At 66.3% G+C, this 55,064-nt stretch carries 57 protein-coding genes and 1 pseudogene (1 of these 58 cut by a window edge); 23 read left to right on the top strand and 35 right to left on the bottom strand.

Going from position 1 to position 55,064, the window contains the following annotated elements; genetic code table 11:
• Positions 1-183 precede the first annotated feature (183 nt).
• The 5 genes from purS to ACP696_RS17475 all read left to right on the top strand — a co-directional run bounded on the left by purS (position 184) and on the right by ACP696_RS17475 (position 4,339).
• On the top strand, positions 184-423 hold the full coding sequence (gene purS, locus ACP696_RS17455) for a phosphoribosylformylglycinamidine synthase subunit PurS (protein WP_426013908.1): 240 nt from the start codon (positions 184-186) through the stop codon (positions 421-423).
• 29 nt (positions 424-452) lie between these two features.
• The gene (locus ACP696_RS17460; RefSeq protein WP_426013910.1) at positions 453-761 is read left to right on the top strand and encodes a hypothetical protein; all 309 of its coding nucleotides are present in this window, start codon (positions 453-455) and stop codon (positions 759-761) included.
• A gap of 62 nt (positions 762-823) precedes the next feature.
• On the top strand, positions 824-1,309 hold the full coding sequence (locus tag ACP696_RS17465) for a DUF3291 domain-containing protein (RefSeq protein WP_426013911.1): 486 nt from the start codon (positions 824-826) through the stop codon (positions 1,307-1,309).
• Positions 1,310-1,511: 202 nt separating this feature from the next.
• Positions 1,512-2,174 carry a phosphoribosylformylglycinamidine synthase subunit PurQ gene (gene purQ, locus ACP696_RS17470; protein WP_426013913.1) on the top strand — a complete coding sequence of 221 codons (663 nt, stop codon included), beginning with the start codon at positions 1,512-1,514 and terminating at the stop codon, positions 2,172-2,174.
• Between the two features lie 215 nt (positions 2,175-2,389).
• Positions 2,390-4,339: a CocE/NonD family hydrolase gene (locus ACP696_RS17475; RefSeq protein ID WP_426044101.1), complete on the top strand. Its 1,950-nt coding sequence runs from the start codon at positions 2,390-2,392 to the stop codon at positions 4,337-4,339.
• A 31-nt stretch (positions 4,340-4,370) separates the two neighbouring features.
• On the opposite strand, the gene ACP696_RS17480 is transcribed toward ACP696_RS17475, so the two are convergent.
• From ACP696_RS17480 to ACP696_RS17490, 3 genes are read right to left on the bottom strand one after another with little or no spacing between them, the layout of a single operon-like run.
• The gene (locus ACP696_RS17480) at positions 4,371-4,967 is read right to left on the bottom strand and encodes a peptidylprolyl isomerase (RefSeq protein ID WP_426044102.1); all 597 of its coding nucleotides are present in this window, start codon (positions 4,965-4,967) and stop codon (positions 4,371-4,373) included.
• Positions 4,964-5,359 (bottom strand): type II toxin-antitoxin system VapC family toxin, encoded by a 396-nt coding sequence (locus ACP696_RS17485; protein ID WP_426032258.1) that lies wholly within the window; start codon positions 5,357-5,359, stop codon positions 4,964-4,966. Before ACP696_RS17485 ends, ACP696_RS17480 begins: the two co-directional genes overlap by 4 nt.
• On the bottom strand, positions 5,356-5,622 hold the full coding sequence (locus ACP696_RS17490; protein ID WP_426013919.1) for a type II toxin-antitoxin system VapB family antitoxin: 267 nt from the start codon (positions 5,620-5,622) through the stop codon (positions 5,356-5,358). The genes ACP696_RS17485 and ACP696_RS17490 overlap by 4 nt, the downstream gene beginning before the upstream one ends.
• Before the next feature lie 67 nt (positions 5,623-5,689).
• On the opposite strand from ACP696_RS17490, the gene purL reads away from it, so the two are divergent.
• Together purL and ACP696_RS17500 are read left to right on the top strand one after the other, a co-directional pair.
• Positions 5,690-7,903, top strand: a complete 2,214-nt coding sequence (purL, locus tag ACP696_RS17495; RefSeq protein ID WP_426044103.1) for a phosphoribosylformylglycinamidine synthase subunit PurL — start codon at positions 5,690-5,692, stop codon at positions 7,901-7,903.
• A 12-nt stretch (positions 7,904-7,915) separates the two neighbouring features.
• On the top strand, positions 7,916-8,287 hold the full coding sequence (locus ACP696_RS17500) for a hypothetical protein (RefSeq protein ID WP_426044104.1): 372 nt from the start codon (positions 7,916-7,918) through the stop codon (positions 8,285-8,287).
• Positions 8,288-8,364: 77 nt separating this feature from the next.
• Here ACP696_RS17500 and ACP696_RS17505 read toward each other — a convergent pair whose 3' ends face one another.
• Positions 8,365-8,592: a hypothetical protein gene (locus ACP696_RS17505; protein WP_426013925.1), complete on the bottom strand. Its 228-nt coding sequence runs from the start codon at positions 8,590-8,592 to the stop codon at positions 8,365-8,367.
• 402 nt (positions 8,593-8,994) lie between these two features.
• Between ACP696_RS17505 and ACP696_RS17510 the strand changes: the two genes are divergently transcribed.
• On the top strand, positions 8,995-9,195 hold the full coding sequence (locus ACP696_RS17510) for a hypothetical protein (protein ID WP_426013927.1): 201 nt from the start codon (positions 8,995-8,997) through the stop codon (positions 9,193-9,195).
• A gap of 260 nt (positions 9,196-9,455) precedes the next feature.
• On the opposite strand, the gene ACP696_RS17515 is transcribed toward ACP696_RS17510, so the two are convergent.
• Both ACP696_RS17515 and ACP696_RS17520 read right to left on the bottom strand, forming a co-directional pair.
• Positions 9,456-10,043: a fasciclin domain-containing protein gene (locus tag ACP696_RS17515; protein WP_426013928.1), complete on the bottom strand. Its 588-nt coding sequence runs from the start codon at positions 10,041-10,043 to the stop codon at positions 9,456-9,458.
• 244 nt (positions 10,044-10,287) lie between these two features.
• Positions 10,288-11,220, bottom strand: a complete 933-nt coding sequence (locus tag ACP696_RS17520; protein ID WP_426013929.1) for a M20/M25/M40 family metallo-hydrolase — start codon at positions 11,218-11,220, stop codon at positions 10,288-10,290.
• A gap of 155 nt (positions 11,221-11,375) precedes the next feature.
• On the opposite strand from ACP696_RS17520, the gene ACP696_RS17525 reads away from it, so the two are divergent.
• From ACP696_RS17525 to grxD, 3 genes are all read left to right on the top strand, one after another.
• Positions 11,376-11,612: a BolA family protein gene (locus ACP696_RS17525; protein ID WP_426013931.1), complete on the top strand. Its 237-nt coding sequence runs from the start codon at positions 11,376-11,378 to the stop codon at positions 11,610-11,612.
• 4 nt (positions 11,613-11,616) lie between these two features.
• Positions 11,617-12,510 carry an aldo/keto reductase gene (locus tag ACP696_RS17530; RefSeq protein ID WP_426013933.1) on the top strand — a complete coding sequence of 298 codons (894 nt, stop codon included), beginning with the start codon at positions 11,617-11,619 and terminating at the stop codon, positions 12,508-12,510.
• A 108-nt stretch (positions 12,511-12,618) separates the two neighbouring features.
• Positions 12,619-12,972 carry a Grx4 family monothiol glutaredoxin gene (gene grxD / locus ACP696_RS17535; protein WP_426013934.1) on the top strand — a complete coding sequence of 118 codons (354 nt, stop codon included), beginning with the start codon at positions 12,619-12,621 and terminating at the stop codon, positions 12,970-12,972.
• 435 nt (positions 12,973-13,407) lie between these two features.
• Here grxD and ACP696_RS17540 read toward each other — a convergent pair whose 3' ends face one another.
• Positions 13,408-14,055, bottom strand: coding sequence for a DUF998 domain-containing protein (locus ACP696_RS17540; protein ID WP_426013935.1), 648 nt, complete (start codon positions 14,053-14,055; stop codon positions 13,408-13,410).
• A gap of 167 nt (positions 14,056-14,222) precedes the next feature.
• Here ACP696_RS17540 and ACP696_RS17545 point away from each other — a divergent pair.
• Positions 14,223-14,459, top strand: a pseudogene (locus ACP696_RS17545) (thioesterase family protein); the annotation flags it as partial.
• A gap of 108 nt (positions 14,460-14,567) precedes the next feature.
• Here the strand turns inward: ACP696_RS17545 and ACP696_RS17550 are convergent.
• A complete protein-coding gene (locus tag ACP696_RS17550) occupies positions 14,568-14,939 on the bottom strand; it encodes a hypothetical protein (protein ID WP_426013937.1) in 372 nt (123 codons plus the stop codon).
• 76 nt (positions 14,940-15,015) lie between these two features.
• Between ACP696_RS17550 and ACP696_RS17555 the strand changes: the two genes are divergently transcribed.
• Positions 15,016-16,161, top strand: coding sequence for a serine hydrolase domain-containing protein (locus tag ACP696_RS17555; RefSeq protein ID WP_426013939.1), 1,146 nt, complete (start codon positions 15,016-15,018; stop codon positions 16,159-16,161).
• On the opposite strand, the gene ACP696_RS17560 is transcribed toward ACP696_RS17555, so the two are convergent.
• The 7 genes from ACP696_RS17560 to ACP696_RS17590 form a co-directional block, all read right to left on the bottom strand.
• The gene (locus ACP696_RS17560) at positions 16,158-16,502 is read right to left on the bottom strand and encodes a hypothetical protein (protein ID WP_426013941.1); all 345 of its coding nucleotides are present in this window, start codon (positions 16,500-16,502) and stop codon (positions 16,158-16,160) included. The two genes, ACP696_RS17555 and ACP696_RS17560, sit on opposite strands and share 4 nt — an antisense overlap.
• A 99-nt stretch (positions 16,503-16,601) precedes the next feature.
• Positions 16,602-16,889 (bottom strand): zf-TFIIB domain-containing protein, encoded by a 288-nt coding sequence (locus tag ACP696_RS17565; protein WP_426013943.1) that lies wholly within the window; start codon positions 16,887-16,889, stop codon positions 16,602-16,604.
• 253 nt (positions 16,890-17,142) lie between these two features.
• Positions 17,143-17,760: a 30S ribosomal protein S4 gene (gene rpsD, locus ACP696_RS17570; RefSeq protein ID WP_426013945.1), complete on the bottom strand. Its 618-nt coding sequence runs from the start codon at positions 17,758-17,760 to the stop codon at positions 17,143-17,145.
• Between the two features lie 168 nt (positions 17,761-17,928).
• Entirely contained in the window at positions 17,929-18,201 is a 273-nt protein-coding gene (locus tag ACP696_RS17575) for a type II toxin-antitoxin system RelE/ParE family toxin (RefSeq protein ID WP_426013947.1), read from the bottom strand.
• Positions 18,189-18,368 (bottom strand): antitoxin, encoded by a 180-nt coding sequence (locus ACP696_RS17580; RefSeq protein WP_426014229.1) that lies wholly within the window; start codon positions 18,366-18,368, stop codon positions 18,189-18,191. Before ACP696_RS17580 ends, ACP696_RS17575 begins: the two co-directional genes overlap by 13 nt.
• Positions 18,369-18,409: 41 nt before the next feature.
• Positions 18,410-19,261, bottom strand: a complete 852-nt coding sequence (gene fghA, locus ACP696_RS17585) for an S-formylglutathione hydrolase (protein WP_426013949.1) — start codon at positions 19,259-19,261, stop codon at positions 18,410-18,412.
• A gap of 127 nt (positions 19,262-19,388) precedes the next feature.
• On the bottom strand, positions 19,389-20,501 hold the full coding sequence (locus tag ACP696_RS17590) for an S-(hydroxymethyl)glutathione dehydrogenase/class III alcohol dehydrogenase (protein WP_426013950.1): 1,113 nt from the start codon (positions 20,499-20,501) through the stop codon (positions 19,389-19,391).
• Positions 20,502-20,674: 173 nt separating this feature from the next.
• On the opposite strand from ACP696_RS17590, the gene ACP696_RS17595 reads away from it, so the two are divergent.
• Positions 20,675-21,085 (top strand): hypothetical protein, encoded by a 411-nt coding sequence (locus ACP696_RS17595; protein ID WP_426013952.1) that lies wholly within the window; start codon positions 20,675-20,677, stop codon positions 21,083-21,085.
• 3 nt (positions 21,086-21,088) lie between these two features.
• Positions 21,089-21,304 carry a helix-turn-helix transcriptional regulator gene (locus ACP696_RS17600; RefSeq protein WP_426013954.1) on the top strand — a complete coding sequence of 72 codons (216 nt, stop codon included), beginning with the start codon at positions 21,089-21,091 and terminating at the stop codon, positions 21,302-21,304.
• A gap of 33 nt (positions 21,305-21,337) precedes the next feature.
• Here ACP696_RS17600 and ACP696_RS17605 read toward each other — a convergent pair whose 3' ends face one another.
• Positions 21,338-22,123 (bottom strand): RNA methyltransferase, encoded by a 786-nt coding sequence (locus ACP696_RS17605; RefSeq protein WP_426013955.1) that lies wholly within the window; start codon positions 22,121-22,123, stop codon positions 21,338-21,340.
• 109 nt (positions 22,124-22,232) lie between these two features.
• Here ACP696_RS17605 and bla point away from each other — a divergent pair, with 109 nt between their 5' ends.
• Positions 22,233-23,276, top strand: coding sequence for a class A beta-lactamase (gene bla / locus ACP696_RS17610; RefSeq protein ID WP_426013957.1), 1,044 nt, complete (start codon positions 22,233-22,235; stop codon positions 23,274-23,276).
• Here bla and ACP696_RS17615 read toward each other — a convergent pair.
• Positions 23,260-25,758 carry an ATP-binding protein gene (locus ACP696_RS17615; RefSeq protein WP_426013959.1) on the bottom strand — a complete coding sequence of 833 codons (2,499 nt, stop codon included), beginning with the start codon at positions 25,756-25,758 and terminating at the stop codon, positions 23,260-23,262. The genes bla and ACP696_RS17615 overlap by 17 nt on opposite strands.
• Positions 25,759-25,953: 195 nt before the next feature.
• On the opposite strand from ACP696_RS17615, the gene ACP696_RS17620 reads away from it, so the two are divergent.
• On the top strand, positions 25,954-27,168 hold the full coding sequence (locus ACP696_RS17620) for an NADP-dependent isocitrate dehydrogenase (protein ID WP_426013960.1): 1,215 nt from the start codon (positions 25,954-25,956) through the stop codon (positions 27,166-27,168).
• A gap of 84 nt (positions 27,169-27,252) precedes the next feature.
• Here ACP696_RS17620 and ACP696_RS17625 read toward each other — a convergent pair whose 3' ends face one another.
• The gene (locus tag ACP696_RS17625) at positions 27,253-28,014 is read right to left on the bottom strand and encodes a GNAT family N-acetyltransferase (protein WP_426013962.1); all 762 of its coding nucleotides are present in this window, start codon (positions 28,012-28,014) and stop codon (positions 27,253-27,255) included.
• A 266-nt stretch (positions 28,015-28,280) separates the two neighbouring features.
• On the opposite strand from ACP696_RS17625, the gene ACP696_RS17630 reads away from it, so the two are divergent.
• The 3 genes from ACP696_RS17630 (at position 28,281) to ACP696_RS17640 (ending at position 30,706) form a co-directional block, all read left to right on the top strand.
• Positions 28,281-28,859, top strand: coding sequence for a DUF2939 domain-containing protein (locus ACP696_RS17630; protein WP_426013964.1), 579 nt, complete (start codon positions 28,281-28,283; stop codon positions 28,857-28,859).
• Between the two features lie 100 nt (positions 28,860-28,959).
• Positions 28,960-29,943, top strand: coding sequence for an AEC family transporter (locus ACP696_RS17635; RefSeq protein ID WP_426013965.1), 984 nt, complete (start codon positions 28,960-28,962; stop codon positions 29,941-29,943).
• Between the two features lie 157 nt (positions 29,944-30,100).
• Positions 30,101-30,706, top strand: coding sequence for a DUF1003 domain-containing protein (locus ACP696_RS17640; protein WP_426044105.1), 606 nt, complete (start codon positions 30,101-30,103; stop codon positions 30,704-30,706).
• A gap of 100 nt (positions 30,707-30,806) precedes the next feature.
• Here ACP696_RS17640 and alaS read toward each other — a convergent pair whose 3' ends face one another.
• A complete protein-coding gene (gene alaS / locus ACP696_RS17645) occupies positions 30,807-33,461 on the bottom strand; it encodes an alanine--tRNA ligase (RefSeq protein WP_426044106.1) in 2,655 nt (884 codons plus the stop codon).
• 599 nt (positions 33,462-34,060) lie between these two features.
• Complete coding sequence (gene recA, locus ACP696_RS17650; protein WP_426044107.1) at positions 34,061-35,131, bottom strand: recombinase RecA; 1,071 nt, start codon at positions 35,129-35,131, stop codon at positions 34,061-34,063.
• 310 nt (positions 35,132-35,441) lie between these two features.
• Here recA and ACP696_RS17655 point away from each other — a divergent pair, with 310 nt between their 5' ends.
• A complete protein-coding gene (locus ACP696_RS17655; RefSeq protein WP_426032222.1) occupies positions 35,442-37,046 on the top strand; it encodes an EAL domain-containing protein in 1,605 nt (534 codons plus the stop codon).
• Between the two features lie 3 nt (positions 37,047-37,049).
• Here ACP696_RS17655 and ACP696_RS17660 read toward each other — a convergent pair whose 3' ends face one another.
• Positions 37,050-38,897: a DUF885 domain-containing protein gene (locus tag ACP696_RS17660; RefSeq protein WP_426013973.1), complete on the bottom strand. Its 1,848-nt coding sequence runs from the start codon at positions 38,895-38,897 to the stop codon at positions 37,050-37,052.
• Positions 38,898-39,026: 129 nt separating this feature from the next.
• Positions 39,027-39,404 carry a YybH family protein gene (locus ACP696_RS17665; RefSeq protein WP_426013975.1) on the bottom strand — a complete coding sequence of 126 codons (378 nt, stop codon included), beginning with the start codon at positions 39,402-39,404 and terminating at the stop codon, positions 39,027-39,029.
• Between the two features lie 88 nt (positions 39,405-39,492).
• Here ACP696_RS17665 and ACP696_RS17670 point away from each other — a divergent pair, with 88 nt between their 5' ends.
• Entirely contained in the window at positions 39,493-40,014 is a 522-nt protein-coding gene (locus ACP696_RS17670) for a GNAT family N-acetyltransferase (RefSeq protein ID WP_426013977.1), read from the top strand.
• 58 nt (positions 40,015-40,072) lie between these two features.
• On the opposite strand, the gene ACP696_RS17675 is transcribed toward ACP696_RS17670, so the two are convergent.
• From ACP696_RS17675 to ACP696_RS17710, 8 genes are all read right to left on the bottom strand, one after another.
• Complete coding sequence (locus ACP696_RS17675) at positions 40,073-40,300, bottom strand: hypothetical protein (protein WP_426013979.1); 228 nt, start codon at positions 40,298-40,300, stop codon at positions 40,073-40,075.
• Between the two features lie 1,034 nt (positions 40,301-41,334).
• Positions 41,335-43,422, bottom strand: coding sequence for a cell cycle histidine kinase CckA (gene cckA / locus ACP696_RS17680; RefSeq protein ID WP_426013981.1), 2,088 nt, complete (start codon positions 43,420-43,422; stop codon positions 41,335-41,337).
• Between the two features lie 137 nt (positions 43,423-43,559).
• Positions 43,560-44,642 (bottom strand): flagellar biosynthesis protein FlhB, encoded by a 1,083-nt coding sequence (flhB, locus tag ACP696_RS17685; RefSeq protein ID WP_426013983.1) that lies wholly within the window; start codon positions 44,640-44,642, stop codon positions 43,560-43,562.
• A 9-nt stretch (positions 44,643-44,651) separates the two neighbouring features.
• A complete protein-coding gene (gene fliR, locus ACP696_RS17690) occupies positions 44,652-45,407 on the bottom strand; it encodes a flagellar biosynthetic protein FliR (RefSeq protein ID WP_426013985.1) in 756 nt (251 codons plus the stop codon).
• Between the two features lies 1 nt (position 45,408).
• On the bottom strand, positions 45,409-45,672 hold the full coding sequence (gene fliQ / locus ACP696_RS17695; protein WP_426013987.1) for a flagellar biosynthesis protein FliQ: 264 nt from the start codon (positions 45,670-45,672) through the stop codon (positions 45,409-45,411).
• Between the two features lie 132 nt (positions 45,673-45,804).
• Complete coding sequence (locus ACP696_RS17700; RefSeq protein WP_426013989.1) at positions 45,805-46,059, bottom strand: type II toxin-antitoxin system RelE/ParE family toxin; 255 nt, start codon at positions 46,057-46,059, stop codon at positions 45,805-45,807.
• Positions 46,060-46,084: 25 nt separating this feature from the next.
• A complete protein-coding gene (locus ACP696_RS17705; RefSeq protein WP_426013991.1) occupies positions 46,085-46,363 on the bottom strand; it encodes a type II toxin-antitoxin system ParD family antitoxin in 279 nt (92 codons plus the stop codon).
• Between the two features lie 56 nt (positions 46,364-46,419).
• The gene (locus ACP696_RS17710; RefSeq protein ID WP_426013993.1) at positions 46,420-46,851 is read right to left on the bottom strand and encodes a MarR family winged helix-turn-helix transcriptional regulator; all 432 of its coding nucleotides are present in this window, start codon (positions 46,849-46,851) and stop codon (positions 46,420-46,422) included.
• A 74-nt stretch (positions 46,852-46,925) separates the two neighbouring features.
• Here ACP696_RS17710 and ACP696_RS17715 point away from each other — a divergent pair, with 74 nt between their 5' ends.
• Complete coding sequence (locus ACP696_RS17715) at positions 46,926-48,053, top strand: PLP-dependent aminotransferase family protein (protein WP_426044108.1); 1,128 nt, start codon at positions 46,926-46,928, stop codon at positions 48,051-48,053.
• 157 nt (positions 48,054-48,210) lie between these two features.
• On the opposite strand, the gene ACP696_RS17720 is transcribed toward ACP696_RS17715, so the two are convergent.
• From ACP696_RS17720 to ACP696_RS17740, 5 genes are all read right to left on the bottom strand, one after another.
• Positions 48,211-48,711, bottom strand: a complete 501-nt coding sequence (locus tag ACP696_RS17720; RefSeq protein WP_426013997.1) for a RidA family protein — start codon at positions 48,709-48,711, stop codon at positions 48,211-48,213.
• A gap of 144 nt (positions 48,712-48,855) precedes the next feature.
• The gene (locus ACP696_RS17725; RefSeq protein WP_426013999.1) at positions 48,856-49,248 is read right to left on the bottom strand and encodes a c-type cytochrome; all 393 of its coding nucleotides are present in this window, start codon (positions 49,246-49,248) and stop codon (positions 48,856-48,858) included.
• A 41-nt stretch (positions 49,249-49,289) separates the two neighbouring features.
• A complete protein-coding gene (locus tag ACP696_RS17730) occupies positions 49,290-50,894 on the bottom strand; it encodes a flavin monoamine oxidase family protein (protein WP_426014001.1) in 1,605 nt (534 codons plus the stop codon).
• A gap of 281 nt (positions 50,895-51,175) precedes the next feature.
• Positions 51,176-53,698: a TonB-dependent receptor plug domain-containing protein gene (locus ACP696_RS17735; RefSeq protein WP_426044109.1), complete on the bottom strand. Its 2,523-nt coding sequence runs from the start codon at positions 53,696-53,698 to the stop codon at positions 51,176-51,178.
• 481 nt (positions 53,699-54,179) lie between these two features.
• On the bottom strand, positions 54,180-55,064 hold the 3' portion of the coding sequence (locus tag ACP696_RS17740) for a glycine betaine ABC transporter substrate-binding protein (RefSeq protein WP_426014005.1). The gene runs 672 nt beyond the window's last position; 885 of the gene's 1,557 nt are visible here — the last part of the coding sequence; the start codon falls outside the window, past its right edge; the stop codon is at positions 54,180-54,182.

A 55,064-nucleotide genomic window follows, 5' to 3' on the forward strand; every position in this document is an offset into this window, starting at 1 on the left:
TAAGAACACCTTCTCCCAGAGGGAGAAGGAGGGGCCCGCGACGAAGTCGTGGGAGGATGAGGGGTTACGCCCTTCCCGTCGTGCCGGCACGCCGTCTGACGCCTTCACCCCTCACCCTCCCATGCTGCGCGCATGGGTCCCTCCCTCTCCCCTCCGGGAGAGAGTGAAAAGGTCAGGAAAGACATGAAAGCCAAGGTCCAAGTGTTCCTCAAGCCCGGCGTCCTCGACGTCCAAGGCAAGGCCGTCGAAGCCGCGCTGCACGGCCTGGGCTGGGCCGATGTGTCGGGCGTACGGGTCGGCCGCACCATCGAGTTCGACGTCACCGAGACCGACCCGGCCAAGGCCGAGGCCGAGGTCAAGGCCATGTGCGACAAGCTGCTGGCCAATACCGTGATCGAGAGTTACGCGATCAACTTCGGCTAGGTCGCGCTTAGCGGCAAGACGCCGAACCCTTGTCGACCAATGTGCTGGGCGCGCGCAACTGGCTGAAGTTCGGCGCGCCCTGCACGCCCCAGCCCGGGGCTGTGCTGGTGTTCTGGCGAGTCTCGCCGGGCGGCTTCCTGGGCCATGTCGCATTCTATGTCGGCGAGGACGCCACCAGTTTCTTCGTCTTGGGCGGCAACCAGTCCGACAGCGTCAGCGTCGCACGTCTAGCCAAGGACCGGCTGCTGGGCGCCCGCTGGCCCGCGACGGTGCCGATGGGCGCGGCCGAGGCGCGCATGGTGACCAGCGAGACGGCATTTTCAGTCGACGAACACTGATACCCTAGCGAAGCTAGACCATCGCCCCCATCCTCTTGCCACAGGCTGATGGGAGCGACAGCATGAGCGCGGACTGGCAACTGGCGGAGGTCAATATCGCCCGCCTTCGGGCGCCGATCGACGACCCGACGATCAAGGACTTTGTCGACAGCCTCGACCGGGTGAACGCCTTGGCCGAGGCCTCGCCCGGCTTTGTCTGGCGATTGAAGGGCGAGGGCAACAGCGCCGTCGATCTGCAGCCCTACGAAGACCCGATGATCGCCATCAACATGTCGGTCTGGATCGACATCCAGTCGCTAGGCGCCTTTGTCTATCGCGGCGACCATTTGCAGATCATGCGCCGCCGCGCGGAATGGTTCGAGCGCATGGACGTCTTCATGGTGCTGTGGTGGGCGCCGGCCGGTCACCATCCGACCATCGATGAGGCCAAGTCGCGCCTGGCGCTGCTGGAACAGCACGGCCCGACGGCCGACGCCTTCACGTTCAAGATCCCGTTCCCCTCGCCCGACGCGGCGCCGGTGGAGCCGGTGCTGGACAAGTGCGCGTAGCAGGCGTTCGCAGCCGCCCGGACGCCCCCTCCGTCACGATGCGTATTCGCATCGCACCACCTCCCCCGCCGCGCGGGTTAGGAAAGCTGACCTTCTCCTCCCTCGTGAAACGGGGGAGATGGCGGGCGTAGCCCGACGGAGGGGGCGTCGGCCACCGAACGGGCGCTGACAACCCACGCGAACGATGCTACAGGCCCGCGCCATGAAAGCCGCCGTCGTTGTCTTCCCCGGTTCCAATTGCGATCGTGACTGCAAGGTCGCCATCGAGCGCTCCGCCGGCGCCCGCGTCGAGATGGTCTGGCACCAGGAGACGGCCCTGCCGGACGACCTGGACCTGATCGTCCTGCCCGGCGGCTTCTCATACGGTGACTATCTGCGCTGCGGAGCCATGGCGGCCCAGAGCCCGGTCATGAAGGAAGTGGTCAAGGCCGCCAGCAACGGCGTCGCCGTGGTCGGGATCTGCAACGGCTTCCAGGTGCTGTGCGAGGCGGGCCTGCTGCCCGGCGCCTTTCTGCGCAACGAGAAGCTGAAATATATCTGCAAGCCGGTCGAGCTCGATATCGTTAACGGCCAGACCCGCTTCACCGCCGAATATGGTGAGCAGCGCGAGGCGGTGATGACGGTCGGCAACGGCGAGGGCAACTTCTTCGCCGACGAGGATACCCTGGACCGCCTCGAGGGCGAGGGCCAGGTGGTGTTCCGCTACAAGGACAATCCCAACGGCTCGGCCCGCGCCATCGCTGGCATCGTCAACGCCGGCGGCAATGTGCTGGGCCTGATGCCCCATCCCGACCGGTCGTTCGACCCCGACCTCGGCTCGGCCGACGGCGCCCTTCTCTTCCGCAGCGTGTTCGCCAGCGCCTGATCTGAATCTTCTCCTGCCCCACATAGCGGGGGAGGTGGCGCGGCGCCGATAGGCGGCGTGACGGAGGGGGCCTTGCGGCTTATCCGGTCCCAAAAAGCTCGGCGCTGGAACGCCCCCTCCGTCACGATGCGTAGTCGCATCGCGCCTCCTTCCTGGTTTCACGGGGGAAGAGAGCGTGCGATCCTCTCCGCAAGGTTGGCTGCTGGGGGATTCACATGAAAACGATTCTGTTACTCGCGACCGCGAGCCTGCTGCTGGCCGGAGCCAGCTTCGCGCAGACCGTGGCTCCAGGCAGCCTGCCCAGCGAGACCCCCGACGTCTTCAAGCTCGCCACGGATCGTCTCGACTACGAGCGGCGCGACGTGATGATCCCGATGCGCGACGGGGTGAAGCTGCACACCGTCATCCTCGTGCCCAAGGGCGTCAAGCGCGCGCCGATCCTGCTGACCCGCACCCCCTATGACGCCACGGCGATGACCTCGATCAACGCCACCACCCACCTGGCCGACGCTATCGACGGTTACGACCACCCGGTCGATGTGGTGATCGAGGGCGGCTACATCCGCGTCGTCCAGGACGTTCGTGGCAAGCACGGCTCGGAAGGCGACTATGTGATGAACCGGCCACTGAAGGGGCCGCAAAACCCGACGCAGGTCGACCACGCCACCGACACCTGGGACACCATCGACTGGCTGGTCAAGAACATCCCCGAGACCAATGGCAAGGTTGGAATCCTGGGCATCTCCTACGACGGCTTCACCACCCTGGAAGCATTGTTCAATCCGCACCCGGCCCTGAAGGTCGCCGTGCCGATGAACCCGATGGTCGATGGCTGGATGGGCGACGACTGGTTTCACAACGGCGCCTTCCGCCAACAGAACATGCCCTATATCTACGAGCAGGTCGGCAGCCGGAAGAACGAGGAGAAGTGGGCCTCGGGCGTGCATGACGACTACGACCTCTTCATGCGGGCCGGCTCGGCCGGGGCGCTGGGGTCGCAGATGGGGCTGGAACAGACCGGCTTCTGGCGCAAGATTCTGGCCCACCCGGACTATGACGCCTTCTGGAGCGACCAGGCGGTCGACAAGCTGCTGGGCAAGGAGCCGCTGAAGGTGCCGGTGATGGTGGTCGCTGGCCTCTGGGACCAGGAGGACATCTACGGAGCGGCCGCTGTCTACAAGGCGATCGAGCCCAAGGACACCGCCAATGACAAGGTGTTCCTGGTGCTGGGGCCCTGGAACCATGGCCAGCAGATCCACGACGCCGCCAGTCTGGGCGCGATCAAGTTTGGCGCCGACACCGCCCTGGAGTTCCGTCAGGACGTGCTGGGCCCGTTCCTGGCCCACTATCTGAAGGACGACGCCCCGGCCATGGACGTCGCGCCCGTCACCGCCTACGAGACCGGGACCAACCGCTGGCGCAAGCTGGAAGCCTGGCCCTCGGGCTGCGCCAAGGGTTGCGCGATCACCCCCACCCCGCTCTATCTCCACGCGGGCTTCAAGGCCGACTTCGTCGCGCCCCAGGCCCGAGAGGCCGCCGGCGAGGCGACCAGCGACGCCTATGTTTCCGACCCGGCCAAGCCAGTGCCCTATCGTGCTCGCCCCAGCCAGCCGACCGGCTATGTCCCGCCCCTGACCTGGACGCAATGGCTAGTCGATGACCAGCGCGAGGCCTCGGGCCGCACTGACGTGCTGACCTACACAACCAATGTGCTGACCGCGCCGCTGAAGATCAGTGGCGAGCCGATCGTCAACCTCACCGCGGCGACCAGCGGGACCGACGGCGATTGGGTGGTCAAGCTGATCGACGTCTATCCCGACGAGGTCCCCGGCGATCCAACGATGGGCGGCTATCAACTGCCTGTGGCGATGGACATCCTTCGGGGCCGCTATCGAGAGGGCTTCGCCCAGGCCAAGCCGATCAAGGCCAATGCGCCGCTGGGCTACCGCTTCGCCCTGCCCAACGCCAACCACGTGTTCCTGCCCGGCCATCGGATCATGGTCCAGGTGCAGTCCAGCTGGTTCCCGCTCTACGACCGCAACCCGCAGACCTTCGTACCCAACATCTTCCTGGCCAAGCCGGCCGATTACCAGAAGGCGACGGAGACGGTGTTCCACGCGCCGGGCAAGGCCAGCTTCGTGGAACTGCCGGTGGTGGGGAAGTAGGGCTCAGATCCTCCCCCACAGGGGGACAGGCTCAACGCCGGCTCAAGCTCTTGATCTTCACTGGTTGATCGAGGATCTGGCCCTTCATGTAGGGATCGTCGGCCTTGGTCACGGTCGGCGCGTCATGGATCTTGCGAACCACATCCATGCCCTCGACCACCTTGCCGAAGGCCGCGAACCCCTGGCCGTCCTTGTTGCGGGCGCCGCCGAAATCCAGGGCCGGATTGTCGCCCAGGCAGATGAAGAATTCCGAGCCCGCCGTGCCCGGCGCGCCTCGCGCCATCGAGATCACCCCGTCGGTGTGCAGAATCCCCGTGACCTTGGTGGTCTCGTGGGCGATGGCCGGCAGCGGGCTGTCGTCGCGGTTCAGCCCGCCCTGGATGACCCTGATGGTGGCGGGGTTGTTGTCGTTCTTCGGCGAGACCGTTCGGTAGAAGGCGCCGCCGTCCAGCAGATGCTGGTCGGCATAGGCCAGGAAATTGGCCACGGTGATCGGCGCCTTGGCCGGATACAGTTCGATGACGATCGGCCCCAGATCGGTGACCATTTGCACCCGGACGGGGGCAGCGCCGGCGGCCGTCAGCGGCAGGGCCGCGGTGAGCGCGAGCAAATGGCGGCGGGAGATCATGGAGCGGCTCGCTTCACGTCGGTATGGATGAAGTCATTTCCCTTGAACAACAGGGGCTCGTCCAGGGACTTGGCGAGGGCGTAGGTAAAACTGTCGCCGTAGTTCAGGTCGGCGTCGTGCCGGCCCTTGCCGTAAGTTCGCCGCGCCTCGGCTGCGGCATAGGCCTGCTCCGCCGTCACGGCGACGATCTCGATCCGCAGCTGAGCCAGGTCGCGATTCAACAGCGCGATGCCCGTCGAAACGCTGGTTCGCCGCATATAGACCTCGGCCGCCTCGACATAGGACGCCGCCGACATCCGGCGACGCTTGGCGCGGAGAAGCAACACATAGAAGGTGTCGCGCTCCGGTTCGCGCAGGGCGATGGCCAACAGGGCTGAGGTGTCGACGATCATCCGATCGGTTGACCGTTCTCGTCGTAAAGCTCAGCCTCGATCTCACGCCAGTCGCGAGGGTCGAGAATGGGGCGCGCGTCGAGTTCAGCGAAGAATGCCAGCTTGGCGGCCTCCTCGGCGGCCGACAGGGCATAGGGCGTTGAAAGCCGCGCCACCTTCTCCACCAACGCCTGATGGATCGCTTCGGTCAAACTTTCCCCTGTGATAACGGCGACCTGGCGAGCAAGGTCTTCGGTCTCCACCCTCTTGATGCTAATGCCCATTCTAGAACCGCCCTTGATGTTTCTAGAATATGGCGGAATCCGCCGGTCCACGCTAGAAGGCCCGCCCATGAGCACCTCGCCCGCCTTCCAGAAGTCCATGGCCGACACGGCCCGCGAATTTGGCCTCAACGCGGAGGAGTACGCCGTCGTCCTCGACCGCCTGGGTCGCGAGCCCAACTTGGTCGAGCTGGGGGTGTTCTCGGTGATGTGGTCCGAGCACTGCTCCTACAAGTCGTCGAAGAACCAGCTGAAGAAGTTCCCGATCACCGGCCCGCGGGTGATCTGCGGGCCCGGCGAAAACGCCGGCGTCATCGACATTGGCGACGGCGACGCCATCATCTTCAAGATGGAGAGCCACAACCACCCCTCCTACATCGAGCCTTATCAGGGCGCGGCGACAGGCGTGGGCGGCATCATGCGCGACGTCTTCACGATGGGAGCGCGGCCGATCGCCTTGCTCAACGCCCTGCGGTTCGGTGATCCCAGTCACCCGAAGACCAAGCGCTTGGTCGAAGGTGTTGTCGCCGGCATCGCCGGCTACGGCAATTGCGTCGGCGTGCCCACGGTCGCCGGCGAGACCAATTTCCACGCGGGCTATAACGGCAACATCCTGGTCAACGCGATGTGCGTGGGCCTGGCCGACGCCGACAAGATCTTCTATTCGGCGGCGCCGGGCGCGGGCCTCTCAGTGGTCTATTTCGGCTCCAAGACCGGCCGCGACGGTATCCACGGCGCGACCATGTCGTCGGCCGAGTTCTCGGAGGACTCCGAGGAGAAGCGCCCCACCGTCCAGGTCGGCGACCCCTTCGCCGAGAAGCTGCTGATCGAGGCCACTCTGGAGCTGATGGCCACGGGCGCCGTCGCCGCCATCCAGGACATGGGCGCGGCGGGCCTGACCTCCTCCTCGGTCGAGATGGCCGGCAAGGGCGGGGTCGGCATCGAGCTGAACATGGACATGGTCCCGCAACGCGAGACCGGCATGAGCGCCTATGAGATGATGCTGTCGGAAAGCCAGGAGCGCATGCTGGCGGTGCTCAAGCCCGGCCGCGAGCACGAAGGCCACGCCATCTTCGAGAAATGGGGCCTGGACGCCGCCGTCATCGGTGTCACCACCGACACCGGCCGCCTGGTGCTGAAGCACCACGGCGAGACGGTCTGCGACGTGCCCCTGGCCCCGCTGTTCGACGACGCCCCGCTCTATGACCGACCCTGGGTGCAACCGGCCCTACATCCGCGCCTCGACCCCGGCCAGATCCCCGCCCCCGCCGACTGGACCGCCGCTGTGCTGAAAGTGGTCGGCAGCCCCGACATGGCCTCCAAGCGCTGGCTGTGGGAACAGTATGACCGCCACGTGATGGCCGACACCCTGGAAGACAGCGCCACCGGCTGCGACGCTGGCATCGTGCGCATTCACGGCAAGGGCAAGGCCATCGCCGTGACCAGCGACGTCACCCCGCGCTATGTCCAGAACGACCCCTATGAGGGCGGCAAGCAGGCCGTGGCCGAGGCCTGGCGCAACCTGACGGCCGCCGGCGCGACGCCGATCGCCATCACCGACAACCTCAACTTCGGCAGCCCCGAAAAGCCCGAAACCATGGGCCAGATCGTCCGCGCCACCGACGGCATGGCCGAGGCCTGCCGGGCGCTGGATTTCCCTGTCGTGAGCGGCAATGTCAGCCTCTACAACGAGACCAACGGCGTCGCCATTCCGCCGACCCCAACGGTCGGCGGCGTCGGCCTGCTCGATGACTACGATCTGCGCATGGGCTTCGGCAACGTGGCCGAGGGCGACACGCTGGTGCTCATTGGCGAGACCCACGGTGAACTGGGCGCCTCGATCTATCTGCGCGAAATCCTCGGCCGCGAGGATGGCGCCCCGCCGCCCGTCGACCTGGCTCTGGAGCGCAAGAACGGCGACTTCGTCCGAGGCCTGATCCCCACCGGCCTGGTAGCGGGTCTGCACGACCTGTCGGACGGCGGCCTGTTGATCGCCGCCGCCGACGTGGCCCTGGCCAGCAAGGTCGGGATCACGCTCAACGCCGCCAGCCACGCCCACGCCCATCCCTACCTGTTCGGCGAGGACCAGGCCCGCTATCTGGTCGCCACGCCCGATCCGGACGGCCTGCTGCTGGCGGCCAAGGAAGCGGGCGTCCACGCCAACCTGGCCGGCGTGGCCGGCGGCGACGCCTTCGCTTCGAGCGACCTTTTCAGCATTCCCATTGAGACCCTGCGCGCGGCCCACGAGGCCTGGATGCCGGGCTTCATGAACGCCCCCGCCTAAGGAAAACACCCCATGCGTGAGTTCTCGATCCTCGCCGCGGCCAGCCTGGCCCTGTCGCTGCTGGTCGCCTGCGCCCCCGCCGCCTCCGGTCCGGCCCTTTCTTCGCAAACGGGGGCCACCCAAAGCGCCGACGCCTCGTGCTCGACGCGCGGCGGAACGATGCAGCCCGTCGGCCGGATGCAGCGCCAGACCTGCGTCTTGCCCTATGCCGACGCCGGCAAGATGTGTTCCGACAAGGCCGATTGCCAAGGCTCGTGCATCGCCGACGGCAACGCTGAGTCCCAGGCCGCGACCGTCGGGCAGTGCCAAAGAACCAATGTCCAGTTCGGTTGCTACGCCAAGATCGTGGCCGGCAAGTCGACCGGCACGATCTGCGTCGACTAACCCACAAATCCGTTCATCCCGGTGAAAGCCCGGACCCGAGCCGAGTCCACCGTTGGCTCAGAGCGAAACCGCCAGGCTCAGCTTGGGTCCCGGCGTTGGCCGGGGTGAGTGGAAGATAGGGGTTGCGAGAGCGGATCATTCGGACCGGCGAAGATCACGGGATCGGCGTTGTTTTGGTCGGTGGACTGATTGATGAAGCCAAGGTCGTCGGCCGATCGCAGGGGCGGCCGGGCCGCCTCCAGCGCTGGCGGATCGTCACCGCGCCGAAACCACTGCACGAGTTTCCAGAGCCAGGTCAGGATCATCGCTTCCCCCCGAAGCCGTGGCCTCAGCGCCGCGTTCGGCGTCCCGGCCTGTCGCGCCATGACGGCGTTCGACCAGCTAAACACAGATCGACGCCGCGCCCTAGCTAGCTCGACGATCTGGCTGGTCAGACCCTCGGCGGCGAAGTGTCGGTTGCCGAACGCCAGCGGCGCTGGTGAGCACCGGCGCGAAGTCTCAACCAAGATCGCGCAGCACACAGTCATGGCGGACCGGTCGCGTCTGATAGGGCTGTCGGCCCCCACGCTACAGGGTCGGCGAACAGGCTGACGTGCTCGGCGTCACGATGCTGCGTGGGGCGAGACTATCTTTCGGTGGAGGCGTAAGGGTTGGGCGGGAACGAAAGCCCCGCCCTGGCCGCTTGCCCGAAAACGAGGAACGGCCCCATGACCACGATCGCCAACCTGGACGAGTTCATTCTCGAGGAAACCGAGGACGGCATCTTCCTGACCGTCACCGGCGACGACGAGACGACCCTGAAGCTGAAGGTCACGCTGGATGACCTCGAGGAGATCGTCGAGGTCATCGACGAGGTGTTCGGACTGGAAGAAGACGACTCGGAAGAGGTGGACGAGACGGCGGGCTAGAGCATTTCCCGACCTGACTGCGTCAGGCCGTGAGCTCTAATCTTTTGTTTTTACGCATTTTTCTTCACGCGAACCGGAACCACTTCGCTCGAAAAATGCTCTGACGGCTCACGCACTTGCCCCCGCCTGACCGCTCTCGCGGTCTGTCCACCCCCACGGGGGGGGCGGAGCACCGTATGGTTCGAGCTCTTCCCCCTTTGGGGGAAGACGATCGCGAAGCGATCCGTAGGGGGCAAGTGACGCCCCCTACACGCCGCCCATTACGGCATCAAGACCGTGTCCACCACGTGGATCACGCCGTTCGACTGCATCACGTCGGGAACCGTGATCATCGCCGAGCCGCCCTTGGCGTCGGTGACCTTCCAGCCCCTGCCGGCCTTGCTGACCGTGAGCTTTTCGCCCTGAACGGTGGTCAGCATCGCCTTGCCGCCGTGCGCCTTGGCATTGGCCTTCAGGTTGGCGGCGGTCATGCGACCGGCAACGACGTGATAGGTCAGGATCTTGGTCAGCGTCGCCTTGTTCTCGGGCTTGATCAGGGTTTCGACCGTGCCGGCCGGCAGCTTGGCGAAGGCGGCGTTGGTGGGGGCGAACACCGTGAACGGACCGGGGCCCGACAGGGTGTCGACCAAGCCGGCGGCCTTGACGGCGGCGACCAAGGTGGTGTGATCCTTGGAGTTCAGCGCGTTCTGCACGATGGTTTTGGACGGGTACATGGCGGCGCCGCCGACCATGACGGTCTTCTCGTGCGCCATCGGCGTCGGCTTCATCTGGGCGGCGACATGGGCGAAGGTCGGGGCCGCCGAAAGTGTCAGCGCGCCGACGGCGGCGAGCAGCAGGGTCGTCTTCATGGGGGTGGGCTCCGGGTGGTCCTCGCCCCTGATCGAGGCGACGGAGCTACGGGCGGCGGCTGCCGAAGGATGTAATTCTTTTGAAAGCCGCGCCAGGACGCCTCCTCCGTCACGATGCGCATCCGCATCGCGCCGCCTTCCCCGTTTCACGGGTGAGGAGGAAGCTGAATGATCTTTCTCCTCCCCCGTGCAACGGCGGAGGAGGCGGCGAAGCTGACGGAGGGGGCGTCACGCGCCGACCGACCTACCGCCCGGCCGCCTTGCTGATCGCGTCCAGATCATCGTCCAGTGCGCGCGTCGCCATCACCACCGTCGTCACCGCGTGCTGAAAGAAGTCCCGCGGCACGGTCTCGAAATCGTCGGTGGGCTGGTGGTATTCGGCGTGGTCCTCGACGCCGAAATAGACCCAGGGGACCTTGGTGGCGGCGAAAGGTCCCTGGTCGGACTGGTCGGTCCAGTTGTCGTGCTTGCCGTTGGCGTCGGTGTCGTGGCCAAGCTTCAGGGTCAGCGGCGCGGACTTGGCGACGCGCTCCAGCACCGCCTTCAGCCAGAGCTGCGGGCCAGCCCCACTGACATAGAGTTCGCCCTCGGCGTTCTTGCTGATCATGTCGAAATTGACCTCCAGACCAAGCGTGTCCAGCGGCACGGGCGGCTTCTCGACGAAGGCCTTGGCGCCCCGGAGGCCGCTTTCCTCGCCATCGAAAGCGACGATCAGCACCGTGTGACGCGGCGGCCGCGCCTTGAACGCCTCGGCCACCGCCAGCAGGCCCGCCACGCCCGAGGCGTTGTCGTCGGCGCCGTTATAGATCTTGCCGTTCTTGATCCCCAGGTGGTCGTAATGGGCCGAGACCACCAGAACCTTGTCCGAGCTCGACGTGCCTTGGATGCGAGCCACCAGGTTGACGCCGTGCAGAATCTTTCCCAGCCGGCTGGTGAAGGTGAACGGCTGCTCGAACGTCGCGCCCTGCGGCTTCAGCCCGATCTGGCCGAACCGCTTGACGATATAGGCCCGCGCCCTGGCCCCGCCCGGCGTGTCGACGCCCCGGCCTTCCATGTCGTCGGCGGAGAGGATGCGGACGTCGTCGAGGGCGTGGACGCCGGGATTGGGCGCAGCGGTGGCGTAACTGGCGGTCGAGAGCGCGGCTAGGAGGGCGACGGAAATCAGGTGGTGACGCATGTGAGACATCCCGGTGACCACGTCTTCATGCCGCGCGTCGTCCGGGATCGCCAGTCGAGAAATGACAGCTCCGGCCCAGCGCGCATTTCCATCGTACGCCCGTTCTTAAGGTTTACGCGGCATAACCAAGGCGCAGAGATTCGGAGTCTTCCGCCGTGCCCATGTCCCCCGCCGACCTCGAAGCCCGCCTCAACGACGCGTTTCCCGACGCGGAGATCGTGCTGACCGACCTGGCGGGCGACGGCGATCACTACAAGGCGCGCATCGTCTCGCCGGCCTTCAGGGGCCTGAACCGGGTCAAGCAGCACCAGATGGTCAACCGCGCCCTGGCCGATGTGCTGGGCGGCGCGCTGCACGCCCTGGCGCTCGAAACCGCCGCGCCTCCGGAATAGCCCGGTGCGCTACCGACCCTTCGGCAATGCGGGCGTGGCGGTCTCGGCGATCTCGCTGAGCCTCCAGGACCAGCCGCGCCTTAAGGCCGACGACTGGCGCAAGCTGATCTTCGCGGCGCTGGAAAATGGCATCAACAGCTTCGAGTTCGACGGCGTGTCGCCGGCCCTGATGGAAGGCGCGACCGAAGCCTTCTCCACGGTCGAGCGGCGGCTGCTGTTCATCGGCTGGCGGCTGCGCGCCCAGAGCGACCGGGCGTTGAAGGCCGAGGCGATCCACGACATGATCGAACAGGCGCTGGACCGCACGGGCCTGGGCTATCTGGACGTCGCCACGATCGACGATCCGGACGCCAATGATTTCCCGACCGAGACCCTGGAACACCTGAAGGCCGTCCGTAGCGCGCGGCTTGTCGGCACCCTGGCGGTGGCCGGCGGGGGCGACAAGTTCGACGCCTATGTGGCCTCGGGGCTGTTCGAGGCCATGGCCACGCCGTTCAACCTGGCTTCGGGCTGGGTGGAGCGCAATCGCGTGCGCGCGGCCATGGGCCGTGAGATCGCGGTGGTCGGGCTAGACTTCTGGCCCCACGCCCTGCGCGACGATCGCAAGGCCTTCCTGCCAAAGCCGTCGCTGTGGCGTCGCCGCACCGACCCGCTGGCCGATGTGGGCGGCTACGCCTTCCTGCACGACACCCACGGCTGGACTCCGCAGCAGATCTGCCTGGCCTACGCCCTCACCGAGCCCTCGCTGGCCACGGTGCAGATCACAGCCAGCACGCCGGCCGAACTGGCCGATCTGGCCGCCATCGCCGAGCGAGACCTGCCGACCGGCTGCTCGGCCCAGATCGAAATGGCCCGCTTTTCGGCCCAGGAAGCCGAACGCAACAAGCGTCGGGCCTGACGATCGGAGCCAGGCCCATGGGCCTGTCCCCGATCGTTGCAACGCCCTCGCCCTTGACCCGGACCGCCCTGGCGCCTAGCTGAGAGGCTACGCCAAGGATCTTCCCCCATGACCGACGTCACCGCCGAAGCCGCCGCCTCGCCCGCCCTGGCGTTCATCGCCAAGACCGTGGCCGAAAACCCCGTCGTGCTGTTCATGAAGGGCGTGCCGGATCAGCCGCGCTGCGGCTTCTCGTCGATCACCGTGCAGATCCTCGACCATCTGGGCGTCGAGTTCATCGGCGTCGACGTGCTGCAGGACGACGAGTTGCGGGCGGGCGTCAAGGCCTTCACCGACTGGCCGACCATTCCCCAGCTCTACATCAAGGGCGAATTCGTCGGCGGCAGCGACATCGTCCGCGAGATGTTCCAGTCGGGCGAATTGAAGACCCTGATGGAAGAGCAAGGCCTGATCGCCGCTTGAGACCGCCTTCGGCGGGCTCACCTCTCTTAGCGAACGCGCGCCCTTGTCCCGAAACCGCCCACACTTTCGGGGCGCGCGCTTGAGCCGGGTCTTCGTCCCGGCGGGCGACGCCTTTCAGCTAACCTTCGAACCGAAGGCGTCGGAGATCGACGCCAATGGCCACGTCAACAATTGTCAACACATTCACAAGTTGGCCAGATCGGGCTAACGCTCTGTATTGAATAGACAATGCTGACTGCACAGTCGGCGATAGCTTGCTGAGGCGACGTTGTCGTCTGCCGCAAGCCCGGAAGCGGACTTTCGAACTTCTGAAGGGTGGAAAAAAGAAACTGGCCCCCGCGCCAGAGGTGGCCAAACCAAGGCCGATTCTGGTCGCCATCAAGGGCAGGAACCACCCTTTGTAGGCGGTTGGACCGCCCAACGACGCATTGAATGTCACGCCACCTGTCGCAGAATGGCGACGCGGCGGAGTCGTATGGCGGTCGCCACGAACCAGCTCATGAGCACGGCGACGAAGAGACGGTTCGTCAGTCCATAGGGCGCGCCTCGATGCAGGGTCAGGAACTGGGCGATGAACGCCGTGAGCAAGGCGATCGCCAGAGCCAGGCCGATCCAGCGATAGCCGCGCCACTCCTCGCTCTGGTGAAAGCTGACGGCGAAAAGCAGCGAGCACAGGATCACGCTGACCACGTTGACCAGGAAGCTGGCGGTGTGGATGTTGCCCGTTATTGTCGTGGCCGCCGTTTCAAGATCGGTGGGAAACGTCGCCGTCGTCAATAGGCCCACCGTCGCGACCCACAGCAGCAGCACCGCTGCACGGCCCGGCAAGGATCTCGGACCGGCCATGGCCATTCCTATTCCTAGCGTCAGGCAGCCCACGGCCAGCGCCACGAAGGCCGTCGTCATCACCCAGCCAAGACGTCCGACCGCATAGTCGCTGATCATGTGGTCTACGGGTGTGTAGTCCGGCCGCAGACCATGCAGAAGGACAAGCACCACAATGAAATAGCAAAAACAGCCGGTCGCGATCTCGGCCCACCGCCTGGACCAAGCGAGCTGACGATCGGTTATTGGGTTACCCATGATCCGTCCCCGCTCGGCGCAATGCGCTCTCCCTAGGGAGGAGCACAGAGTGGGCGGCGGAATCCAAGAGCGACCTACGCGTGTGGCGAAGCGCTCGCAATAGCGGCTGTGTCTGAAAACCCGCTCAAACGGATAGTCGAAATGTCCGCAACGGGTCGAAGCGAGAAATTGGCCTAGCGCCCGGAACTGTTCCTTCCCGCAGCATAGTTAACAATGGCCATGTCAACAACGTGGTCTATCTGGCCTGGGTCCGGACCTGGCGATCGCCCATTGGGACGCCTGGGCCTTGCCCGAAGAGCGGGCGGGATGGAGCTGGGTGGCGCGCCGGCATGATCGACTACCGCCGCGAACTGCTGCCCCACAAGACCGCCACAGGCTACACCTGGGTGGGCGACCTGAAGGGCTGAGCTAGAGCATTTTTCGAGCGAAGTGGTTCCGGTTCGCGTGAAGAAAAATGCGTCAAAACAGAAGATTAGAGCTCACGGCCTGACGCAGTCAGGTCGGGAAATGCTCTATTGTTGCGTCACGGGATTGAGCACAGCCAACCGCCCCCGCCTGACGACACCAAGCTCCTCATAGCTAAACCGAAGCTCGACCGCCTCCGCCGCCTCGTGGCAGCCATCCACGCGCTTGCGGGCAAAGGCTACCGTCGGCGGCAAGGCTGCGTGATCGAGGTAAAAGGTGAAATCCTCCTTGCGCGTGCAGCCGCTGGAAGTCACGCGCAGAACCAAGCCGTCGCGAGTGGCGGTGATCGCCTCCAGCGCTTCCAGCTCGGCTGTTTCGCCCGTGGGGCCCGCCACCAGGGTGATTCCTCGTGACGCCGCGCAGCCGCCCAGGGCCAACAGGAGCCCGGTCGCCAGCAGTCCGCGTCGATCGAGGGTCATGCACGCCTTGGCATTAGAGAGAAACTCCGCCCTAGTTTGCCCACGGCTTGGCCGCGCGCAACCGACGAGGACCCGAGTGCTCCGTAAAATCGCTTCGATCGCCGCCGTGGCCTTGTCCCTGGCCGCTGCCTCGCCCGCCTTCGCCGCCCACTACGGGGCGCTGGATGCAACGGCCGCCCAACTGATGAGGCAGGGCAAGATCCCGGGCCTGGCCTTCGCGGTGATCGAGCACGGCAAGGTCGTGCACGTCTCGGCTCAGGGCTTTCGCAATGTCGAGAAGAAGCTGCCCCTGACGCCTGAAACGATCATGTACGGCGCCTCGATCAGCAAAGCCGCCTTCGCGCAGTACGTGCTGATGCTGGTGGATGACGGCAAGATCGATCTCGACACGCCGATAAAGACCTATCTGCCAAAGCCGCTGCCCGACTATCCGCGCTACGCCGACTTGGCCGGCGATCCGCGCTGGGAAAAGATCACCCCGCGGATGCTGCTGACCCACAGCTCGGGCTTGGCCAACCAGCGGGTCTATGACCCCGACAACAAGCTGCGGTTCAACCTGGAGCCTGGCACGCGCTACGCCTATTCCGGCGAGGGGATCAACCTGATGCAATTCGTCATCGACGAGGGCCTCGGGCTGAAGGTCGGCGACGAGATGCAGCGACGCATCTTCGCCCCCCTCGGCATGACCCGCAGCAGCATGATCTGGCGCGACGACTTCGCCGGCAACCTGGCCGACGGCTACAAGGCCGATGGGTCGTTCGAGGACCATGACATGCGGGGCAGCGTGAAGGCCGCCGGCTCGCTGGACACCTCGATCCACGATCTCGCGCAGCTGGCCGCCGCCATGGTCTCGGGCAAAGGCTTGTCGGTGAAAGCGCGGGCCGAGCGAACCAAGGCCAGTTTCCCGATCGTCGGCGCCCACCAGTTCCCACCGTTCCGGATCGTCGACAATCCAGACAATGCGAAGATCGGTCTGGCGGCCGGGATCGGCGTGGTGGTGTTCGACGGCCCTCAAGGCCACGCCTTGTACAAGGGCGGCCACAACGACATCACCGACAATCAGCTGATCTGTGTCGAACGCGGCCAGCGCTGCATCGTCATGCTGACCAACAGCGGCGTCGGGGCGCGGCTCTTCCCGCCCCTGGTGAAGGCGGCGCTTGGCGACGTGGGGATGCCGTGGACGTGGGAGTATAATCCGGTGCTGCCGGTGGCGGCCCCTTAGGCTTGGCCTTTGGCCAAATTCTCGCGCAAGCGATTAGCCACGTCGCCCAAGGTAATCCGCGAGAGCGAGCCGTGGACGTCAGGCGCGCCCGTGGCGGCCATGGATTGGGCCAGGCCAGCGGTGAAGTCGGTGATGGCGGTGATGTGCTGAGCCAGCATGTCGACCATGTGCAGCTCCTGCATCACCTTCATCCGCGACTCCATCGGCACTTCCTCGAGGATCTGGCCCAGCGCGCCGTCGAGGTGGCCGCACGACACCGCCGCGATCGACATCTCCGCTGACAGGGCTTCGAGCACGTCGACCATGCTGGTGGTTTGGGTCTTCTCAAGCGTGACGGTCATGGCTTTCCCCTTGGCGTTTCAAGCAGATAACGCCGTGCGCCTTGTCGCCTGGTTAAGGACACGCGCCTCGGCGAGGCGGGGTGACAGATTGTCGCGGGATCAGTCGAAGATGTCGAACAGGTCGAAGCGCTTCTTCTTGCTCTGGCCGCCCTGGTCGTAGCGCCGGTCGTCATCGCGCCGGTCGTCGCGCGGCTCGCGGGGCCTGTCGTAATCGGGCAGGCGGGGTTGGGCGACACGCGGCTCACCCCGCTCCATGGCCATCAGCTTTTCCAGCTCGCCGCGGTCCAGCCAAACGCCCCGGCATTGGGGGCACATGTCGAACTCGACGGTGGCGCGCTGCACGGCCTGCATGGAGGCGTCGCAATTGGGGCACATCAGAAGTGGCATGGGCGGTCCTGGTTCCGTGGATGGAACGGGTGCTCTCGATGCTGATCCGGAACGCGGGAGGGGGACAACCGGACCCAGACATCGAGAACACCCGATGCGGTCCGACATCACGAGTGCTTGCATCACTCGCCAGAGGGGCCCGGCCCGCATGCTGTAACTGGGAAGGCGCGGCGCCGGTTTCAAGGGCGCGACCCGATACGAAAAAGGCCCCGGTTTCCCGGGGCCTTTCCGATCGTTGCGAAGGCGACGCGTCTTACGAGGCGTAGAATTCGACGACGAGGTTGGGTTCCATCTTCACCGGATAAGGCACTTCCGACAGTTCCGGGATCCGGACATAGGTCGCGCTCATCGCCTTGGCTTCGACGGTGACATACTCGCAGAAATCGCGCTCGCCCGAGGCCAAAGCTTCGATGACCAAGGCCATGTTGCGCGACTTTTCGCGGACGCTGACGACGTCGCCCGGCTTGACGCGGTAGGAGGCGATGTTGACGCGCTTGTCGTTGACCAGGATGTGGCCGTGGTTGACGAACTGGCGGGCGGCGAACGGGGTCGGCACGAACTTGGCGCGATAGACGATGGCGTCGAGGCGCGACTCCAGCAGGCCGACCAGGTTTTCAGCCGTGTTGCCCTTGCGGCGCGCGGCTTCTTCATAGGTGCGGCTGAACTGCTTTTCGGTCAGGTTACCGTAGTAGCCCTTCAGCTTTTGCTTGGCGCGCAGCTGCAGGCCGAAGTCCGAAACCTTCTGCTTGCGGCGCTGGCCGTGCTGGCCGGGGCCGTAGGACCGCTGGTTGACCGGCGACTTGGGCCGGCCCCAGAGGTTCTCGCCCATGCGGCGATCGATCTTGTACTTGGCGCTATGGCGCTTGGACATGTGTAGCTCTTCTATTCGATCCGGGCCGGCGCCCCTGCTGGCAGGGGCACGATCTCAACGGCGGCGTCGCATCAATCCGTCATGTGGTCTTCTCGCCAAACGGCAAGCCGCTGGCGAGAAGGCGCGGTTTATGGCGGAGGGGATGCGGGGAGTCAACGGGTGTAGGACCTAATCATCCTGCTGGGCGCCGTGCCTTATCCGGATGATGACCACTGCCTCAAGCGTCACCTGATAGCGCAGAATATAGGGTGGAATGGCCGTGAATTCTCTCAGGCTTGGCCCGATCGATCGGGTTCGCTCGGGATGCTCGCCAAGACTGTCGCCAGCCCGCTTGAGCCGAATGGCCATACGTTGGGCGGCGAGTGGACTGAACTGGCCTATATAGGCCCGGAGCGCCGCCAAATCCGAAAGCGCTCGGCGCGTCCAGATTACTTGAACCACGACGCCGGTGCTGGCTTTTCGTCAGCTGCGCCCCAAGTGTCTAGCCAGGCTGCCACCTCAGCATGAGGCACCACCCGTCCAGCCTCTAGGTCCGCTAGACCTTCGGCGTCAGCAGCTGTTTCCGACTCGTCATCGACTTGATCGAAGATTGAGGGTTCGGGGGTCATGGTTTCGACCGTATCACGACGACGGCGCCCCTCAAAGCTGCCTAAAGCCTGGCCGCGTGCCATGCCACGTGCTCACCGATGAAGGTGGCAATGAAGAAGTAGCTGTGGTCGTAGCCTTCTTGGCGGCGGACGGTGACCTTGCGGCCCGCTTTGGCGGCCGCGGCTTCTAGCAGTTCGGGCTTCAGCTGGTTTTCGAGGAAGTTGTCGGCCAGGCCTTGGTCGATCAGGATCTCGTCGAAGGCGGCGCCCGCGCCGTCCTCGATCAGGGCGACAGCATCATGGGCCCGCCAGGCGGCGCGGTCCTCGCCCAGATAGGCGGTCAGGGCCTTGTCGCCCCACGGGCAGTTCAGCGGCGAGACGATCGGCGAGAAGGCGCTGACCGACTTGAAGCGGTCGGGGTTGCGCAGGGCGATCGTCAGCGCCCCGTGGCCGCCCATCGAGTGGCCGAAGATCCCCCGCCGGGCCGGATCTAGCGGGAAGGCGCCGTCGACGGCCTCCAACAGGTCCTTGGTGACGTAGGAATACATCGAGAAGTGCGACGCCCACGGCGCCTGGGTGGCGTCGACATAGAAGCTCGCCCCCTGCCCCAGGTCATAGGCCGGATCGTCGGCCACCCCTTCCCCTCGCGGGCTGGTGTCGGGCGCTACGATGGCGATCCCTTGCTGGGCCGCGTAGGCGTAGACGCCAGACTTGGTGGTGAAGTTGTCCTCGGTGCAGGTCAGGCCCGACAGCCAGACGAGATAGGGGAATGGTCTCTTCCCGCAATTCTTGTCTGGTCCAGGCGTCCAGACGGTGAACTTCATTGGCGTGCCGGTACTGGCGCTGTCGTGCTGGCAGTAGCGCAGGGTCCCGCCTTGGGTGCGGTGGGTGGCGAGGGTCTCGAGGTTGGACATTTCGGTACCTGACCAAAGATCCCCAATCCGCTCATCCCGGCGAATGCCGGAACCCAGATTCAGCCTGAGCGGTTGGTGGGTTTCACCTGGGTCCCGGCATTCGCCGGGATGAGCGGATTATAGAGATCTAGAACGTCACCACCGTCCGAATGCTTGTCCCCGCGTGCATCAAATCAAACGCCTCGTTGATGCGATCGAGCGGCAGGACGTGGGTGATCATCGGGTCGATCTGGATCTTGCCGTCCATGTACCAGTCGACGATCTTCGGCGTGTCGGTGCGGCCGCGCGCGCCGCCGAAGGCCGTGCCCTTCCAGACCCGGCCGGTGACCAGTTGGAAGGGTCGGGTGGAAATTTCCTTGCCCGCCTCGGCCACGCCGACGATGATGCTCGTCCCCCAGCCGCGGTGACAGCATTCCAGAGCCTGGCGCATCACCGTGGTGTTGCCGGTGCAGTCGAAGCTGTAATCCGCGCCGCCGTCCGTCAAAGCCACCAGATGGGCCACCACGTCGCCGCCCGGCACGTCCTTGGGATTGACGAAGTGGGTCATGCCGAACCTGCGGCCCCAGTCCTCGCGGTCCGGGTTGATGTCGACGCCGATGATCTTGTCGGCGCCCACAAGTTTCAGGCCCTGCAGCACGTTGAGGCCTATGCCGCCTAGGCCGAAGACCACGGCATTGGCGCCCGGCTCGACCTTGGCGGTGTTGACCACGGCCCCCACACCCGTGGTCACGCCGCAACCACAATAGCAGGCGCTCTTGAACGGCGCGTCCTTGCGGATCCGGGCCACGGCGATCTCGGGCAGCACGGTGAAGTTCGAGAAGGTCGAGCAGCCCATATAATGGTGGATGGTCTGGCCCTTGTAGGAGAAGCGGCTCGTGCCATCGGGCATCAGGCCCTTGCCCTGGGTGGCGCGGATCGCCGTGCACAGGTTGGTCTTGCCGGAAAGGCAGCTTTTGCACTGCCGACATTCGGGCGTGTAGAGCGGGATCACGTGGTCGCCGACGGCCAGGCTGGTGACACCGGCCCCCACCTCGACCACCACGCCCGCGCCTTCGTGGCCCAGGATCGAGGGAAACAGACCCTCGGAGTCCAGCCCGTCCAGCGTGTAGGCGTCGGTGTGGCAGACGCCGGTGGCCTTGATCTCGATCAGCACTTCGCCGGCCTTTGGCCCTTCCAGGTCGACCTCGACGATCTCCAGCGGCTGCTTGGCGGCAAAAGCGACGGCGGCGCGGGTTTTCATCGAAAGCTCTCCGGAACGTGAGTCGGCGGCACCTTGCCAAGGCTTGACGGCGCGGGCCAGTCCCAGCGCGATCTTCTCCGACGAACCGTGCCGCCTTGTGTAAAGTATATTTGACATGCTGACGCCCTTAGCAGACGTTATGTACAAGATATTTTACATCACAGGAGCAGGCCATGGCTCTGCGAGAAAAGAGTGCGTGGGTTTCGTTCTGGACGACCCTGATCGTCTATGTCGCCTATGTCGCCTATGTCGGCAAGATGGCGATCGAGGGCCGGTCCCTCGGCTTCGCCGGGCCGTTGACAGCCTGCATATTGGTGCTGGTGGTCTTGCAGGTCGGCTTGCAGATCGCGCTGGCGGCCCTGTCGCGCGAGCCCCGCACCGCCCAGGACGAGCGCGAGCGGCTGATTGATCTGGAGGCTTCGACGCGGGCTTTCTACGTGTTGCAGGTGGCGGCGATGGGCGCGGCGATCACGGTCTATTTCGCCGACAAGACCCTGATGGCCCATGCGGTGATCCTGGCTCTCGCGGTCTCGGAACTCACCCGGCACGGCGGGATCATCCTCGGCTACCGGCGGGCGGGCTGAGCCATGCCCGCCCCGCCCCCGATCAAGAACGACATCCGCCGCCTGCGCTTCGAGCACGGCGAGATGACCCAGGCCGATCTCGCGCAGCGCATCGGCATGACCCGCCAGACCATCGCCGCCATCGAGCAGGGCAAATACTCCCCCTCCCTGGAAGCCGCCTTCCGCATCGCCCAGGTTTTCGGAGTGGGCGTGGAGCGGGTGTTTCAGTGGGAGGGGTGAAGTTCTGAAACCCTCTCCCGGAGGGGAGAAGATTTATTTATCGGCCTTCGCCGCCTTCTGCGCCGCCAGCTTGGCAAGCACCCGGCCGCGGCCGCGCGATAGCGCCGTGACCACGCCGCGGAAGGTGCGGACCTCCTGCTCGGTTAACCGGGCCCTTGCCAGCGGGGCGCGCAGGTTGCGGACCATCGACGGCTTCTTCTCGGGCGGGTGATAGAAGCCCGCCTCCTCCAGCTGCTCCTCCAGTTGGGCGTAGAGGCCCAGCAGGCTGGACTGGTCGGCCGGCGGCTCGACGTTCTGCTCGAACTTCACCCACGGCCGGTCGTCGACCGTCAGCTTCCACTCATAGGCGGTGATCGAAACCGCCTGGGCCAGGTTCAGCGACCGGAAGCGCTCGGCGATCGGAATGCTGATGATCGCCTGGCACATCGCGATGTCGTCAGTCTCCAGTCCGGCCCGCTCGCCGCCGAACAGCAGGCCGACGGCATGGCCCTGGCCCACCTCGTCCGACAGCTGGGCGGCGGCCTCGCGCGGGGTGACCACAGGCAGGCGGGTCTCGCGGGGACGGGCGGTGGTGGCGAACACCAGCTTCAGGTCGGCGATGGCCTCGGCCAGGGTGTCGAACACCTTGGCGTTGTCGAGCGGCCAGGTGGCGCCCGAGGCGCTGGGCCAGGCGCGTTCCTGCGGCCAGCCGTCGCGCGGCTTGACCAGGCGCAGGTCCTCGAGCCCGAAATTGGCCATGACCCGGGCGACCGCGCCGATGTTTTCGGCCATCTGCGGATGGTTGAGGATCACGCAGGGCGGGGGGAAGATCGTCGTCATCGCCTCCCTTTGCCGCCGGACGCACCCAGGGTGCAAGCCCCACAATGGCAAGTCGCGCGTTTAGCTACGGTCCAGCTCGCTCCCACAAGACCGCAAGAGACCGCCGCGCATGCTCATCCGTCCCGCCCTCCTCGCCCTGACGCTGTTGCTGGTCCGCTGCGGAGAGCCGCCGATGCTGGGCCAGGAGGTCCCCTTGTTCGACCCCAACACCTTGACCGCCCAGTTCCAGACGGTCGCCGACCGCGCTGGGTCCGGAACCCTGGGCGTGGCGGTCGAGGATCTGCGCACTGGCCAGGTGATGTCGTTCAACGGCGAGCGGCGCTTTCCTCTGCAAGGGGTTTCCAAGGCCCCTTTGGGCGCCGCCGTGCTGGCCGAGGTGGACGCCGGACGGTTGAAGCTGGACCAGACCGTGACGATCGAGGACGAGGACCTCTCGCCACCCTACAGCCCCATCGCCGACGCTTGGCCAGGCCGCAAGGACTACACGATCGGCGACCTGCTGGAGCGTGCGGTGGGTGACAGCGACAACACCGCCGCCGACCTCTTGATGCGCGAGATCGGCGGACCGGGCGCGGTGACCGCCTGGTTGCAGAGTCGCAAGATCGAGCGCCTCGATATTGATCGCTATACCCGCCAACTGGAGCCCGACAGTCTTGGCCTGGCCTCGTTCCGCCCCGACTGGAAGGGCGAGGCCGCCTATCGCGCGGCGCTGGGAGCCGTGCCCGCCCAGGCCCGCCGTCGCGCGACCCTGGCTTCTCTGACCGATCCGAAGGACACCGCCACGCCGCTGGCCGCCGTGCGCTTTTTGGAAGCTCTGAACCAGAACGAACTTCTGTCCCCGGCCTCGACCCAGCGCTTGATCGGCCTAATGATCCACAGCCCCGCGGCGCCCGGCCGCCTGCGCGCCGCCCTGCCGAACGAGGCGGGGCTGGCCCACATGGGCGGCACGGCGCGCACTGATCTAGGCTTCACACCGGTGGTCAACGACATCGGCACCTATCGGTTGAAGGACGGCCGCAAGGTCGCCGTGGCGGTATTCCTGTCGGGCTCGTCGCTAGGCGAGGTCGAGCAGGAGCGGTTGATCGCCGATGTCGGGCGGATCGTGATCAAGGCGGCGGGAGAGGTGAAGTCGGGCTCTAGCTCACCGCGCTGATCGGCTCGGCGCGCGGCTTTATCCGCACCCGGGCCAGGGCTTCCAGCAACATGGCCGGCCGCATGGGCTTGGCCAGGTGGAGGTCGGCGCCAGCGGCCTTGGCTGCGGCGACGTGCTCTTCCATCGCATTGGCGGTCAGCATGATGATCAGCACCGGCGGCGCGCCGGTGGAGGCTTCACGCTCGCGGATCAGCCGGGTAGCGGTCAGGCCGTCCATGATCGGCATCTGCATGTCCATCAGGATCGCGTCGAAGGCGCCGACCTCGAAGGCCTCCACCGCCGCCTGACCGTCCTCGACCATGGTCAGGATCACGTCGAACGGCTGCAACACGATCTCGACGACCTTCTGATTGGTCGGATGGTCCTCGGCGACCAGCACGCGCAGGCCCTCCAGGGAAACCTCCTCGCCGTCGCCATCGTCGTCGATCTCGATGGCCTGGACCTGGGCCAGCGGCAGATCGACCTGGAAGATCGCCCCACGTCCCACCACGGCCCGGGCGTCGATGCGGCCGCCCATCATCTCGGCCAGGGCCGCGCAGATCGAGAGGCCCAGGCCCGTGCCGCCGAACTGGCGAGTGATCGACTGGTCCGCCTGGACAAAGCGCTTGAACAGGCGGCGACGCACGGTGTCGTCAAAGCCGACGCCCGTATCGCTGACCGTGAAGCTGAGCCCCTCCTCGGTGCGCTCGACCACCAGGCCGATGCCGCCCACGGCGGTAAATTTCACGGCGTTGGCCAGCAGGTTGTTGAGGATCTGGCTGATCCGTCCGGCGTCGCCCAGATAGGCGCCTTCAGAGCCGGGCTCCAGCGACCAGTTGAAATCCAGTCCCTTGGCCTCGGCCGAGGCGCGGTGCAGTTCGGCGACACCATTGACCAGTTGGTTCAGGTCGAACGCCGCCGAGGACAGCTGGAACTGACCGGCCTCGATCTTGGAGACGTCGAGAATGTCGCTGAGCACCTGCTCGAGCAGCCGGCCCGAGGAGGTGACCAGGGCGGCCAGTTGGCGGCGACGCTCCGGATCCATCTCCTCGGCCAGCCGATCGCCGATGGCGATGACGCCGTTCAGCGGCGTGCGCAGCTCGTGGGACATGTTGGCCAGGAACACCGACTTGGCCTGGTTGGCGCGCTCCAGCTCGATCGTGCGTTCGGCGACGCGTTCCTCCAGCGAACGGAGCAGCTCGATATTGCCGTCGCGCTGGCTGCGTAGAGTTCGCGCCAGGGCGCCGATCTCGTCGGTGCGGGTCTCGATCGGCTCGGCTTCATAGACATTGCCCGTGCGGTGAGCGTCGGCCAGCACGACCAGCGGCCGTTCGACGGTGATGCGCATCACGCGGTAGAGCAGCGCCACCTGCACCACCGCGCCCAGCACGCCGAACAGCAGCACCCACGACGCGGTCTTGACCGCCGACCACACGAGGTCGCCGGACGGGAAGATCATCAGGAAGTACCAGTCGGGCTCCTTCAGCCGGCCATAGGCGATCACCCGGTGCTTGTTGCGGATCGCGCCGACATCGTCGCCGCGCGCCCGGATCTGGCGAACGACGTCGGCGACGCCCTCCTCGCTCTGGGCCCGCACCAGCGTCTGGGCGTCGACCACGCCGTTCTTGGCCAGGCCCGGCAAGGCGATCAGCTCGCCGTCGGACGAGACGATCATGTTGCGCCCACCCGGCAGGGCGTCGCCCACCGCGCGCAGCAGGTAGGAGTCCAGCGACAGGCTGGTGCCCCAGGCGCCAAGCTGCTGGCCGTGATAGTCGAAGGGCGTCACGCAGGCCGAGTTCAGCCCTCGGCCACTGGGGTCGGAGATCAGCTTGGTGCACTTCATGACCCGCTGGCGGTTCTGCTGCGGCAGGGTCAGGAGGTTCATCTCCTCGCCGCGGATATCCAGGGTCGGCGGGGCCTTGCGGCGGTAGTAGATCAGCCGGTCGGCGCGCTTGGGACCGAACATCACCAGCCGGGTATCGGGCGTGAAGAAGTAGAAGTTGTCGTAGCGGTTTAGCTCGGCCTCGCCGGTGTGCGAGACCACTTGGGTGGCGGCCAGCATCAGGGCCTTCTGAGGCCGGGTCAGTTTATCAGCGTCGCGCAGAAAACCGCCGATGCCGTAGGTGTAGTCACCATCGACCACGCCGCCGTCATAGAGCGTATCGACCGAGCGTCGCGTGCCGTCGCCCTGTTTTGGGAACTGAGCGTCGAATTCCCGGTCGACGGTGGCGGAATCCAACGCCTGAAGCCGGCGGGCCAGCGAGTCCGAGGCCGCTTCGTGCACCTTGACCAGGTCCGAGAACAGACGGTCCTCGGTCTTCACCCTCTCGGCGACATATTCGGCCAGGTGGCGGATCTGGACGTCGGCGGCGGCGCGCTGGACAAAAACGAAGGTCACGGCCGTGGCCACGCCAGTCACCGCGATCGACAGGATCGCGACGATCGCCAACAGGCGCCGGGCAAGTGGCGACGTAACTTCGGTATTGGCTCGACGGCTCTCCACGCCCGTTGTTACCCCGCAAGCCTCAACAAGATTTTACCCTACCCGATCAGCGCCTTAACCGCCTAGGACGACGTCGTCGCGACCTCGCCTTTCCCAGCGGCTTGCAACAGTCTATAGGCCTCCCGTCCGCGCCGCTCCTGGGCCCTGTGCGCCAAAGAGTCACAGGCGCGCCACCGCCAGAGGAAAGCCCCTGCAATGGCCAAGATTAAAGTCGCCAATCCCGTCGTCGATATGGACGGCGATGAAATGACCCGGATCATCTGGAAGCTGATCAAGGACAAGCTGATCTTTCCGTATCTGGACCTGGAGCTCGACTATTTCGACCTCAGCGTCGAGAACCGCGACGCCACCAACGACCAGGTGACCATCGACGCGGCCGAGGCCACCAAGAAGCACGGCGTCGCCGTCAAGTGCGCCACCATCACCCCAGACGAACAGCGGGTCACCGAGTTCAATCTCAAGAAGATGTGGAAGTCGCCGAACGGCACCATCCGCAACATCCTGGGCGGCGTGATCTTCCGCGAGCCGATCATCTGCCGGAACGTGCCGCGCCTGGTGCCGGGCTGGACCCAGCCGATCATCGTCGGCCGCCATGCGTTCGGCGACCAGTACAAGGCCACCGACTTCCTGTTCCCCGGCAAGGGCACGCTGACGATGAAGTTCGTCGGCGAGGACGGCGTGGTGATCGAACACGAAATCTACAAGTCCCCGTCGGCCGGCGTGGCCATGGGCATGTACAATCTGGATGAGTCGATCCGCGACTTCGCCCACGCCTCGCTCGCCTATGGCCTGGGTCGCGGCTATCCGGTCTATCTGTCGACGAAGAACACGATCCTGAAAGCCTATGACGGCCGCTTCAAGGATATCTTCCAGGAGATCTTCGACGCCGAATATGCCGAGGCCTTCAAGGCCAAGGGCATCCACTACGAGCACCGCCTGATCGACGACATGGTGGCCTCGGCCATCAAATGGTCGGGCGGCTATGTCTGGGCCTGCAAGAACTATGACGGCGACGTTCAATCCGACATCGTGGCCCAAGGCTTTGGCTCGCTGGGCCTGATGACCTCGGTGCTGATGACCCCGGACGGCAAGACGGTGGAAGCCGAGGCCGCCCACGGCACGGTCACCCGCCACTATCGCCAGCACCAGAAGGGCCAAAGCACCTCGACCAACTCGATCGCGTCGATCTTCGCCTGGACCCGTGGCCTGGCCCACCGCGCCAAGCTGGATGACAACGCCGAACTGACGGCCTTCGCCCACACCCTGGAAAAGGTCTGCGTCGACACTGTTGAGAGCGGCTTCATGACCAAGGACCTGGCCCTGCTGGTCGGGGACCAGCAGTCGTGGCTGACCACCGAAGGCTTCCTCGACAAGATCGACGAGAACCTGAAGATCGCGATGGCGGTTTAGGTCGCGAACCGTCATCGACGGAACAGAAGCAGCGCCCCTCGGGAAACCGGGGGGCGTTTTTCGTTCGTGGTGGGCTTAAACAATTTAGCGGCGTCGCCAGTGGTAGGTCACGTCAGGCATCTTCTCTTCGTTGCGTGCGCCGTCGGTCAGTTCTTCGACCAGGAAGCCATGCCGCTGGTAGAGAGTCCGGGCTCTGAGGTTTGACTGGAATGTGTAGAGCCGCAGTTCATCTTGCTGGCTCTGGGCAAGTCGCACCAAGGCGCCGCCGATCCCCTGCCCGTGGAAATCTGGGTCCACATAGAGATGGTCAATCCATCCAGGCAGCAACGCGAGATGTCCACGAAGGATGGCGTCCTCGAACGCGCCCCAGACAGGACCCTCGACCATCACCCTGTCACGATAGAAGGCGGCGAATTCGGCTTCGGAGTGAAGCGACGTGTCGTAGCCGGGGATCAAGGCCCCGGCCCGGCGATGGAGCGCCGCAGCCTGCGCACCCTCGTCGTTAGTGATGAGCCGCAGCGTGATCATGGCCGCGCCGCTCGGAAGATCAGCGACGCGAGGAACATGGCGCGACGATTTCGCCATCTTCCTTGCTGAAGGTGTCGATCGGTCGATCGGTCGATCGACCAGGATGGGGGTAGCGACCGTCGCCTCCAGGATCTGATCTTCGGTCGCCGTCCCGTCCGCCAAGCCCAGCTCGCCGGCCGGGGCGCCCATCTCGCGCAACAGGTCGCGGAGACACGCCACCCCCCGAGCCGACAGGTCGCGCAATTGGTCGCCCGTCCAGCCGACGCTCAGATACTTGACGACCGTCGGCGCATAGCCCGCCGCCTCGACGATGGCCACGACGTTGCGCGAGGTCCCGCAGGCTGCGGTTGTGGAAGATGACGATAGGGAAGTCAGCTTCGGACACAGGATCGCTTTCAATTGAGGGACAAGGCGGGTCGCGGCGCATTGACGATTTCCATGGATTGGAGCGGTCTGGCAAGGCAGGTCGGTGTTTGCGGGCGTACTGTCTGAAATCCCATGCTCGCGTGGCGCGAGAAGCCTTGCGGCGCGCCGGGGATTAGGGTGTCTATGCTGGCGTTAACCTTCTTCGCGCGGGGGCGGCGATGACCTTTCAGAAACGGCTGTGGGACCTGGTGGTCCTGGCGATCTTCGTCTTCGCCGCCGCCTTCGCCACCGCACCCTGGTTTGCCTTTCGCGCCCTCAAGGCCGCCGCCCAGTACGAGGACGTGCAAGCGATCAGCGAACTGGTCGATTTTCCCGCGGTGCGTCGCAGCCTCACCAGCGAGTTGAACGACGCCGAGCCCGCCGCCGTGGCGCCGGCCGAACCGCCGTCGATCTGGCGCGACCCGCTGGGGGTCTTCAAGCGGGCCATCGAGCCGATCGCGCCGCGCGAGCCGAAGGTGGATCGCTATCTGACCGTCGCGGGGCTGTCGGCCCTGACCCGCGGCTATCCGCCGGGCATGGCGCCGACCGCCGCCGCCAAGCCCGTCACCGCCATGGACAAGGCCAAGGCCGCCGTCACCGGACCGCACGCCGCCATCGCCTACTGGGATCCCAACCGCGTGCGGATCGCCGTCAAACGGCCCGATGCGGCGGACAAGACCACGGTCTTCACTTTCCAGCGCGGCAAGCTGTTCGAGTGGAAGCTGGTGCATGTGCGCCTGCCGCAAGACGAGCGCTGATCGGGCGCTAGACCGCCGGCCGCCGCCAATGGTATCGACCTGCGGCCCACCTGGGCGGAGACCGCCGCGTGTCATCGTCCCGTAGCTTCCTGGTAGCGCCTTGATCCCCCTGCTGTTCGACGTGCCGCAGCGGGTGCTGCCCTTCTTCCTGCTGGTCGCGGCCGGGGTCACCCTGGCGCGGCTGCGGCTGTTCGACGCCCGGATGTCGACCGGCCTGTCGAGCTATGTCTACTGGATCGGCTTTCCCGCCCTGCTCATCCATTCGCTGTCGCGGGTCGGTATCCCCGATCGCGCCCTGACCCTGGGGCTGTCGGCCTATGGCGCCTGCGCCTTGCTGGTGGTGGCCTTGATGGTCGCTCTGGGCGTCGCGCTCCGCTGGACCCGTGAGGAACGGGCCGGGGGCGCCTTGTCGGCGAGCTTGGGCAACAGCGCCTTCCTGGGCCTGCCGATCGCCGCCGCCGTGCTTGGCCCCGAGGCCGCCCGCGTGTCGGCGGGCGTTGTGGCGGTCGATTTCGTGGTCGTTGCGGCCATCGGCGTAGGCCTGCTGGGCTGGGCCGGCGGACGCTCGACCTGGCGCTCGCTGATGCAGGCCTTGCGCAATCCGATCGTGCTGGCCGCCATCACCGGCACCGCCATGGCCCTCCTTGCCCTGCGCCTGCCCGACGTGCTGGATCGCGCGGTTGGCGCCGCAGCGGCCTCGGGTAGCCCCGCGGCCTTGGTCGCCTTGGGCGTGGCGCTGGGCCTGACGGGCCTGCCGGCCGCCGGTGTTCCTTCCGATCCCCCCACCGAGGAACCGGCCCCGATCCCGCGCTGGGGCCCAATCGTCGTCGCCGCCGTGGCCAAGCTGATCCTCTTGCCCATCGCCACCTGGTTCGCCACCGGCCTGGTCGACGCGCCGCTGATCTTCCGCCTTGGCGCGACACTGATGGCCGCCACCCCGACGGCGGTCAATGTGTTCATCCAGACCAAGGCCTACAGTGTGTTCGAACGCGGCGGGGCGCGGATCGTGGCCCTGACCACGGCCGCCTCCTGCGTCACCCTGTCGGTCGCGGCGATCCTGCTGGAACGGGTTCTGGTCCGCTAGATCCGCGAAACGTCCGTTACCGCCAAGGCTTGGGCGGCAGCTCGCTTGACCTAGGTTTTGCTGAACACCTCGCGAGATCTGGTGAGCGGGAACGATGAGCAACGGGCGCCGTTGCGGTGACTGACAGTCTCCCGGGCTGCCCAGGGAGATACAGACGATGGCCGACACCGAGGGTCCGGGTGGACCATCCCATCGCGCCGCCGATGGCCTCGCCGACCATGAGGTTGATACGGTCGAGGCCGTCGCCTGCCTTCATCGCGACCATTACCGGCGGGCCAGCAGCCTTCAGCGGTTGATCGACAGCGCCACAGAGCGGCTCGGCCGGCCCGCCGCCGTCGTCTTTCTGACCGTGGTGATCGCAGGCTGGGCGGGCTTGGCGGCGTGGCGCGGGGGCGGCCGGGTCGATCAACCGTCATTCGCCTGGCTGGAATTGGCCGCCACCCTGGCCGCCCTGCTGGTGGCGATCCTGATCCTGGTGACCCAGAGGCGCGAGGACCAGCTTGCCGACCGCCGCGCCCAACTGACCCTGCAGCTGGCGCTGCTGGCCGACAAGAAAAGCGCCAAGATCATTCAGCTCCTTGAGGAACTGAGGCGCGACGCGCCCAACATCGCCGACCGGGTGGACACCGAGTCCGAAGACATGGCCAAGCCCGCCGATCCCCAAGTCGTCGCCGCCTCCATCGAGGAGCAGGCCGGCGGCAGCGGCCTGGGCAGTCCTGACAGCGCCGGAGCGACCCCATGGGAACGTCGGCAAAGGCCCTAGAGCATTTCCCGACCTGACTGCGTCAGGCCGTGAGCTCTAATCTCTTGTTTTGACGCATTTTTCTTCACGCGAACCGCAACCTCTTCGCTCGAAAAATGCTCTAGCCTGCCAGCGCCGCCTTGATGGCGTCCAGGCCCGCCTGGGCCTTGGTCGCGTCGGGCGCGCCGCCTTGGGCGAAGTCGGCCTTGCCGCCCGCGCCTTGGCCGCCCATGGCCAGAACGGCCGCCTTGGCAAGCTCGGCGGCGCTGAACCGGCTCGTTAGGTTGGCGGTGACGGCGACCGTCACGGCGGCCTTGCCATCACTCGTGCCCACCAGGGCCACGACGCCGGACGTCAGCTGTTTCTTGAACTCCTCGGCCACGCCGCGCAGTTCCTTGCCGCCCACGCCGTCCAGGACACGAGCGATCAGGGCCGTCCCCGCGACGTCCTCTGGACCCGAAGCCGGGCCCGAACCACCGCCCAGGGCGAGCTGCTTCTTGGCGTCGGCCAATTCGCGCTCCAGGCGCTTGCGGTCGGCGATCAGGGCGTCGACCCGGGCGGCGACCTCGGCGACCGGAGCCTTGAACTGGTCGGCCAAGGCCTTGGCGACGCCAGCCTGGTCAAGCAGAAAGCGGCGGGCCGCCTCGCCGGTCAGGGCCTCGATGCGCCGGACGCCGGCCGCGACCCCCTGCTCGGAGACGATCTTGAACAGGGCGATGTCGCCGGTGCGGGCCACGTGGGTGCCGCCGCACAGCTCGACCGAATAGGCCTTGCCGTCCTCGGTCAGCGACTTGCCCAGGGTCAGGACGCGGACGCTGTCGCCGTATTTCTCGCCAAACAGCGCGATGGCGCCGGCCTCGATGGCCTCCTGGGGCGCCATTTCCTTGGTCTCGGCGGGCGCGTTCTGGCGGATCACCTCATTGACCTCGGCCTCGATGCGCTCGATCTCGTCGGCGGTCAGCGGGCCGCCGTGGCTGAAGTCGAAGCGCATGCGGTCGCCATCGACCATTTGGCCCTTTTGAGCCACGTGCGGGCCCAGAACATGGTGCAGGGCGGCATGCACCAGGTGGGCGGCCGAGTGGTTGGCGCGGGTGGTGGCGCGTTTGCCGGCGTCCGCCGAAGCGACGACCTGATCGCCGACCTTTAGCGGGCCGGCCAGTTCGACGCGGTGCACATACAGCTCGCCGGCCTGTTTCTGGGTGTCGAGCACCCGGCTCTCGACGCCGTTCGCCTCGATCACGCCGGTGTCGCCGGCCTGGCCGCCGCTCTCGGCGTAGAAGCCGGTGCGGTCGAGCAGGACCTCGACGGTCGTGCCCGCCGTGGCGGCGTCGGTTTCCGCGCCGTCGATCAGGATCGCCTTCACAACGCCCGTGGTCTCGGTGTGGTCATAGCCGGTGAACTGGGTCGGGCCGGCGCGTTCCTTGACGCCGAACCAGGCGGCGGCCGCCCCGGTCTGGCCAGAGCCCGCCCAGTTGGCGCGGGCCATCGTGCGCTGGCGGTCCATGGCCACGTCAAAGCCGTCGGTGTCGACGGTGATGCCCTTGGCGCGCACGGCGTCCTGGGTCAGGTCGAGCGGGAAGCCGTAGGTGTCGTAGAGCTTGAAGGCGGTCTCGCCGTCCAGCACGCCGCCGGCCGTCAGGCCCGCGGTGGCGTCGTCGAGCAGGCCCATGCCGCGGCCCAGGGTGACGCGGAAACGCTCCTCTTCCTGGCGCAGGGTGTCGACGATAGAGGCCTCAGCGCGGCGCAGTTCGGGATAGGCCTGGCCCATCTGCGCCACCAGGGTCGGCGCCAGGCGGTGCATCAAGGGCTCGCCCGCGCCCAGCAGATAGGCGTGGCGCATGGCCCGGCGCATGATCCGGCGCAGCACATAGCCGCGGCCTTCGTTCGAGGGGGTGACGCCGTCGGCCAGCAGGAACGAGGACGAGCGCAGATGGTCAGCGATCACCCGGTGCGACGGGGCCTGGTCGCCTTGCGCCTTCACCCCGGTCAGCTCGACGCTGGCGGCGATCAGGGCCCTGAACAGGTCGATGTCGTAATTGTCGTGCACGCCCTGCAGGATGGCGGCGATGCGCTCCAGGCCCATGCCGGTGTCGATCGAGGGCTTGGGCAGCGACAGGCGCTCGCCGCCGGCCATCTGCTCGAACTGCATGAAGACCAGGTTCCAGATTTCGATGAACCGGTCACCGTCCTCATCGGGGCTGCCGGGGGGGCCGCCGGGGATGTGGTCGCCGTGGTCGAAGAAGATTTCCGAGCACGGGCCGCAGGGGCCGGTATCGCCCATCGACCAGAAATTGTCGTTGGTGGCGATGCGGATGATGCGGCTGTCATCCAGACCCGCGATCTTCTTCCAGAGGTCGGCGGCCTCGTCGTCGGTGTGGTAGACGGTGACCAGCAGCTTATCCTTGGGCAGGCCAAACTCGCGGGTCAACAAGGTCCAGGCGTGGGTGATCGCCTGTTCCTTGAAATAGTCGCCGAACGAGAAATTGCCGAGCATCTCGAAGAAGGTGTGGTGGCGGGCGGTGTAGCCGACATTGTCGAGATCATTGTGCTTGCCGCCGGCCCGGACGCACTTCTGCGACGAGGTGGCGCGCGGATAGGGCGGGGCCTCGGCGCCGGTGAAGGCGTTCTTGAACGGCACCATGCCGGCATTGACGAACAGCAGCGTCGGATCGTTCTGCGGCACCAGCGGCGCCGAGGGCGTGATCGCATGATCGGCCGCGCCGAAATAGTTCAGAAAGGTGCTGCGGATCTCGTTCAGGTTGGGTCGGCTGGTCATCGGCGTCTCGGGTGTTCGTACTGGATCCGGTCGAACCGGAGGTCGGGGCTGCATAGCGCGGTTTCAAGCGGAGTGGAAACCACGTTGGTCGTTGGGGTGCAGGCCGGGGCTTGAGATCCTCCCCCGTAGGGGAAGTGTCGGCAAAGCCGACGGAGGGGGTGTGAGCGGCGCAGGTCACCACCCGACTCAGTCGACCCCACACTCCCACACCGGTCGCTTCGCGACCGCCTCCCCCACGGGGGGGAGAGGACTTGGGTGGTCGAGGCGGCGGAGCCGCCGGGGCTCTTCGGGCCACCTCCTCTTAGGAAGCGAGACCTACCGGCCAACTGAGCAGACCCCCTCCGTCCCCCGAAGCGGGCGGCTCCTCCCCTTGAAGGGAATTGGCGGATAGCGCGGTAGACCCCCTCCGGCCCTGCGGGCCACCTCCCCCTGAGTGAGAGGATTGTCGGAGAAACGAAATCGGACGCCTGGCATGGGGTCCAGGCGTCCGGGGATCGCGGCCTGCCGAGGCGGTATTCCACGGCGGCTATAAGGCGGGGTCGCGCGCTATGAAAACGGCGGCCGCGAAACCTGTGTCAGGTCAGGCGCTGGGCTTGGACCTAAGCTTCGTCGCCCTCCTCCGGGCCGCCGACCAGAAGCTCTTCCTCGATCTTCTGCGACGACTTGCGGACGGCGGCCTCGATCTCGTTGGCCAGATCCTTGTTGGCCTTGAGGAACTCGCGGACATTGTCGCGGCCCTGACCGATGCGCTGACTGTTATAGGAGAACCACGAGCCGGCCTTGTCGATCACCCCGGCCTTGACGCCCAGGTCGATGATCTCGCCCAGCTTGGAAATGCCTTCGCCATACATGATGTCAAACTCGACCTCGCGGAACGGCGGCGCCACCTTGTTCTTGACCACCTTGACCCGGACGTTGTTGCCGACGATCTCGTCACGGTTCTTCACCGAGCCGGTACGACGGATGTCCAGGCGGACCGAGGCGTAGAACTTCAGGGCGTTGCCGCCCGTGGTGGTTTCCGGGCTGCCGTACATCACCCCGATCTTGTGACGGATCTGGTTGATGAAGATGACGATGGTGTTGGTCTTGTTGATCGAGCCGGTCAGCTTCCGCAGCGCCTGGCTCATCAGGCGGGCCTGCAGGCCCGGCAGGCTGTCGCCCATCTCGCCTTCGATTTCTGCCTTGGGGGTCAGGGCCGCGACCGAGTCGATGACCACCACGTCTACGGCGCCGGAGCGCACCAGGGTGTCGGTGATCTCCAGGGCCTGCTCGCCGTTGTCGGGCTGCGAGACCAGCAGGTTGTCGAGATTGACCCCCAGCTTGAAGGCGTAGCCCGGATCGAGCGCGTGCTCGGCGTCGACGAAGGCGGCGGTGCCGCCGGCCTTCTGGACCTCGGCCACCACGTGCAGGGCCAGAGTGGTCTTGCCCGAGCTTTCCGGACCGTAGATCTCGATCACCCGCCCCTTGGGCAGGCCGCCGATGCCCAGAGCGATGTCGAGGCCCAGCGAGCCGGTGGACACCGACTCGATCTCCATCTTGCCCTTTTCGCCCAGCTTCATCACCGAGCCCTTGCCGAACGCCCGGTCGATCTGCGCCAGCGCCGCTTCAAGAGCGCGCTGTTTGTCGCCGTCTTCTTTGCCCACGAGTTTCAAAGCCGCCTGATTGCTCATTGGAGATCCGCCCTTATTCCATGATTCCGACCGGCAGATCGGAGGTTCGCGCTCGGCGCGCCCTTCGCCTGTGGAATGATTAACGAGTACATGCTTTGTTCCGTGTTCACAAGATGTTCTTTTCTCGTGGCGCGGAAGCGATGAGGACGGTCTATCGGCTATATGCGTCAGAAGCGGTCACATAGGTCGCGACGCAAATCGCCGCCCTGCGACATTTTCTCGCGCCCTGCGGTCGAGCTTTCGTCCGCGCCTCAACCGCTCCTTAACAGGCAGGCGCTCATGGTGCTCTCTTCCCGGGGGGAGCACCGTTTTGTCGATCGATCCGCGCCGTCTACTGGGCCTGGCCTTCGCCAGCGCCGACCTGCTGATGGAAGTCGAGAATGGCCAGGTGATCCTGGCGCTCGGGGCGGCCCAGCGGATCATGGGCCTGGACGAGCGTTCGATGATGGGCCGGGTGTTCCGGGATCTCTTCACCGCCGCCGACCGCCCGCTGGTCGAAGCCGTGCTCAATGTGATGAGCGATGGCTTCCGGCGCGGACCCGTCACACTGCGCATGGCCGGCGAGCCGCCGCGTCACGTCAATCTGACCATGCGCGCCCTGCCCGACAATGGCGGCCGGATTTCGGTTTCGGTCACCCCCGCCCCCGCCCCTTCGGGCCAGGTCGACGAGATCGGCCTGCGCAGCCGCGAAAGCTTCGAGGATATCGCCCGGGGCCTGTTCGAGGCCGCCCGGGTCACCGGGCTCGAGCTTGAACTCGCGATGGTCGACTTCTCGGGCCTGGACGTCGTCCGCGACCAGCTGTCGCCTCGCGAGGCCCACGCCCTGGACGTCAAGCTGGCCGGCGCGGTGCGGGCCGAGTCGCACGCCGGCGGCATGGCCACGCGGCTGTCGTCCGAACGCTTCGCCCTGGTGCGGACCAAGTCCGACCATCCCGATGACATGGCCCAACGCCTGACCAAGTCCACGACGCTGACGGCCACCGCCCATGTCGTGCCGCTGGACGCCGGCGTCGCCCCGGCCCGCGGGCTGAAGGCCCTGCGCTACGCCTTGGACGATTTCCTGCGCGAGGGGCTGAAGGACTCCCCCCCGATCAGCCTGTCGGAAGCCATGAACCGCTCGGTCAAGCGCACCCTGGCCAAGGCCGGCGCCCTGGGCGTGGCGGTCAGCCAGCGGCGGTTCACCTTGGCCTACCAGCCGGTGGTCAACCTGGCGACGGGGATCGCCCATCACCACGAGGCCTTGGTGCGCTTCGAGGACGGCGGCAGCCCGTTCCAGTTGATCCGCATGGCCGAGGAGCTCGACCTGATCGAGGAGCTGGACCACGCGATCGCCGAGATGGCCGTCCAGCGTCTGGCCGGCGACCGAACGGGCGCCATCAAGCTGGCGGTCAATGTCTCGGGTCGGACGATCGTCAACGAGGGCTTCGTCGATCACATCGGCCGCCTGCTGGCCAAGCATGACAAGGCCAAGGGTCGCCTGATCTTCGAGATCACCGAATCCAGCGCCATCGACGATCTGCCCCGCGCCAACCAGCATATCCAGGCCCTCCGAGGCCTCGGCTCACTGGTGTGCCTGGACGATTTCGGGGCTGGAGCCTCGTCCTTCGCCTATCTGCAGGAACTGAGCCTGGACATCGTCAAGATCGACGGCCGCTATGTGCGCGAACTGGCCGGCAGCGGCCGCGACGGGGCCATGGTGCGCCACCTGGTCCAGATGTGCCGCGACCTGAATATCCGCACCGTCGCCGAGATGGTCGAGACCGTCGAGGTCGAGGAGGTCGTCCGCAAGGCCGGGGTCGATTTCGCCCAGGGCTGGCTGTTCGGCAAGCCGGCCGACAAGCCGCAGCCGGCGTTGAAGGTGGCCTCCGTCACCCCGGCAGCACGGCGGGCCGGGATTTCGGAAGGCTGGGGCTAACCCCTATTTACCGGCCTTGGTCTTGGCTACGTAGTCGTCCACCACGCGGTCCAGCACGACCAGCGGCGTCATGCCGGCCAGCAGGCCCGCGTCGTGGAACTGGCGGATGTCGAACCGCTTGCCTAGCGCCTTGCGAGCCCGTTCGCGGGCCCTCAGCCAGGTGATCTTGCCGATCATGTAGCTGCAGGCCTGGCCCGGCCAGACCACATAGCGCTCGATCTCGGTGATCGTGCCGCTCTCCTCGTCACCCATGGTCTCGGCCATGTACTTGACCGCCTGTTCGCGGCTCCACCTCTTGTGGTGCATGCCACTGTCGACCACCAGGCGCACGGCCCGGAACAGGGCGTCGTGCAGCATGCCGATATGGCCGAAGGCGTCGTCCTTATAGATGCCCATCTCGACGGCCAGCTGCTCTGTATAGAGCGCCCAGCCCTCGGTGTAGCCGGAATTGCCGATGGTCTTGCGGATCAGCGGAAGGCCCTTGGCCTCGTTCGAGATCGACAGCTGCAGGTGGTGACCCGGGACGCCCTCGTGGACGGTCAGGGTGGTGAGCAGATACTTCGGCTGCTCGGCGGTGTCGCGCAGATTGATCCAGTAGATGCCCGGACGCTTGCCATCCAGCGACGGCGAATTGTAGTAGCCGCCCGGCGCGCCGGCCTCGATGGCCTTGGGCACGCGGCGGATCTCCAGCGGGGCCTTGGGCAGTTCACCGAAATAGGCCGGCAGCTGCTTGTCGATCCACTTGGCCTTGGCGTTGAGGTCGGCGATCAGCTGTTCCTTGGCCGCGTCGGTATTGGCGTAGATCTGGGCGGGATCGGTGGCCAGGGCGCGCATCTTCTCGCCCGCTGTGCCCTTGGTGATCCCCCGGCTCTTGAACAGCACGTCGATCTGCGCCGACAGCGACTTGACCAGGTCCAGACCCAGCTGGTGAATCTCGTCCGGTGTGATGCTCGAGGTCGTGTAGTTCTTCAGCGACACGGCGTAGTAGTCGTCGCCGTTCTTCAGCCGCCAGACGCCGGCGTCATGGGTGGCCTTGGGGCGGACGCTTTCCAGCAGGGCGATCTGGCGCTTGAGGGCGGGCAGCACCGAGGTCTCGTAGATCCTGGTCGCCTCGCCGGCCCAGTCGCCGGGGATGGTCTTGGCCTTGGTCCGGCGGGCCACCGAAAGCACCAGCGGCGCCTCGGCGACGGGCGTGCCGGCGAAGGCCTTCATCTGGATCAGGGCCTTGTCGATCACGAAGTCCGGCGGGATCACGCCGTCGGCGAAGTCGCGGGCGGCGATGGCTGACTCCTGGTCCATCAGCCGGGCAAAGGCCTCCAACCGCGACAGATAGGCGTCGGCGTCTTCCTTGGTCTCGATGGCGTGCTGGGTGTCGAGGAAGTCGGGACAGGACTGGTAGGAGCCGGTCAGCTGGCTGAGCACATAGGGCGCGCCGGAGCCGCCGCCGGCATAGCTGAACTTGCTGTTGCCCTCATCCTGCACGGCTAGGGTGAACTCGACGGTATCGTAATTGACCCCGTCCATGCCGGTCAGGGCCTTGCGGTCTATGGCGCGCAGGTCGGCCAGCTGCTGCCTGGTCTGGGCGACGCCGGCGGCGATGGCGGCGGACGAGCGGTCGGCCAGCAGCGACTTGGTCCAGGCCAGGTCGCCGACGTCCATGCCCAGGCCAGTGGTGGTCTCGGGCGACTGGCGCAGGGTCTTGGCCATGAAGGCGTCGAACAGGGCGTTCAGCCTGGCCGCCTCGCCGGTGGCGGCGGCGGCGGCGGGCGCGTCGGCCAGGGCCAGGCTGGGCGCGCTGGCGGCGAAGCCCGCCGCGACGGTGGACAGCAGCATCTGACGACGGTTTTGCATGGCGTGGGTCCCCTTGCCCTGGATCTAGCTGGGCAAAGGCCTAGAGGGCCTTGCCCGGCGCGGCAACGGCGGCGGCATTAATTTCCCGTCATCTTGCGGCCAAGCGCATGTTTCATGCGGCGGACCGTGTCAGCTCAAGGTCACGAACAGCTCGTTCTCGATCACCCACTGGCCGGTGATCTTGCGCCAGGTCGCCAGATAGGTCCCGCTTGTATCCGCCACGCCGCGCGTCGTGCCGACCCAGGTTCCGTGCTCGGCGGCCCGGTCGCCCTGGGCGTCGCTCACGACCCGTTCGGTGGTGCGGACATAGGCGACGAAGGCCGGGTCGGTGAACTGGCTGGCGAAGGCGGCCAGCACGTCGTCGCGACCCAGGATCAATGACCCGTCGCCGACGATCACCTTGATGTCCAGCGCGAAGAACGGCGCCAGGCGACGCGCGTCCTTGCCGGCGATCAGCCTGTTGGTCAGCTTACGGCGGGCGGCGATGGCGTCGGTGGGCGAGGTCATGGGCAAGCGCTCGAGTTGCATGTGGCTGGCGGGCCGTACGCCGGTATAGGCTGCGCCCTGACCGTCGCAAACAGGAGGCCCCGACCGCATGTCGTCCCTGCCCGTGCTGACCACCGCACGCCTGACCCTGGCCCCGCCGGAGCGGTCCGACTTCGAGGACAGCGTCGCGCTGTGGAGCGACCCGATGGTCACCCGCCATGTCGGCGGCCGCACCTCGACGCCGGAGGAGAGCTGGGCGCGCCTGCTGCGGGCCCGCGGCCTGTGGTCGTTGCTGGGCTACGGCTATTGGGGCGTGCGCGAGACGGCCACCGGCCGCTATGTCGGCGAGGTGGGGTTCGCCGACTTTCACCGGGCGCTGGAGCCGTCGATCGACGGAATTCCCGAGATGGGCTGGGTGCTGGCGCTCTGGGCGCATGGGCAGGGCCTGGCGTCGGAGGCCGTGACGGCGGGCCTGGCCTGGGGCGAGACGGTGTGGGGCGAGGGTCCCGTGGTCTGCATCATCGATCCGGACAACGCCCCGTCGCTGAAGCTGGCAAGGCGCATGGAGTTCGTCGAGGTGGCGCGGACGATCTACAAGGACGGACCGACGGTGCTCTTGCGGCGGGGCTAGGCATCTGTTCTCGCATCGCTTTTGCGGAAAACTGGTGGCCACTTTTCCGCGCGATGCTCTAGGCGCCAAGCGCGGCCAGCTTTTTCATGATCTCGTCTATCCGGGCGTTCGAGCCCTGGCGAAAGGTCTCGTAGGCGCCGGGCTGGGCCGGATCGCCGAGGACGGCGACCTCGCGCTGAAGGCGGGCCAGGCGCTGGAGCTGGGCGTGGCGGACCTGGGCGGCGGTGAGCCGCGCGATGGCGCGATCGATGGGGCAACGCGGCAAGGGCTTGCGGTCGTCGGACATGTTTTCCTCCTGTGGCTCACCCACTTGCCCCCACCTGGCGACTGCGTCGCCTGTCCGCCCCCATAGGGGGCGGGGCTCAGATCGCGCGAGGCTCCGCCCCCATGGGGCGGACAGACCGCGCAGCGGTCAGGTGGGGCAAGTGGGTGTGATCCCACGCCAATTGGCTGTGAGTTGGTTTGGGGAGGGTTGCGAAGCGCCCGGGCTCCGCCCGGAGGTTTTGCAGTGTGATTACCGTTTCGACGAAGACGAGCGCTTCGCGTGGAACCGTTATTCGGGAGCGGTCGGGCAGGCAGGGGTCTTAGCCCTTCTCCCGACGCTTTCGCTCGCGCCCCCGACGGGCGGGCCAGGGCGGCGAGCCCCGGTCCCGCACCGCATGCGTAACCCCCGCATGCCTGCTGGCTGGGTCGCCTACCCCAGGCGCCGGAGTTTCGTCACCACGGGGGTGAACCTGCTCCGGACCAACCTGGGGCGTCTCCCGAAGGAAACACGGCGGCCAAGCCTACCCGCTCGACCACTTCCCACCGCCCGTCAGGTCGCCGGCCGACGTCCCTCCCCGTGCGATGGGGTGAGATCATTATGAGGGCGCCCAAAAGGGGTGAGCGTCAAAAAGATTGAAAAGGTTTAGGGCGTTGATTTTGCTCGATGTTACTTCGTCGTCACTCGCGCCGACCTCCTCACGCTCCTTCCCTCTCCTTTACGGGGAGGGTGGCGACGAAGCCGACGGGTGGGGCTACGCCGGCTGCCTCATCAAACCCCACCCGACCTCTTGGGGCCACCTTCCCCAAAGCGGGTGGGGGACGGAGCGTTTGTTTATGGCGCCCAGCCCCTTTCACAGTCCGCCCGCAACGGCGAGGCGGATGCGGGCGTTCGCCGAGAAGCAGACGTTTCGAAGGCCAGCGAAGGGTGAGTTGCCGCCGGAGTTTCCTTCTCCCCTTGCGGCAGAAGGTGGCCTGCGAAGCGGGTCGGATGAGGGGTCGGAAGCCTTGTCCGGAAAGGTCCGAGACACCCCTCACCCGTCGGCCTTCGCCCCTGCCCTAAGCCGCCGCCATCTGCTGCTTCACCCGCTCGGCCAGGGTCTTGATGTCGATCGGCTTGGGCAGGAAGGTGACGCCCGTTTCGCCTTCCAGCAGATCGCTGAACTCGGCCTCGGCATAGCCGCTGATGAACATCACCGGGGCGTTGCCGATGAAGATCCGGGCCTTCTTCAGCAGGGTGGGGCCGTCGATACCGGGCATGATCACGTCGCTGATCAGCAGGTCGATGGTGCCGGCGTGCTGTTCGGCGATGATCAGGGCCTCCTCGCCGTCGCAGGCTTCCAGCACCTCGTAGCCCCGGGCGCGCAGCAGGCGGGCGGCGACGCCGCGCACGGCGTCCTCGTCCTCGACGAACAGGATGCGGCCGGCGCCCGACAGGTCGCGGGGCGGGCGCGGCTTGGCCGGTTCGGCCATGGCCAGGGCGGCCGCAGCGGCGGCCTGCTGGGCGGGGGTGGCCACATAGACCGGCAGGAAGATGCGGAAGGCCGCGCCCTCGCCCGGCCGGCTGTGCACATGAATCCAGCCGTCGGACTGCTTGACGATGCCATAGACCGTAGCCAGGCCCAGGCCCGTGCCCTCGCCCACCGGCTTGGTGGTGAAGAACGGGTCGAAGATCTTGCCCATCACCTCGGGCGGAATGCCGGGGCCATCGTCGCTGACCTCGATGAAGGCCTGGTCGCCCTCGGCCCCGGGGAAGCCCAGGGACTGGGCCTCGTCCTGGGTGAGGCGGGCGGTGCGGATGCGCACCACGCCGCCGCCCTTGGCCGCCCGCACCGCGTCGCGGGCGTTGACGGCCAGGTTCATCACGGCGGTCTCGAGCTGGCTCTTGTCGGCCCGCACCTGCGGCAGGTCGCGGCCATAGTCGGTGATCAGCTTGACGTCTTCGCGCAGCAGACGGCGCAGCAGGACCTCGAACTCGCTGATCAGCTCGCCCAGCTCCAGCACCTCGCGCTGCACGGTCTGCTTGCGGCTGAAGGCCAGCAGCTTGCGCACCAGGTCGGCGGCGCGGACGCCGGTCTGGCGGATCTCGTTGAGGCCTTCATACGAGGGATCGCCGACCGGGTGGCGGTGCAGCAGCTCGTCGAGGCGCAGCTGGATGGCGGTCAGCAGGTTGTTGAAGTCATGGGCCACGCCGCCGGCCAGCTGGCCGATGGCCTGCATCTTCTGGGCCTGGGCCAGCTGCAGTTCCATCTGCTTCTGCTCGGACACGTCGATCAAATAGGCCACCAGCCGACCTTCGGCGCGGTAGAGATAGAGGTGGGCGATGCGGGTCGGGTCGCGGGCCAGGCGCACCTCGAAGGGTCCGGCCTTGCCCTCGGCCAGGCGAGTGTCTGCCTCGGCGCGCGACGGCGGGTCGATCAGGGCGCCGAACACCGTGCCGGTGGGCACAGGGCCCGCCATGGCGGTGAGGGCCGGATTGGCTTCCAGGATGCGGGCGTTGAAGGGGTCCAGCCCCTCCAGCAGGGCCGCGCCGAACGGCGAGGCGCCGGAAAAGGCGTCCAGGGTGCGCGGGGCCGGGGCGGTCTCGGCCAGGGTCGGGGCCGGAGCGGCGGCCAAGGCGACGACAGGGGCTTCGATGAGGATGGGCAGGCGAACCAGCAGGCGGCCGCCGCGCAGGCGCGAGACCTGGGCCGGACGCTCACGGCCGTCGACGACCAGGGTCCCCTCGGCGCGCTCACCGCCCTGGGCCTTGACCAGGGCGGTGAACAGCCCGGCCCCCGCCGCGCCCTTGGGCAGGCGACGCGCGTCGCCGATCAGGTCGGTCCAGGCGGGGTTGGCGGCCAGCACACGGCCGTCGGCGGCGGTCAGGGCGGCGGGTTCGGGCAGGGCGTCGATGAAGGTCTCGGCGCCTTCCAGGCTCTCGTCCTGGAGATTGGTCGAGGCGCGGATGGCCACCAGGCCCAGGATCGCCACGCCGGCGATCCCGCCCAAGAGCAGCAGCCCCGCCAGGGTGGCCGGACCGGCCTTGAGGGCCGGCGCGGCAGCGAACACGGCGGCCAGCACGAGGAAGATCGCCGCTCCCCAGATCAGGAAGTCGGGGCGACGCTTGCCGGGCCCTGCGATGTCTTTGGTGGACGCCTCGGTCATGGGTGACCGAAATCCTTCTTCAGCCTTTACGGGACCTTGCCCGCCGATTCGTTGGATAGGATACCCTTAACGCACCCTTGGAGCGCGATCCGTCATCGATTCGTGATTCCGTGACGGAAATGAGTCGGGGCGACGCCTTACTCCGCCCAGCTGCGCGCCTTGGCTTGCTTGTTGTTCAGCACGAAGCCGATGACCTTGGCGACGGCCTCGAAATGCTCGGCCGGGATCTGGTCGTCGACCTCCATGGTGGCGTAGAGGGCGCGGGCCAGGGGCGGGTCTTCCAGGATGTAGACGCCGGCGTCCTGCGCCACCGCGCGGATCCGCAGGGCCAGGTCGTCGACGCCCTTGGCCACGCAAACCGGAGCGGCGTTCTCGCCCTGCTCGTATTTCAGCGCCACGGCGTAGTGGGTGGGGTTCATGACCACCACGGTCGCCTTGGGCACCGCCTGCATCATCCGCTGGCGCGAGCGCTGCATGCGCAGCTGCTTCTGCTTGCCCTTGATGTGCGGGTCGCCTTCGGACTGCTTCATCTCGTCCTTGACCTCCTGCAGGCTCATCCGCATCCGCTTGGTGAAGCGGATGCGCTGCCAGAACCAGTCGAAGCCGGCGGTGGCCCCCAGGAAGATCAGCACCATCCAGAACAGCTTGACGCACAGCTTCAGCGACATCGGGATGATCGCCGCCACGTCCATGCCCACCAGGTTGGGGATCTCGGCGGCGTTCGGCTTGACCACGTACCAGGCGATCAGCCCGGTCACGATGAATTTCAGGGCCGACTTGGCGAACTGCATGAACCCGTCGGGGCCGAAGATCCGGCCCAGGCCCTTGATGATGTTCAGTTTCTGCAGATCGGGCTTGATCTTGTCGGGCGACAGCATGAAGCCCGACTGCGCCACATTGGCCGCCGCGCCCAGCAGGCCCGACACCACCATCACCAGGATCACGGCGGGCAAGGCGGCCATCACCGTGGTCCTGGCGATGGCCCGGATGCTGCCCTCGACGTCCATGGTGCCGGCGTGGGCGAAGAACGGGGTCAGGGTGTTGACCATGTCGCGGGTCAACCAGCCACCGGCGATGACGACCACCCCAAAAGCGCCCGACAGCGAGGCCAGCTGCGAGATGTCGGCGGATTTGGGAACGTCGCCCTTGGCGCGCGCGTCCGACAGCTTCTTGGCTGTTGGCTCTTCGGTCTTTGACGCGTCGTCGGGTTCGTCGGCCATGGCGCGTCCCTAGTTGAACACCGCCAGGAGCTCGCGATAGCGATCACTCCAGACCATGGCGATGCCGCCGAGCGACAGGCCCAGCAGGGAGAGGCCCAGGATGACGCTGAGCGGCGAGGTGACGAAGAAGATCTGGAACGACGGCATCACCCGGCCCACCAGGCCGGTCGCCAGGTTGAAGACGATCGAGAACACCAGCACCGGGGCGGCCAGCTGGACGCCCAGCTTGAAACTGTCGGCCACGGTGCGCACGGCCAGGGTGGCGGCGTCATTGACCGGCACGGCCCGGGCGAACGGGAAGATGTCGTACGACTTGACCATCGCCCCGATGAACAGGTGATGCAGGTCGGTGACCATGATCAGCACCAGGCCCAGCATCGACAGGAAGGTGGCCACCGCCGTGCTGCTGGGGGCGCCGGCCGGGTTGGCGGTCTGGGCGAAGGACAGCGTGGTCTGGATCGAGATGATCTCGCCGGCCGTGGTCAGCGAGCTGACGAACAGCTTGAGCACCATGCCGATCATCAGGCCGATCAGCACCTCGTGGATCACCGCCCCGGCCACGTCGCCGACGCTGCTGGGCACGGTGGTGATGGAGCTCGAGACCAGCGGCGACAGGATGATGGCCATCAGAACGGCGAACGACAGGCGGATGCGCGGCGGCACCACGGTCTCGCCGACGCCGGGCATCAGCATGACCATCGCCCCGATCCGGGCGAAGACCAGGCCGGCCACATAGATCTGCAGGACTGTGGCGTAGCTGTCCAAGCTACATCCCGGCGATCTTGGCGGCGATCTCGTGCATGAAGCCCGACATCAGCGCGCCCATCAGCGGCAGGAACAGCAGCAGCGACACGAAGATCGCCACGATCTTCGGCGCATAGACCAGGGTGGCCTCCTGAATCTGGGTCAACGCCTGGAACAGGCCGATGGCCACACCCACCACCAGCCCCACCAGCAGCACCGGCGCGCAGAGCTGCAGGGTGAGCCAGATGGCGTCGCGGCCGACATCCAGGACTTCGGCTCCGGTCATCGGAGAGCCTCTTGCTGACGCGCGCACGCGAAGGGAACTGATGGCTGGCATCCTCGCCGGTCATGGTTAACAGCGGGTTAGGGAGGATTAACAGCATGCGGTCTGGCACGCGGCGAAAGGTCGCCGGATCGACTAGATCGTCCGCCCCAGCCAATCCTCGCCAGCTTGACGCACCCGTTGGATAAGGACGTCCGCGCCGTCCAGACGATAGATGATGATATGGCTTCTGTAGGGATGGACCCGAATGGAGCCTTTCAGCTCGGCTCGCTCCGGCGCCGCGAGAGGAAAGTCGGAGAGGAAGGCGAAGGCGCGTTCCAGTCCTTCGTGGTAACGCTCGGCTTGATCGACGCCAAATTCCGTAACGCCCGTCACGTAGATCTGGATCACATCGTCTTCGGCGTTCCGGCTGAGCCTATAGGTCACGGACCACGCCAGCCCGCACTCGCGCCACGGCTAAGATGTCGCTCATCGAATTGGCGCTCACGCCGCTTTCCTCAGCTTGGTCGATAAGGCGCTGCAGAGCGGCGATCTTGTCGGCGCGCTCTTGGTCGCGCCGGATAAGGTCGCGCACATAGTCGCTGGCGTTGCTGTAGCGCCCCCCGTCAGTTTGGCCTTCAACCCAGGCCTTCATCGCGTGAGGGAGAGAGACGTTCATTGTAGCCACGGCGGACCTCCAAGCTATTGTTGGCATAATTTGGCAAGGATTGCCAACATCGGGTCGCTTGACCGGTACTTTGTGCGTCTGCCCTAGCCCTGGACCAGCGCCGCCATCACGTCCCGCCATCCCTGCTCCGCCGCCGGGCCTGCACTGTCGAACGCGGCTTGCAGGTGCTTCATCTGGGCGCCGGTCAGCTCGGCTTCCAGCCGTTGGCCCTCAGCAGTAAGCCGCAGGTTCTTGACCCGGCGGTCCTCCGTCCCCTCCACGGCCGCGACGAGCCCCATCTCCAACAGCTGTCGCAGCGGCGCGTTCAGCGCCTGCTTGCTGACGGCCAGCAGGTCGAGCAGGCCCTTGACCGACACGTCGGGCCGGCGGCCGATGAAGTAGAGGATGCGGTGATGCACGCGGCCCAGGCCCCGCCGCTCGAGCATGCGGTCGGGGCGGTCGGTGAAGCCGCGATAGGCGAAGTACAGCGACTCGATCGCGGTCCGCAGCTGGGCCTGGCGGTTTAGGTCAATCATGTTGACACAGTAGTCGACGCGATCAATGACTGTCGATAGGTCAAGCTTATTGACCCTGGAGGGGGAGACGAACCATGGCGCGCTTGTCGATGCGGAAGGCCGACCTGCACGCCTCGCCGGTGCGCGAAATGCTCAGCGTGGCCCAGCGACCGGGGGTGATCTCGTTCGCCGGCGGCCTGCCCTCGCCCGAGACCTTCGCGGGGCTAGACCTGCCGCCCCCGCCGCAAGCCCTTCTGCAATATGGCCCGACCGAGGGCGAGCCCGACCTGCGAGGGGAGATCGCCAAGGAACTGACGGCTTTGGGGATCGACGCGCCGGCCGAGCGGATTCTGGTGCTGTCGGGCTCGCAGCAGGGCATCGATCTCGTCGCCAAGCTGGTGGTCGATCCGGGCGTCGGGGTGGCCGTGGAATCGCCGGCCTATCTGGCTGCCCTGCAGGTGTTCCGGTTCTTCGGCGCGCGGTTCGAGATCCTCGACCGCGCCGCGCCTGCCGCCGGTTGGGACGAGGCGGCCCCCGCCCTCGCCTACGTCACCCCCACCTTCCAGAACCCGACCGGCCAGTGCTGGACCACGGCCGAGCGCCTGGCCATGGCGAGGGCCTGCGACGCCCATGACGTGATCCTGTTCGAGGACGATCCCTATCGCGACCTGGCCTATGAGCCCTGCGACCGCCGGCCCGTCAGCGCCGACCTGAAGTCGGCGTCGTGGATCTACCAGGGCTCGTTCTCCAAGACCGTCGCCCCGGGCCTTCGCCTGGGCTTCCTGACCGCGTCGGAAGACCTGTTCCCCTATCTGGTGCGCCTGAAACAGGCGGCCGACCTGCACACCAACCGACTGAGCCAATGGATGGTGCTGCAATATCTGACCGACCCGGACCGTGAGGCGCGGATGGCGCGGGTGGTGGACCTCTACCGGCGAAAGCGCGACGTCTTCGCCGAGGCCCTGACGCGACATCTGGGCGACCGGGCCGCGTGGACCACCCCGCCGGGCGGGCTGTTCTTCTGGCTGACCCTGGCGGATGGCGTGGATACCGAGGCGCTGCTGAAGCGGGCGCTGGAGCGGAACGTGCTGTTCACGCCGGGGAGCCATTTCCTGGCCCAGGGCGGCGCAAGCTCGACCTTGCGGCTCAACTTCAGCCTGGCCGCGCCAGAGGCGGCGGAGCGGGGGTTGAAGGTGTTGGGGGCGCTGTTGCGGGAGGGCTAGGGCCTCTTCCCGTTCCGCTCATCCCGGCGAATGCCCGGACCCAGATGGAAGGACTCAGACTGGGTTCCACGGGCGCGGAGCTCTTCCAATCATCCTCGACGCCATGGGATTTGGGTCCCGGCATTCGCCGGGATGAGCGGAATTGTGGAAAAGCCCTCTATTTCGGCTTCTTCACCGCCTGGACCTCGATCTCCACCAGCATGCCGCCAGCGACAAGTGACACCACCTGGCTGGTGATGCGGGCCGGCTTGTTGGGCTGGGTCGCCGTGCCGAAGAAGGTCTTGTAGGCCTCCATCATGCCCGGAAAGTCCATCTTGCCGCCCTTGGCCGGGTCGCCGACTAGCAGGACGCGCATCATGACGACGTCGCCCATGTCGGCGCCCTGGGCCTTCAGCGCGTCCTGGATGCGGGTCAGTACGCCCAGGGTCTGGGTCTTGGTGTCGCCGAAGGTGGCCGGCAGGGCGGTGTCGCCCTTGGCGTCGAGGGCCGGCGGGGTCATGCCGCTAACATAGATCGTCTCATAGCCGGCGGGCGCCACCACCACGCTGGAGATCGGCGAGGTCGGCGGGCCGACATGGACCGCCTGGGCGTTGGCGGCGGTTGCGACGCCCAAAACGAATGGTGCGGCCAGGGCAGCGGCGAGGATCAGGCGCTTCATGAGTCGTTTCCTTGATGTCGTTTTTGAAAATTTCGGACGCCACTCTCACCCGTCTTCCCGGCAAGGCCGGGACCCAGATTCATCCAGAGCGGCTCACGGGGTTTCACCTGGGTCCCGGCCTTCGCCGGGAAGACGGAATTATAGTCAATGAGCCTGCAGGTTGATCGGCTTCTTCACAGCCTTGAGCTTCACCCGCGCGGCGGCCACGTCGGCGGGGGTCACCGGCTTGCCCTTGTTACCCCAGGAGGAGCGGACATAGGTCAGGATGCCCGACAGTTCGGCGTCGCTGAGGTCGTCCTTGAACGACGGCATGCCCGCCCGGCCGGCCAGGACGGTGGCCATCACCGGCCCGGCGTCGCCCCGCACGAAGGCGTTGCCGGCCAGGGCCGGGAAAGCGCCCTTGACGCCCTTACCGGTGGTCTGGTGACAGGCCGAGCAGTTGTCGTTGAACAGCGACTGGGGCGTCGCCGCATGCGCCGAGACAGCGAAGGCCGACACGGCCAGGAGGCCGCAAGCCAAGACGATCGAATGGCTCATGGAATCTCCAAACCCATGTTTTCCCAAGGCATAGCTTCGGCTCATGCCGCGCGCACCCGGGCATGCAGCTTGCCGATCTGCTGCCAGGCTGATTCGATCGCGCCGGCCTGCCAGCCGCCCAGATAGGTCAGGTGCTCGCCCGACAGATAGATGCGGCCGTCGGGCTCGCACAGCACGGGATAGGACTCCTTGCGGCCGTCCTCGCTCCACTCGGCCCAGCCGCCCAGATTGAACTGCGCCAGGTGCCAGCTGAACGAGAAGGCGGTCTCGAAGTTTTCGGCATATTCGGGGAACACCTTCTGGCCGGCGGCCACGGCGAAGGCCGCGCGGTCGGCGGGGTTCTTCATGCTGACCTTCACCGCCTCGCCGCCGAAGGCGTAATAGCCCAGCAGCACGCCCTTCTGGCTCTGCCAGCCGGTGGACGGCAGGGTGATCGTGCCGATGCCCGGCATGTCGTTGTAGATGTGGCCGCCATAGATGAAGTGGTTGTCTTCCCAGAACCGGGTCTTCATCTGCAGGCCGATCTTGTTGACCGGCGCATAGGCCACGCCGGACATGGCGGCCTTGAACGGCTTGGAAAAGTCGGCGTCGATGTTCTTCAGCACGCTCAGCGGGATGGTGCAGATGCAGTAGTCGGCCGAGATGGTGTCCTGCTCGCCGAACTTGTCGGTGTAGGTGACCGTGACACCCTTGGCGTTCTGCTTGATCTTGTCGACCACGCAGGAATAGCGGATCAGGCTGCCGACGCGCTTTTCAAAGCCCTTGGCGATCTGGTCCATGCCGCCGATCGGCTGCAGCATGGTGCGCTGCTGCTCGTAGCCGGCGACCGAGGTCAGCACCTGCCAGGCCTTGGAATGCAGGATGTCGGCCAGGCTGTAAGGCGTGGACTCCTTGCCGGGGCCAGGATCGACGCCGGCCCCGGGCTTGACGTCGAAGCCGCGGCCGTCGGCGCCGGTGTAGCTGAGGTCGGTGGCCGACAGCCGGCCTTCATTGATCATGTAGGCCACGAACAGGTCGCGATCCTCGGCCGTCATCGGCGCGTCGAGCTGGCCCTTGGAGGCGGCCTTGGCGATCATCTCGGCGGCATGGCCGCGGGCGTCGGCGGCGATCTGGCCCTTGCGGACCGGCTTGCCCTTCAACGGGCCCTCGCCCTTCTCGAAATAGACATAGGCGGCGTCATTGTCGTTGACGAAGCTCTCCAGCAGCACGCCGAACAGCTTGGTGTAGTGCAGGGTCGAGCGGTGGTGATACGGAATCCGCCACGGGCCGTGGTTGATATACAGGCCCTCGTCGAAGTCGCAGGTCTGGGCGTTGCCGTTCAGGTCGGTGTGCTGGAAGCCCTTGCGCGCGCTCTGGCAGCGACCGCCGGCGAACGACCGGGCCTCGATGATCTGCACCTGGTAGCCGGCCTTGGTCAGCTCATAGGCGGCGGTCATGCCAGCCAGGCCGGCGCCCAGCACCACCACCTTGGTCCCCTTCGCGTCGCCTTCCAGGGTGGGGGGCGCGGCCATGGCCGAGGAGAAGCCGAAACCCAGGGCGTCCATGCCGGCAATGGCCAGCGAAACGCCGCCGAAGGCCGCGAGACCCTCGAAAAACCGCCGCCGCGTCAACACGCCACCCGACGCCGCGACCGATTGATCACCCATACGACCCCCGAAATTTTCTTGTGCTGTGATCGATCGTCCGCGAACCGGACGCCCCAGCTTGCGCATCACGAAACTTGCGCCTCGCCGGAGCAATGCGAAACTCCCCGGGCCGTCCTTAAAACCCGCTTATGCCGTGCGCATGGGCGCCGGAAGCGCCGCCTGCGCGAACAGCGGGCGAAGTGAAATTTCACTCTCTTGACCAAAAACGAGAACAGCGAATCGAAACGAAAAGAGCCGGGCGCGAGGCCCGGCTCTTCCGCCGTCGAGGGCAGGTCCAGCGATCAGAAGCTGTAGACGACCTTGCCGTAGTAGTAGCCGCCGTTGATGCCGAAGGGCGAGAACGAGGGGAACTGGGTCACGTAGCCGTTGCTGTTGTTCTTCAGATAGTGTTCGCGCAGCAGGCCGTTGATCCGGTTGGGATAGCGGTTGAGCAGGTTGTTGGCGCCGATCGTCAGCTTCACCGAGTCCAGCAGCGCATAGCTGATGTCCAGGTCGGTGATCAGAGCCGTCTTGACCGTGGTCTTCATCAGGTTGGACGAGCCGCTGTCATTGCTCAGGCCCGAGGATTCGCCGTAGACCGTTTCCTTCAGGTTCACTGCCCACTTGTCCAGGCTCCAGAAGGCGCCGGCAATGATCTTGTACTTGGGCGAGGTGTCTTCCAGATTGGCGATCGAGATGGCGTCGAACAGGGTCAGGCGCGGATCCAGGCCAGGCGGATTGGCTGCGATCTTGGTGACTTCGGTCTTGTTGTAGCTGCCGCTCAGCGTCCAGTCGATCCGGCCCCAGGTGTCGAAGTCGGAATAGTAGGTGCCGACGAAATCGACGCCCCGGGTGCGGGTGTCGAGACCGTTGACGAACATGTTGGCGCCGACGCTGTAGGTGGCGTTGGTGCGGATCGAGGAATCCACATTGACGCCGTTGGCCGCCAGGGCCGCGATGACCGCCGGCGAGACGATGCCGTTGGTCACCTTCACGCCGCCGACCGTGATGATGTTCTCGCCGTACAACGTGCCGGAGCTGACGATGCGGTTCTTGATCTTGATCTCATAGGCGTCGAGCGTGATCGTCAGCTTCGGCGCCAGATGCGTGACCAGGCCGATGCTGAAGTTTTCCGACTTTTCCGGTTTCAGGCCGTTGATGCCCAGCAGGCTGGCGCCGGGCGAGTTGGGCGGCAGTTGGCCGCTGATCGAGCTGGGCGAGACATTGATCCCCGAATAGTAGGACTCCGCCAAGGTCGGCGCCCGGAAGCCGCTGCTGACCGTGCCGCGCAGGGCGACGGCCGGCGAGAAGTCGTAGCGCGCGGTCAGCTTGGCCACGGTGGTGTCGCCAAAGTCGCTGAAGTCCTCATAGCGGACAGCGGCGTCCAGCTTCAGGGGCGCGATCGGGCTGAGGGCGATGTCGGCATAGATCGCCTTGTTGTTGCGCTTGTGCTTGCCGGCGTTGACCGGGGCGAAGCCGAAATAGGACTGCGAACCGCCGCCATAATAGGTGGCCCTGTCCCCGGCCGTGATCTCGTAGGTTTCCTTGCGGTATTCGCCGCCCGCCGCGAAGGTCAGCGGGCCGGCCATGCCGACCTCGAAGTCATGGCTGACGTCGAGGGTGTTGCTCCATTGGGTGTTGATGAAGCCGCCGGCGTGGATGTTGCGCGGCGTGTAGCCGGCGGTCGTCAGGGTCGAGGTGTCGGCATAGAGCGAGGCGTTGGCGGTGTTCAGGACGTTGACCGAGTCGTCGTCCTTCCCATAGGTCGAGCTGATGTCCCAGTTCCAGGCGTTGGTCACGCCGCTGAGGCCGCCGGTGACCGCGTAGTCGGTCTCGGTGATCGACTCCTTGGGGTCAAAGCCCAGGGGAAACGCAATGTCAGTCGCCATCTTGCCCTTGACGACGTTGGGCAGGCGATAGTTCTCGTGGGCCGCGCTCCATTTGCGGCCGATGGTGCCGAAGCTGTAAAGCTCGATGTCCGGGGTGATCTCGTAGCCGGCGTTGTAGGCCAGCACCGTCTGGCGGTACTGGGCGTCGCCGGCGATGCGATTCACATAGGGCCAGTTGGGGGCGTTCTTGACCTGCGGATAGCTCTTGGCCGGGCTGTTGTTGGCGCCGGCGTTATAGACCGAATCCACTACGCGCGGGTCATAGGCGCCGCGGAAGCTGTAGCCGTGGTACTTGGTCTCGCCCGTCAGGTTCAGATAGGACTTCTCGGTCGGGGCGATGCCGATATTGGCGGTGAAGTCGCCGGTGGTTCCGCCGCCGTCCTGATAGCCGCCACCGCTGATGATCACCTCACCGCCGGACGTGGCCTTTTTCTGGATGATGTTGATGACGCCGGCGATGGCGTCGGTGCCGTACTGGGCGGCGGCGCCTTCCAGCAGCACTTCGATGTGGTCGACCGAGGCCAGCGGGATGAAGTTAAGATCAGCGGCCGCGCCGCCCTGATAGGCCCCGCCCAGCACGGCCAGGTTGGCCGTGCCATGACGGCGCTTGCCGTTCAGCAGAACCAGGGTGTGGTTGGGACTGATGCCACGCAGCTTGGCCGACAGGGTCAGGGCGGCGGTGTCGCCGCCGAAGGCCTGGGCGTTGAAGGAGGGCACGTTCTGGGCAAGGGCCTGGATCATGTCCGGCTGGCCCGTGCGCTTGAGAACGTCGCTGCCGAGCACCGTGATCGGGGCCGGGCTGTCCACGGCCTTCATGCCGGTGGTGCGCGTGCCCGTGACGATGACGGTTTCGACTTCGGTGGGATCCGGGGTCTCCGGAGTATTTGCGCTGGCAGCAAAAGCCGCACCGGTCGCGCAAAGCGAAATGAGCGACACTCCTGCGAGCAGAATATTCCGCGAGTAATTATTCATCTATACCCCCTCATGCGCTTAACGCGCGATTGTGTTCTCCTCCATGACGCTTCAACCCAAGTAGGCTATTCTTATTTTTGGACGTGAATACAAACTGAACTCACGGACATTGCCGCGCACTGACTGTTCGCCGAACCTGAAATTTCTGCAACAGATCGTTCCGTTACCGAACCGCAACAGCGCCGTTGCAGGCTCAGGCGCCCCTTTGGACGGCGCCGTTTGCGGCTTTTGAGCAGATCGCTGTGCAGCGCAACGGCGCCAAACCGCCACAATTCCCCCCAGTCGGGCGCCCGCCTGTTGGCTGAACGTCTCAAGGTGGTGAGCGGTCGTTCGCACGGAAAACTTGAGCTGTGGCCGGCGTGAGGGCGCGTTGGGGGCAACTGCGCGCCCCTACCTTCCGCTTATCCCGACCAACGTCGGGACCCTAGCCGACTCGGCCGGGCGTTCACGGCTGTCCCGTTCTCAAACCCTTCTCCAGCGCCCTCGCTGCTTCCGTCGGCGAGCTCTTGTGGTCGTCGCGGTCAACGCTGAGATTGGCCGCCCTCATCGCCTCGACCGTGATCGCTCCGTCCAGCCCGGCCAGCGCCTTGCGCAGCGGCGCGTCGTTCGCCCGGCTCGGCGAGACCAGCAGCACCGCGTCATAGGGCGGCAGAGCGCCCTTGGGGTCGCCCAGCACCACCAGGCCGTCGGCGGCGATGCGCCCGTCGCTGGAGAAGGCCGAGATCACGTCGGCCTCGCCCGAGCCCAGGGCGCGGTACATGAAGGTGGGCTGGAACTGGCGCTTGGCCTTGAACCGCAGGCCGTAGACGCGCTCGACGTTGGCCCATTCGGGGCGCGAGAAGAACTCCAGGTCGCCGCCCATCGTCAGGTCGGGCGCCTTGGCCGCCAGGTCGGCCAGGGTCCTGATCCCGAGCGCCTGGGCCTTGTCGCGGCGCATGGCCAGGGCGTAGGCGTTTTCGAAGCCCAGCGGCGCCAGCAGCACCACGCCGTCGCGGCGCTTCAGCTCGGCGCGCAGGCCATCCAGCACGGCGGCGCGGCCGGGATTGTCGGTGCGGCCCAGGACATTGGCCCACAGGGTGCCGGAATAGTCGACATAGGCGTCGATCTCGCCGGCCGCCAAGGCGCGATAGGCGACGGCCGAGCCGAGGTTGATCTTGCGGGTGACCCGCGCCCCATGCCCCTCCAGCCGGTCGGCCATCAGCTCGGCCAGTATATATTGCTCGGAGAAGTTCTTGGCCCCGATCACATAGGTCGAGGGGTGAGGCGCGAAGTCGGCGGCCAGGGGCGCGACGGCGGCGACCAGGCCGATGGTCAGGCCCGCCAGGCCCGC

The sequence above is a fragment of the Caulobacter sp. DWR3-1-2 genome (assembly GCF_049896225.1).
GTDB lineage: Bacteria > Pseudomonadota > Alphaproteobacteria > Caulobacterales > Caulobacteraceae > Caulobacter.

Excerpts from the sequence above, each read along its gene's own strand:
- ACP696_RS17565 (WP_426013943.1), bottom strand. The coding sequence starts at position 16,889 with ATGCCACTTCTGATGTGCCCCAATTGCGACGCCTCCATGCAGGCCGTG.
- purL (WP_426044103.1), top strand. The coding sequence starts at position 5,690 with ATGAGCACCTCGCCCGCCTTCCAGAAGTCCATGGCCGACACGGCCCGC.
- ACP696_RS17465 (WP_426013911.1), top strand. The coding sequence starts at position 824 with ATGAGCGCGGACTGGCAACTGGCGGAGGTCAATATCGCCCGCCTTCGG.
- ACP696_RS17665 (WP_426013975.1), bottom strand. The coding sequence starts at position 39,404 with ATGACCTCGCCCACCGACGCCATCGCCGCCCGCCGTAAGCTGACCAAC.
- ACP696_RS17705 (WP_426013991.1), bottom strand. The coding sequence starts at position 46,363 with ATGCCAACAATAGCTTGGAGGTCCGCCGTGGCTACAATGAACGTCTCT.
- ACP696_RS17715 (WP_426044108.1), top strand. The coding sequence starts at position 46,926 with ATGGCGCGCTTGTCGATGCGGAAGGCCGACCTGCACGCCTCGCCGGTG.
- grxD (WP_426013934.1), top strand. The coding sequence starts at position 12,619 with ATGACCGACGTCACCGCCGAAGCCGCCGCCTCGCCCGCCCTGGCGTTC.
- ACP696_RS17520 (WP_426013929.1), bottom strand. The coding sequence starts at position 11,220 with ATGCGTCACCACCTGATTTCCGTCGCCCTCCTAGCCGCGCTCTCGACC.
- ACP696_RS17595 (WP_426013952.1), top strand. The coding sequence starts at position 20,675 with ATGGCTCTGCGAGAAAAGAGTGCGTGGGTTTCGTTCTGGACGACCCTG.
- ACP696_RS17475 (WP_426044101.1), top strand. The coding sequence starts at position 2,390 with ATGAAAACGATTCTGTTACTCGCGACCGCGAGCCTGCTGCTGGCCGGA.
- ACP696_RS17480 (WP_426044102.1), bottom strand. The coding sequence starts at position 4,967 with ATGATCTCCCGCCGCCATTTGCTCGCGCTCACCGCGGCCCTGCCGCTG.
- alaS (WP_426044106.1), bottom strand. The coding sequence starts at position 33,461 with ATGACCAGCCGACCCAACCTGAACGAGATCCGCAGCACCTTTCTGAAC.
- flhB (WP_426013983.1), bottom strand. The coding sequence starts at position 44,642 with ATGGCCGACGAACCCGACGACGCGTCAAAGACCGAAGAGCCAACAGCC.
- purQ (WP_426013913.1), top strand. The coding sequence starts at position 1,512 with ATGAAAGCCGCCGTCGTTGTCTTCCCCGGTTCCAATTGCGATCGTGAC.
- recA (WP_426044107.1), bottom strand. The coding sequence starts at position 35,131 with ATGAGCAATCAGGCGGCTTTGAAACTCGTGGGCAAAGAAGACGGCGAC.
- fliQ (WP_426013987.1), bottom strand. The coding sequence starts at position 45,672 with ATGACCGGAGCCGAAGTCCTGGATGTCGGCCGCGACGCCATCTGGCTC.
- ACP696_RS17490 (WP_426013919.1), bottom strand. The coding sequence starts at position 5,622 with ATGGGCATTAGCATCAAGAGGGTGGAGACCGAAGACCTTGCTCGCCAG.
- ACP696_RS17605 (WP_426013955.1), bottom strand. The coding sequence starts at position 22,123 with ATGACGACGATCTTCCCCCCGCCCTGCGTGATCCTCAACCATCCGCAG.
- ACP696_RS17660 (WP_426013973.1), bottom strand. The coding sequence starts at position 38,897 with ATGCAAAACCGTCGTCAGATGCTGCTGTCCACCGTCGCGGCGGGCTTC.
- bla (WP_426013957.1), top strand. The coding sequence starts at position 22,233 with ATGCTCATCCGTCCCGCCCTCCTCGCCCTGACGCTGTTGCTGGTCCGC.
- fghA (WP_426013949.1), bottom strand. The coding sequence starts at position 19,261 with ATGTCCAACCTCGAGACCCTCGCCACCCACCGCACCCAAGGCGGGACC.
- ACP696_RS17675 (WP_426013979.1), bottom strand. The coding sequence starts at position 40,300 with ATGTCCGACGACCGCAAGCCCTTGCCGCGTTGCCCCATCGATCGCGCC.
- ACP696_RS17515 (WP_426013928.1), bottom strand. The coding sequence starts at position 10,043 with ATGAAGACGACCCTGCTGCTCGCCGCCGTCGGCGCGCTGACACTTTCG.
- ACP696_RS17540 (WP_426013935.1), bottom strand. The coding sequence starts at position 14,055 with ATGGGTAACCCAATAACCGATCGTCAGCTCGCTTGGTCCAGGCGGTGG.
- ACP696_RS17720 (WP_426013997.1), bottom strand. The coding sequence starts at position 48,711 with ATGAAGCGCCTGATCCTCGCCGCTGCCCTGGCCGCACCATTCGTTTTG.
- ACP696_RS17640 (WP_426044105.1), top strand. The coding sequence starts at position 30,101 with ATGGCCGACACCGAGGGTCCGGGTGGACCATCCCATCGCGCCGCCGAT.
- ACP696_RS17505 (WP_426013925.1), bottom strand. The coding sequence starts at position 8,592 with ATGATCCTGACCTGGCTCTGGAAACTCGTGCAGTGGTTTCGGCGCGGT.
- ACP696_RS17550 (WP_426013937.1), bottom strand. The coding sequence starts at position 14,939 with ATGACCCTCGATCGACGCGGACTGCTGGCGACCGGGCTCCTGTTGGCC.
- ACP696_RS17560 (WP_426013941.1), bottom strand. The coding sequence starts at position 16,502 with ATGACCGTCACGCTTGAGAAGACCCAAACCACCAGCATGGTCGACGTG.
- rpsD (WP_426013945.1), bottom strand. The coding sequence starts at position 17,760 with ATGTCCAAGCGCCATAGCGCCAAGTACAAGATCGATCGCCGCATGGGC.
- ACP696_RS17620 (WP_426013960.1), top strand. The coding sequence starts at position 25,954 with ATGGCCAAGATTAAAGTCGCCAATCCCGTCGTCGATATGGACGGCGAT.
- ACP696_RS17630 (WP_426013964.1), top strand. The coding sequence starts at position 28,281 with ATGACCTTTCAGAAACGGCTGTGGGACCTGGTGGTCCTGGCGATCTTC.
- cckA (WP_426013981.1), bottom strand. The coding sequence starts at position 43,422 with ATGACCGAGGCGTCCACCAAAGACATCGCAGGGCCCGGCAAGCGTCGC.
- ACP696_RS17730 (WP_426014001.1), bottom strand. The coding sequence starts at position 50,894 with ATGGGTGATCAATCGGTCGCGGCGTCGGGTGGCGTGTTGACGCGGCGG.
- ACP696_RS17485 (WP_426032258.1), bottom strand. The coding sequence starts at position 5,359 with ATGATCGTCGACACCTCAGCCCTGTTGGCCATCGCCCTGCGCGAACCG.
- ACP696_RS17580 (WP_426014229.1), bottom strand. The coding sequence starts at position 18,368 with ATGACCCCCGAACCCTCAATCTTCGATCAAGTCGATGACGAGTCGGAA.
- ACP696_RS17670 (WP_426013977.1), top strand. The coding sequence starts at position 39,493 with ATGTCGTCCCTGCCCGTGCTGACCACCGCACGCCTGACCCTGGCCCCG.
- purS (WP_426013908.1), top strand. The coding sequence starts at position 184 with ATGAAAGCCAAGGTCCAAGTGTTCCTCAAGCCCGGCGTCCTCGACGTC.
- ACP696_RS17725 (WP_426013999.1), bottom strand. The coding sequence starts at position 49,248 with ATGAGCCATTCGATCGTCTTGGCTTGCGGCCTCCTGGCCGTGTCGGCC.
- ACP696_RS17500 (WP_426044104.1), top strand. The coding sequence starts at position 7,916 with ATGCGTGAGTTCTCGATCCTCGCCGCGGCCAGCCTGGCCCTGTCGCTG.
- ACP696_RS17510 (WP_426013927.1), top strand. The coding sequence starts at position 8,995 with ATGACCACGATCGCCAACCTGGACGAGTTCATTCTCGAGGAAACCGAG.
- ACP696_RS17710 (WP_426013993.1), bottom strand. The coding sequence starts at position 46,851 with ATGATTGACCTAAACCGCCAGGCCCAGCTGCGGACCGCGATCGAGTCG.
- ACP696_RS17600 (WP_426013954.1), top strand. The coding sequence starts at position 21,089 with ATGCCCGCCCCGCCCCCGATCAAGAACGACATCCGCCGCCTGCGCTTC.
- ACP696_RS17590 (WP_426013950.1), bottom strand. The coding sequence starts at position 20,501 with ATGAAAACCCGCGCCGCCGTCGCTTTTGCCGCCAAGCAGCCGCTGGAG.